The organism is Kocuria palustris (assembly GCF_016907795.1).
GTDB lineage: Bacteria > Actinomycetota > Actinomycetes > Actinomycetales > Micrococcaceae > Kocuria > Kocuria palustris.
In genome coordinates this window covers 230,686-287,726 of the sequence record NZ_JAFBCR010000001.1, presented here as the reverse complement: position 1 = coordinate 287,726, position 57,041 = coordinate 230,686, and the positions used below count along the sequence as shown (strand labels likewise).

Sequence of the window (57,041 nt, the reverse complement as noted above, 5' to 3'; positions counted from 1 at the left end):
GCTCAGGTCATGGACGGTGGTGCGCATCTGGGCGAGCTGCTGCAGCGCGTAGGTGCGCAGGACGTCGTGCTCGCCGACGGCGCTCGGGGTCAGGAATCCCATGGTGGTGTCCTCCAGGAGAGCTCATGGCCCGGTGGATCCGGGCGTTGAGCACACTGTTGCTTACACCGAGGACAGATCCTGTCCTCGGGATGAGCGATGATGAGCAGGTGACCGATCCCACCTCCCGAGCCCTCTCCCTGCTCAGGCTTCTGCAGGTGCGCCGCTCCTGGCAGGTGGACGAGCTCGCCGCCGAGCTCGGGGTGACTCCCCGGACGGTGCGCCGCGACATCGCCCGGCTGCGCGAGCTGGGCTACACCGTGAACTCCGGCGGCGGCCTCTACGGCGGATACCACCTGGGTCAAGGCGGCCTGCTGCCTCCGCTGGCGCTCGACCTGGACCAGGCCGTGGCCGTCGCGCTCGCCCTGACCGACGCCGCCGCAGCCGGAGGAGCACATGCGGACGCGGCTCTGCAGGCGCTGCACCTTCTCCAGGAGATCGTGCCTCCTCGGGTGAGGCGCCGACTGCGGGGGCTCAGCGAAGCCTCCGAGGCAGGGATCCCCCACCGCACCGCCGATGCCGCTGCCATCGACCCGAAGTCACTGCTGCACTGCATGGATGCCATCCAGCAGCGGCTCATGCTCGGCTTCGCCTACACGGATCGTCACGGCCAGCGCACGGACAGGCGCGTGGAGCCGCACTGGCTGGTGCCGGTGCGAGGGAGATGGATGCTGGTGGCCTACGACCCCGCACGGGAGGACTGGCGCACCTTCAGCTTCGACCGGCTGAGCGAGCCGGAGATCCTCCTGCGGCACTGCACGCCGCGTCCCGGCCTGAATGAAGTGCTGGCGCGTCTCGACGAGCCCACGCCGCCCACCGCCTGGCGGCATCAGGTCGTCGTGCTGATCCACGCACCGCTCGGCGAGGTCGTGGCGACCATGCCCCGCCTGGCAGGGCACCTGCAGCCCGTCGGGGAGTCCGAGACCGAGTTCCGCACCGGCGCCGAGGATCCCGACGACGCGGCGAGGTGGCTGAGCACGCTGCGGCAGGACTTCACCGTGCTGGGCGATGAGGAGGTTCACCAGGCCATGAGGCGTCTGTCCGACCGCCTGGGGCGCAGCGTCGCGGACTCGACCGGATGAGGCTCAGCGCGGGATGAAGGGGGTCCTCCCAGGACCTTCCATCGATCTGGCGCAAGGACCGGTTCTACACGGGGCACCGCGGCTCGTTCAGCTACTTCGACGTCGAGGCCCACATCGTGGAGCTGATCCCGAACAGCGCCAGCGACGCCTTCAAGGCGCACCTGCGCTCCGTCGGGGCCTCCTATCTCATCGCCGGCGAGGAGACGCTGGACATGGAGATCGCGGTGCGCCGGATCGGAGAGGTCTTCGGCGTGGACGAGCTGATCCTGGGCGGCGGCGGGACCCTGAACTGGTCCATGGCCCGCGACGGGCTGTGCGATGAGGTCAGCATCGTGATGATGCCGCTGGCCGACGGCGAGACCGACACGGCCTCCCTGTTCGAGGCCAGCGGCGAGCACTCCAGCCCGCTGCCGATCGGCTTCGCGCTCAAGGGAGTCGAGCCCGGTCGCCCAGGAGCAGTCATGACCCGCATCCTGATCACAGGATCGACCACCGGCGTGGGCCGCTCCACGGCTGCGGCACTGCTGGAGGGCGGCCACGACGTCGTCGTCCACGCCCGCTCCCAGGAGCGGCTGGCGGCGGTCGAGGACCTGCTCGACGCCGGTGTCGCGAGCGTCGTGGGCGATCTCGGCGATCCCGAGCAAATGCGCGGGATCGCCGGGCAGGCCCAGCGGATCGGCTCGCTGGATGCGGTGATCCACAATGCCGGGATCATCGCCGGGCCCGCCCTGCTGCCGGTCAACGTGGTGGCGCCCTACCTGCTCACCGCGCTGATGGCCGCGGTGGCGCGGCTGCGCCCGGACGTGCACGCAAATGCCGTCGATCCCGGCTGGGTGCCCACTCGCATGGGCGGCCCCGACGCCGCTGAGGACCTCGATCTGGCCCATGTCACCCAGGCCTGGCTGGCGACGACCCAGGACCCCGAGGCGCTGAGCTCCGGCGGGTACTGGCATCACGGGCGCGTGGAGCAGACCCATCCGGCAGTGCACGACGAGCGCTTCCAGCACGAGCTGATCACCGCGCTCGCCGAGCACACGGGAACGCATCTGCGCAACAGCTGAGCGTCGCTGGTCCGTGGAGGCCGCGGCCGGTCAGGATGCCGCAGTGCCGACCGGAGGCGGCTCAGGCCGGCCGCGTCTCCCAGAAGGCCACCGCAGACGCCGCGGCCACGTTCAGCGAGTCCACCCCGTGGGACATCGGGATCCGCACGGTGAGATCGGCGTGGTGGATGGCCGGCGGCGTGAGTCCGTGGCCCTCGGTGCCCAGCAGCAGGGCGAGCCTCTCCCCCGATTCCCGCACGCGGGTGCCGAGCTCGTCGAGGGCCAGAGAGTCGTCCTCGAGCGCCATGGCGGCGGTGAGGAAGCCTGCGTCCTTGACCTGCTGCAGATCCGCCGTCCAGTGCTCCAGTCGCACCCACGGGACCTGGAAGACGGTGCCCATGGAGACCCGGATCGCCCGGCGGTAGAGCGGATCGGCGCAGCGCGGGGTCACCAGCACGGCATCGACCTGCAGGGCTGCCGCCGAGCGGAAGATCGCCCCCAGGTTGGTGTGATCGACCACGTCCTCCACGATCGCCACGCGCTGCGACGAGGCCAGCACCGAGGCCAGCGGCAGCGGCTCCGGGCGCTGCATGGCCGCCAGCGCCCCGCGGTGCAGGTGGAAACCGGTGACGCCCTCGAGCACCTCGTCCTCCCCCACATAAAGAGGGACCTCGGGGTGGGCGTCGAGCACATCGGCCAGATCGAGCACCCACTTGCGGGACATGAAGAACGACCGCGGCTGATGCCCCGCCGCAAGCGCCCGGCGCAGCACCTTGGAGGACTCCGCCAGGTACATCCCGCGCTCGGGCTCGAGCTTGCGCCGCAGCGAAACATCCGTCAGCGAGGTGTAGTCGGCCACCCGAGGATCGGCCGGATCTCTCAGGACTGTCAGCTGCGGGAACCGCGCGCCGAGCTCGTCGAAAGACGGGGGGATCTGCTGGCTCACAGCACCTGCCTCACCATGTTGGCCAGGGCGGCCAGCCCCAGGATGACGATCACCGTGCGCAGAGCCACCGGAGAGAGCCGGCGGCCCACCTTGGCGCCCAGCCACGAGCCGACCGACGACGAGATCGCGATCAGCACCACGACCCACCAGTCGATGCGCTCGAAGGAGAAGAGGATGTAGGACACGGCGGCCACGATGTTCACCGCGGCCACCAGGAAGATCTTCACGGCGTTGGCCGACTGCATGGACGCCAGCAGGAACACGCCCAGGATCCCCAGCAGCAGCACGCCCTGCGCGGCCACGAAGTAGCCGCCGTAGATGCCCGCGATGAAGACCAGCACGTAGAGGATCGACGGCTGCGGCAGGGAGTTCGGATCCAGCTGTGCCGGCTCCTCGCCGTGGGCCCGGGCGGCGTCAGCGATCTCCTGAGCCTGAGCCTCCTTCCGCTGCCGCACGATCCCCTGCAGTCGGGGCTGGAAGACCACGAAGAACAGAGCGACGACGATCAGCGCCGGCGCCACATAGGAGAAGACCTCCTCGGGCAGCACCATGAGCAGCCCGGCGCCTATCGCGCCGCCGATGATGGAGCACGGCAGCAGCTTCAGCAGGGTCCCGCGCAGGCCGCGCAGCTCGGCGCGGTAGTTCCACGCACCGGTGAGGTTCCCGGCGATCAGCCCCATGGCATTCGACATGGTCGCTGTCACCGGCGGCACGCCCATGGTGACCAGCACGGGGAAGGTCACCAGAGTGCCGGAGCCCACGATCGTGTTGATCAGACCGGCCCACACCCCGGCCACGAGGATCAGCCCCGCCTGCCACCAGGTGAACTCGAACGACTCGAGCAGCCCGGACATCCACTCCATCGAGAGGACCGGATCAGTCGCGGCGGAACGCGGCGAAGCGATCGCCCACGCGCACGAGCTTCAGCGGCATGCCGAAGGTCTCCGAGAGGTTGGACTGCGTCATGACCTCGCCCACCGGTCCAGCGGCGACCACGCGGCCCTCGCTGAGCAGCAGGGCGTGCGTGAAGTTCGGGGGCACCTCCTCGAGGTGATGGGTCACCATCACCACGGCAGGCGCCAGCTCGGAGGCGGCCAGCTCGTCGAGCCGCGTCACGAGGTCCTCGCGCCCGGCCACATCCAGTCCGGAAGCGGGCTCGTCGAGCAGCAGGATCTCGGGGTCGGTCATCAGGGCGCGGGCGATCAGCACCCGCTTCTTCTCCCCGGAGGACAGCGAGCCGAACTTCCGATCGGCCAGTCCCTGAAGGTTCCAGTCCGACAGCAGCTGTGCGGCGCGCTCGGTGTCGGCCTCGTCGTAGTGCTCGCGCCAGCGCCCGGCCACGCCGTAGGCGGCCGTGAGGACGACGTCGGCGACGGTCTCCCCGCCGGGGATCTGATCCGCCAGGTGCGAAGAGGTCAGGCCGATCCGCGGACGCAGCTCGAACACGTCCACCCGGCCCAGGGTCTCGTCGAGGATCTCGACGGTGCCGCGGGTGGGGTGCTGGCGGGCGGAGGCCAGGGAGAGCAGGGTGGACTTGCCGGCGCCGTTGGGCCCCAGGACCACCCAGCGCTCGCTGTCCTGCACGGACCAGCTCACCTGCTCCAGCAGGTTCTTCCCGCTGCGGACGAGATCGACATCGGTCATCGACAGGGCTGCGCTCATGACGGCCACTCTATCCCGCGGGCACGTGCGAGGGCGCGAGCCGCATCGGTCATCGATGCCGGAAGCGAAGCCCACTGCCGCTAGACTCGCCGCCATGACCGAGCAACTCGCCCTGATCGCCCTGGCACGGACACCGCATCCGGAGACCGTCGGGCAGATCATGGAGACCATCGAGGAGGCCGGGGGCGACATCGAGTCCCACGGCCGCGTCCGCGTCACGCCCAGCGCCTCCGGCGGCGGCTCGGCTGATGGAGACCTCAACGGCTACAACGCCGCCTACGCGAAGTTCACGGGCCTGACCCTGGACGAGGCTCGCCGGATCGTGCGGCCTGATCCCCTCTCGTCCCTGTGGGACGACGTCGACGTCAGCGTCGTCCCCGCCTCGATCCTGGATCCCGAGCGCCGCAAGCTGCTCGTCATGGACATGGACTCCACCTTCATCCAGCAGGAGGTCATCGACCTGCTGGCCGCCAAGGCAGGAGTGCAGGACCACGTCGCCGATATCACCGAGCGCACCATGCGCGGGGAGCTCGACTTCGCCGCGTCGCTGCGCGAGCGCGTCGCCCTGCTGGAGGGCCTGCCGGACTCCGTGATCGGCGAGGTCGCCCAGGAGCTGCGTCCCACGGTGGGCGCTGCCGTGCTGGTCGAGACCTTCCACCGCGCCGAGTGGACCGTGGGCGTCGTCTCCGGCGGCTTCCGCCAGGTGCTCGAGCCGCTGGTGGCCAAGCACGAGATCGACCACTACCTGGCCAATGAGCTGGAGGTCGTGGACGGTCGCCTGACCGGACGCATCCTGGGCCCCATCGTGGACGCCTCGGTGAAGGCCTCGATGCTGCGCGCCTGGGCCGAATCGGACGGAGTCGCTGCCGATCAGACCATCGCCGTGGGCGACGGCGCGAACGACATCCAGCTGCTGGAGGCCGCCGCGGTGGGCATCGCGTTCAACGCCAAGCCCGTGCTGCGCGAGGTCGCCGACGCCCAGATCAACATCCCCAACCTGGATGCGGTGCGCTTCTTCGCCGACCTCTGAGGTCCCCCTGCACGACGACGGCGGCGCCGAGCTCAGTGAGCTCGGCGCCGCCGTCGTCGTGTGTCGAAGGTGCTGGATCAGCCCTGCGACTGGGCCAGGAAGTCCTCGGCCCCGCCCACGAGCTCCACATGCCCGGTGGGGACGTCGGCGGTGACCATGGCGGCGATCTCCTGAGCGAACTCCTGGACCGTGTAGAGACGTCCGGCGGACTCGCGGCGCTGATCAAGGGCCCCGGGGCGGGCGCGATTGAGCAGCGTGGCGGTGACGGTGCCCTCGATCATGTCCGCGGAGACCACGACGAAGTCGATGCCCTTCTCGGAGAGCATGGGGATCCGCTCGGTGAGCGCGTCCTCGCCGGCGCGCTTGGACAGCGCCACCTGCTCGTACTCGGGCATGGTCTCGACCTCGCGGATGAAGTGCGCCTGGTGGCTGGTCACGAACACCACGCGACCGCCCTGGGGCAGCGCCTCGGCCGCGGTCTCCAGAGCGCGGACCTGGGCGTCGCGGTTCAGGCGCATGGCGTAGTCCTCGCCGAGGTCCGACTCCATGCCGCCCGAGGCGTTGAGGATCACGACGTCGACGGACCCGAAGCTGTCCTGTGCAGCCTGCAGCAGCGGGCTGATGCCCTGATCATCGGTGAGGTCGGCGCCCACGGCCACGGCCTTGCCGCCGGCCTCCTCGATCAGCTGCACGACCTTGTTGGCGCGCGGGGCCTTCTGCCGGTAGTTCACGACGACGTTCGCGCCCTGTCCGGCGAGGATCTTAGCGGTGTCGGCGCCGACGCCGCGCGAGGATCCGGTGATGACGACAGTCTTGCCTGCCACTGAGTCCATGGTGCTCTCCTGTGCTCGCTGCTGCTGGATGTCTGCGACCGCTCGAGGGCCTCAGATGCTGTGTCGGGTGCGTCCGGGAAGGCGGAGGCCTCAGACGCCCATGCCGAAGCCGCCGTCGACCGGGATCACGGCTCCGTTGATGTAGGCGGCCCCGGAGGAGGTGGCCAGCCAGCGCACGACCTCGGCGACCTCCTCGGGCTCGCCGAAGCGGTTGGCCGGGATGCGCTCGGCGTAGCCGGCCGAGACGTCTTCGGGAAGCTCCGCAGTCATGTCGGTGCGGATGTAGCCCGGGGCCACGACGTTGGCGGTGATGCCACGGCCGCCGAGCTCGCGGGTGATGGAGCGGGCCATGCCCTGGAGCCCGGCCTTGGAGGACGCGTAGTTGACCTGCCCCGGACCGCCCGTGTAGCCGACGATCGAGGAGATGAACACGATGCGCCCGGCCTTCTTCTTGAGGAAGCCGCGGGTCGCGCGCTTGGAGACCCGGAAGGCCCCGGTGAGGTTGGTGTTCACCACGGAGGTGAAGTCCTCCTCGCTCATGCGCATGAGCAGGGTGTCCTGCGTGATCCCCGCGTTGGCCACCACGACGTCCACGGGGCCCCAGGTCTTCTCGATCTCGGTGAAGGCCGCGTCCACGGACTCGGTGTCGGAGACGTCGCAGCGCACGGCGTCGACGCCCTCCGGAGCCTCGCCCGAGCGGTAGGTCACGACGACCTGATCGCCCTGGGCACGGAAGGCCTCCGCGATGCTGCGTCCGATGCCTCGGTTGCCGCCGGTCACCAGGACCACTCGCGGAGTCTGCGCGTCCTGCGTCTGAGCTGTCATGTGGTGTCGAGCCTTTCGAAGCGGAAGAAGTCCAGCGACACATTACCGGCCGGCGTCCGCCGATCCGTGGTGGAGCATCTCAGAGATTCCCCGTTCCGGCTTGTGCCGATCAGCAGTCAGCCGCCCGGCCCGAGGCTGTCAGGGCGCGGGTGCACAATGGTGGGATGCCGTCGGGCGGCTGATCCGACGGCCGCGGCGCACCGGGTTCCTGCTGCGCCGTCTGAACGCGGCGGAAGGAGCTGAGGACATGACGCCCCGATACCTCAACCCCTCCGACCTCGCCGCCATGCAGGCCTCGGCCGAGCGGGCGCGCGCCCGCTCCCGCGCCGTCGAGCCCCAGGCCGCCCCGCCCTCGGGATCACGCGGGAAGCGTCGGGGGAAGGACGCGGACTCCTACTCGATCACCTCCACCCCGGAGGCCCACTCGGCGGACATGGGCCGGCGCATGGTCGTCTACGGCATCCAGATGCTGCTGCGCGTGGTCTGCCTGATCGCGTTCGTGCTCGTGGACCACTGGATTCTGCGCATCGTGTGCGGGCTGGGCATCATCGTGCTTCCCTGGTCGGCCGTGCTGCTGGCCAATGTGGGCGCGGACCGCACCGAGCGCTCGTCGTCGTACATGGCCCCTGATCCGGAGCCGGCCCCCGTCCAGCTGACCGCCGAGCCCGCGAGCGATTCCGATGCGGAGACGATCGACGGCGAGTGGAGCGAGGACACCGAGCGCATGCTCGAATCCGGCCGGGGCCGCTCCGCTGCCGGAATGCAGGACAATGGAACGGGCGGCCGATCCGGCTGAGACCCGCCCGCGCCGCCTGCGAACCACTTCACCAGACCACCAGGAGTCCTCTCCCCCATGTCCTTCGATCTGCTCGGCTCGCTGTCCGACGGCCCCCGGGAGCCCCGGGAGGCCGCTTCGGCGGATCAGGACGGCGCGGCCCCTCAGTGCTCGCGCCGCGGCTGCCGTCAGGCCGCCGTGTGGGTGCTCGAGTGGAACAATCCCCGCGTCCACGCCCCTCAGCGGCGCAAGCGCTGGGTGGCCTGCCAGGAGCACCGGCAGCACCTCGGCGAGTTCTTGGACGCTCGCGGCTTCCTGCTCGAGATCCGACCGCTGTCAGAGGTGCAGGCATGAGGCGGTTCCTGCAGACCTACTCGTTCCTGCTCTCCGGGCGCTGGATCGGCTGGTTCATCGTCTGCTGCCTGGGCGCGGCCCTGTGCCTGTACCTGGGCAACTGGCAGTACGACCGCGCCGAGCAGATCGATCACAGCAACCAGCTGATCATCGACAACTACGACGCCGATCCCCTCACCGGCCAGGAGGCCCTGTCCGCCTTCGAGGACTACGACGGCTCCCAGCGGTGGCACCCGGTGCAGCTGCGCGGGGAGTACCTCACGGAGGACACCGTCCTGGCTCGCAACCGGACCTCCGAGGGGCAGATCGGCTACGAGGTCCTGGTGCCGCTGCGCACGCAGCAGGGTGCCGTCGTGCTGATCAGCCGCGGCTGGATCCCCACGTCCGAGACCGGCGACGGCAGCCCCTCCGAGGTCCCGGAGGCTCCCGCCGGCCAGGTCGAGGTCACCGCCCGCGTGCAGCCCTCGGAGGGCACGCCCGAGCGCACCGCTCCCGAGGGCCAGGTCGCCTCGATCCACCTGCCGGACGTGGAGGAGGTCTCCGGCGTGGATCTCGTGGACCAGGCCTACGGGCAGATGATGGCGGAGGACCCTGCCGCGCAGACGCGGCCGGCCGGATTCGCCGAGCCGGACCTGGACTACGGGCCGCAGCTGTCGTACTCGATGCAGTGGTCGGCCTTCGCGCTGCTGGCCTTCGTGGCCTACGGCTACTCGGCGCGCCAGAAGGTCCGCAACGACGCCTGGGACCGCGACTACGCCGCCCGGATCGAGACCGAGCTGGCCCAGTACTACGACGCCGAGGGCCGCTTCATCGGCATCGGCGACGGACGCACCGAGGAGGACCTCATGCGCCAGCTCGAGATGGTCGACGACATGCCGGCGCATCTGCGCGATCTGACCCGGCCCAAGCGCCGCAAGCGCTTCGGGGTGCAGGACGCCGCCGAGGAGGATGCCGCCCTGGACGTGCGCTGAGGCTCGCTCGCAGCGGCTGCCCGGCTCCCGCAGTGCCCTGGAGCCGGGACCGCGAGGCTCAGGCCAGCGAGATGAGGTCCTGGTACTCCTGCGACCAGTGGTCCTCGATGCCGTCGGGAAGCATGACCACGCGCTCCGGGTTCAGCGCCTCCACAGCTCCCTCGTCGTGGGAGACCAGGACCACGGCACCCTCGTAGCGGCGCAGCGCGGCCAGGATCTCCTCGCGGGAGGCCGGATCCAGGTTGTTGGTGGGCTCATCGAGCAGCAGCACGTTGGCCGAGGAAGCCACCAGAGTGGCCAGGGCCAGCCGGGTCTTCTCACCGCCGGAGAGCACGCCGGCGGGCTTGTCGACGTCGTCGCCCTGGAACAGGAACGAGCCGAGCACGGTGCGGGCCTGGGTGTCGGTGAGCTCCGGGGCCGCCGTCTTCATGTTCTGCAGGACCGTGCGGTCCTGATCCAGGGTGTCGTGCTCCTGGGCGAAGTAGCCGAGCTTCAGGCCGTGGCCGGGCTCGACCTGCCCGAAGTCCGGCTCGGCCACGCCGGCCAGCATGCGCAGCAGCGTGGTCTTGCCCGCGCCGTTGAGGCCCAGGATCACCACGCGTGAGCCGCGGTCGATGGCCAGGTCGACGTCGTTGAAGATCTCGAGCGAGCCGTAGGACTTGGACAGCCCGGAGGCCCGCAGAGGGGTCTTGCCGCAGGGCGCCGGTGCCGGGAAGCGGATCGCGGCGACCTTGTCCTGGACGCGCTCGCCCTCCACGCTGGCCATCAGCCGCTCGGCGCGCTTGAGCATCTGCTGCGCCGCCACGGCCTTGGTCGCCTTGGCGCGCATCTTCTCGCCCTGGGCCTTCAGTGCCGAGGCCTTCTTCTCCGCGTTGGCGTACTCCCGCCTGCGGCGGTGCTCGTCCTGCTCGCGCTGGGCCTTGTAGCGCTTCCAGTCCATGTTGTAGACATCCACGACCGCCCGATTGGCGTCGAGGTAGAGGACCTTGTTGACCACCATCTCCATGAGCTCGACGTCGTGGGAGATCACCAGGACGCCGCCGGAGTAGCTGCGCAGGAACTCCCGAAGCCAGGCCACCGAATCTGCGTCGAGGTGGTTGGTGGGCTCGTCGAGCAGCATCGTGTCGGCGTCCGAGAACAGGATGCGGGCCAGCTCCACGCGTCGGCGCTGACCGCCCGAGAGCGTGCGCAGCGGCTGGTTGAGCACGCGGTCCGGAAGGTCCAGGTTCGCGGTGATCGTGGCGGCCTCGGACTCGGCCGCGTAGCCGCCGCCGGCCTGGAACTCGGTCTCCAGGCGGGGGTAGCGCTTCATGGCCCGGTCCCGCACGGTCTCGTCCTCGGAGGCCATCTCCTCCTCGGCCGTGCGCATGCGGGCGATGACCTCAGCAAGGCCGCGCGCGGAGAAGATCCGGTCGCGGGCCAGCTGCTCCATGTCCTCGACCTTGGGATCCTGCGGGAGGTAGCCGATCGTGCCGCTGCGGGTCACGGTGCCTCCGGCCGGGATGCCCTCGCCGGCCAGCACGCGGGTCATGGTCGTCTTGCCGGCGCCGTTGCGCCCGACCAGGCCGACCTTGTCGCCCTTCTGCACCCGGAAGTCCACGTCGTCCATCAGCAGCCGGGCTCCGGCTCGCAGTTCGAGGTTCGACACGGTGATCACTTCAGGCACGGCCTTTCGACGGGGGCGGCCGCCGTCGGCGGACGGCGGAACCGATGCAGTCTAGCCGGGAGCCTTCCCGGGCGCTGTCAGCTGGGACACCGCTGCCCGGATCGATCGGACCGGCGACGCGCCCCCGCGCCCGGTCGGGGCGCCTCCCCGCGGGCCTAGACTCGACCGGAGGCTGTGCCCCCGCCATGGAGGCGACAGATGAGATCCCGATCGAAGGCGAACCCTATGACCAGTGACCCGACCCCGGCCGGCACCGCGTCCACGGGCGACCCCGATCGCTCGCCCCGGCGCGGAGGGGGGTCGTCCGGCGGCTCGCACATCGCCGCGGCGGAGCCCGTGCTGCACCAGCACTCGGATGCCCCGGGGCCCGCGCAGCCGCCGGAGCAGCTGGATGCCGGCGGCGGCGTCTGGCGCGATGCGATGGGCCGTGCCGCAGGGCGCTCCGCGCAGATCCTGATCCTCGGCGTCCTGGCGGCAGCCCTCGTCTGGGTGATGATCGTCGTCCAGCTGGCGGTCATCGCGGCGCTCGTCGCCCTGATCCTGGCGACCACGGTCGGGCCGCTGGTCAACGCCCTGGTGCGCCGCGGCCTGCCGCGCTGGGCCGGTTCCGCGATCGTGTTCGTGGCGCTGATCGTGGTGGTCTCGGGCATCGTCGCCGCGGTCGCCGCCACGGTCACGGCCGAATGGGACACGCTGTCCCAGCAGTTCGCCCAGGGGGTCGATGACATCGAGGGCGTGCTCACGGACCCCTCCGTGCCGATCGACTCCCAGATGCTCTCCGACCTGACGTCCTCCGCCGGGTCCATGCTCTCGTCGCAGGCGGTCGTCTCGACTCTGTTCTCGAGCTTCGGAACCGCCGGCAGCGTCCTCACGGGCACGATCCTCTCGCTGGTCATGCTGTTCTTCTTCCTGAAGGACGGCCCCCGGATGTGGAACTTCCTGCTGCGTTGGTTCCACGGCGGGGTCCGCGCCCGCATGGCCGAGACAGGTGATCGCACGGCCGAGGTCCTGGGCGGATACGTCCGGGGCATCGTCATCGTGGCCACCGTCGACGCCACCCTGATCGGTCTCGGACTGTGGGCGATCGGCGTCCCGCTGGCGCTGCCGCTGGCGGTGCTGTGCTTCCTGTCCGCCTTCATCCCGATCGTGGGCCCGTTCTTCTCGGGCTTCTTCGCGGCCATCGTGGCGCTGGTGACGCTGGGGCTCCCCTCGGCGCTGGCGGTCGCGGCGCTGACCATCATCGTCAACAACGTCGACGGCAACCTCCTCCAGCCCCTGATCGTGGGCAAGTCCCTGAGCCTGCACCCGCTGATCGTGCTCACGGCGCTGACGATCGGCGGGCTGGTCGGCGGGATTGTGGGCACCATCCTGGCCACGCCCCTGACCGCGGTGGCCTGGTCGGTGATCCAGATCTGGTCGGATCGCTACCAGTCGGGAGATGACCCCGTGCTGGGGGCGGACCCGGTGGACCCGGCGACGTCGGCGGCGCGTCGGGCCTCGCTGGCCGAGCGCTGGCGCTATCAGGCCATGCGGCTGCAGCCTGCCCGCCATGCCTCCCGTGGCGCGACCGCGACCGATGCCGCCACCGGTCAGCTGCTGCCGGCCGCGCATCCGCCGACCCAACCGCTGCGGGATCCCGTGGCCGGGTGGCCTGTGCACCAGCCCGACGGCGGCACACCCCGGGCCGAGCCGCGCTCCGAGCAGATCGGCGATCTCGGTCGTCCCGCGCCGTGGGACGAGACCGCAGGCCCGGGCGGCCGGTCGAGCAGCGGTCCCGACGAGGGCGAGACCGCGGACTCTCTCCACGACCGGCGCCCTGCTGCCGATTGATATTTGAATTCTCCCCTATCCTTGTGCCATGCCTTCATCATCGTCAGCATCCTCCCGTCCTCAGGATTCCGCCGACTCCGCACAGACCGCTCCTGCCGCCGCACGGAAGCATTCCGCCTCCGGCCGCAGCGCGGGCACGGATCTTGGCCTGATCGCCGTCTTCGCGGCCTTCGTGGCCGTGTGCGCCGTCCTGCCCGCGATCCCCGTGGGCCCCCTGGCCGTGCCGATCACGCTGCAGACGCTGGCCGTGTACCTCACCGGACTGGTCCTGGGCGGGCGCCGCGGCTTCCTGGCCGTCGCGCTCTATGTGGTGGTGGGTCTCGTCGGGCTGCCGATCTTCTCCGGCTTCCGCGGCGGGCCGGCGGTCCTGGCCGGGCCCTCGGCCGGCTACATCATCGCGTTCCCGATCGCCGCCGCCTGCGTAGGGTTCTTGGCCTACGCCGTCCTGCGCCGCGGCGTCTCACGAGGGCGTGTGCTCCTCGGGCTGATCAGCGCTGCGCTGCTCGGCGGCTTCCTGATCACCCGCGTCTTCGGCATCCCCGGAATGATGCTCAACGGCGGACTCACCCTGCGCGATGCCTTCCTGGCAGATCTGCTCTACTGGCCCGGCGATCTGCTCAAGCTCGTGCTGGCGGCGATGATCGCCGCCGCCGTGCACCGCGCCTTCCCCCGGCTGGCCGCACGGTCGTGAGCGGCGGGCAGCACCGCGGAATCGAGCTGCGCGAGATCGTCGTCGAGGTCCCCGGCCCGCCGAGCAGCAGCGAGCCCGTTCGCCTGCTCGGGCCGCTGAGCGTCGAGCTGCACGAGCGCCGGATCGCGGTGATCGGGCTCAACGGCTCCGGCAAGTCCACGCTGCTGCGCGTGCTCAACGGCCTGGCCGAGGTCACCTCGGGTTCGGCCCGCGTCCACGGGACGGACGCGGTGCACGACGTCCGCGCGGCCCGTCGCGCCGTCGGGTTCCTGTTCTCGGATCCTTCCGCCCAGCTGCTGATGCCTACGGCCCAGGAGGACGTCGAGCTCTCCCTCCGGGTCGCGGGCGAGCCCTCCGGACGACGGGCCGAGATCGCCGGGCGCCTGCTCGAGGAGGCGGGCCTGTCCCGGCAGCGCCATCAGTCGATCCACGATCTCTCCGGCGGTGAGCGCCAGCTCGTGGCTCTGACGGCGGTGCTGGCCGTGCAGCCCAGGGTGCTGGCCCTCGATGAGCCCACCACGCTGCTGGACCTGCGCCACCGCGATGCCCTGCTCGAGCGCCTCGACGCCCTGCCCCAGCAGCAGATCATCTCCACGCACGACCTGGAGCTGGCGGCCACGGCCCAGCGGGCGCTGCTCATCCACGACGGCCTCCTGCTGGATGACGGCCCCGCCGAGGAGGTCATCGACCGCTACCGGCGCTGCTGCCGCGAGGGCTTCCCCACCGCTCCGCCGGGCCCCGGGACCGCTCCGTGAGCCGTTCGCGCCGCGAGCTCTTCGGCTTCCACCGCCCGGCCGACACCCCGGTCCACCGCGCCCCGCTGGCGCTCAAGGCCTCCGGCGTGGCGGTGATCTCGGTGCTGCTGATGCTGCCCTTCCCATGGCTGCTGCGACGGCTCGGCATCGAGGCGCCCGAGACCTCCTGGGCGGTGCCCGCCGGGTGCCTGCTGCTGGTCCTGCTCGCGGCAGCCGCCGCACGCATAGGTCCGCGCGACTGGTGGCACAGTCTCCGTCCCGCCTCGTGGATCCTGGGTCTGCTGGCGGCCTATCACCTGCTGCTGCGCCGCGATCCCGCCATGGCCGCCGAGGTGCTGCTCACGGTCGTGACCGCGCTGCTGGCCACCCGGGTCCTGCTGGAGACCACGCCCCTGCCCGAGCTGCTCGACGGGCTCGTGCGGCTGCTGTCCCCGCTGCGGCTGATGGGGGCGGATCCGGAGCGGATCGGGCTGGCGATCCAGGTCATGCTGCGCTCGATCCCGTTCCTGACCGGCGTGCTCGACGACCTCCGCGATGCCGCCGCCGCGCGCGGTACCCGGCTCGGCCCCGTCGGGCTCGCCGCTCCCCTGGTGATCTCCGCCGTGGCCCACGGGCAGCGCACCGGCGAGGCACTGGCTGCCCGCGGACTGGACTCGCCTCGGCCGTGACCCGTCCCACGGTCGTTAGAGTGGCCGTGAACCAGCACCCGAGATCAGGAGAGTCGATCGTGAAGTTCCTCTGCCGCATGCAGATCCAGTTCCCCGAGTCCATGTCCGCCGAGGAGGTGGCCCAGAAGCAGGCCCAGGAGAAGGAGTACTCCCAGGGGCTGCAGGAGGCCGGTGAGTTGGAGGCCATCTACCGCGTGGTCGGGCAGTACGCCAACGTGTCGATCTTCGAGGTCGAGTCCAACCAGCGACTGCACGAGATCCTCTCGGGCTTCCCCATGTACCCGTACATGACGATCGAGACCACTCCCCTGTGCCAGCACCCGAACTCGATCCGCTGATCGAGCGCTGACGCGGGGCCGTCGGGCCCGCGCAGCCCCGATGGGGCCCGCACACACGACGGCAGCGCCCGGTCGCGCAGCTGATCAGCTGCGCGACCGGGCGCCGTCGTGCGCCGCAGGCGGGTCAGATGTTGAAGCCCAGGGCCCGCATCTGGTCGCGGCCGTCCTCGGTGATGCGCTCCATGCCCCACGGCGGCATCCAGACCCAGTTGACGTGCCACTCGTCGACGAGCGGGCCGAGGTTCTGCTCGACCTGCTCCTCGATGACGTCCTGCAGCGGGCAGGCCGCCGTGGTCAGCGTCATGTCGAGCTTGAGGGCCCCGTCCTCCATGTAGGAGGCGCCGTAGAGCAGGCCCAGATCGACGATGTTCACGCCGAGCTCGGGATCGATGACGTTCTTCAGCGCGTCCTCGACCTCGGAGATCTGCGGCGCGCCCGCGGGGACCTGGCCCGCGTCGGCGGTCGTTTCGGTCATGGTGTCCTCCTCGTCCGGGTTCAGCCGGTCACTTGGCGGCCGCGACGTACTTGTCGTAGCCCTCGGCCTCGAGCTGCTCGGCCAGCTCCGGACCTCCCTGCTCCACCACGCGGCCGTCGGCGAAGACGTGCACGTGATCGGGAGCGATGTAGCGCAGGATGCGGGTGTAGTGGGTGATGAGCATGACGCCCATGCCGTTGGCGGCCTTGGCGCGGTTCACGCCCTCGGACACGACCTTGAGGGCATCGATGTCCAGGCCGGAGTCGGTCTCGTCCAGCAGCGCCATCTTGGGCTTGAGCAGCTCGAGCTGCATGATCTCCATGCGCTTCTTCTCGCCGCCGGAGAAGCCCTCGTTCACGTTGCGCTGGATCATCTGCGGATCCATCTTCAGCTGAGCGACGGCCTCCTTGACGTCCTTGGTCCAGGTCCGCAGAGCGGGGGCCTCGCCGTCGACGGCGGTCTTGGCCGAGCGCAGGAAGTTGGAGGTGGTCACGCCCGGGATCTCGACCGGGTACTGCATGGCCAGGAAGAGCCCGGCCCGCGCCCGCTCGTCCACGGACATCTCCAGGACGGACTCGCCGTCCAGCAGGATGTCGCCCGAGTCCACGCGGAACTTGGGGTGGCCCGCGATGGTCGAGGCCAGCGTGGACTTGCCGGAGCCGTTGGGCCCCATGATCGCGTGGACCTCATCCGAGTTGATGGTGAGGTTCACGCCCTTGAGGATCTGCTTGCTGTTCTCGTCGTCGAGCAGGACCGATGCGTGCAGGTCCTTGATCTCCAGAGTGCTCAAAAGTCTCTCCTGAAATGGTGAAGGTGTGGGTGCCGTGATCGGCAGGTGCTTCGGTGGCGGGGCCTCAGGCGCCGCGCTCGACGTTGGCCAGCTCGGCCTCGACGATCTCGCGCAGGCGCTCCTCGATGCTCTCGTCCTCGATCTGCTGCAGGATCTCGAAGAGGAAGCCGCGCACCACCAGGGCGCGGGCATCGCGCTCGCTGATGCCTCGCGACATGAGGTAGTAGAGGTGCTCCGCATCCAGCTGGCCCGTGGTGGAGGCGTGGCCGGCACCGGCGATCACTCCGGTCTCGATCTCCAAGTTGGGGATCGAGTCCATCCGGGGCCCGTCGTTGAGGATCAGGTTCCGGTTGAGCTCGTAGGTGTCGGTGGCCTCGGCGGCCGGGCGGATCAGGACGTCGCCGACCCACACCCCGTGGGCGCCCTCGCCCTGCAGCGCGGACTTGTAGGTCACGCGCGAGCGGCAGTTGGGCTGCGAGTGGTCCACGAACAGCCGCGACTCGAGGTGCTGGCCGTCGTCCACGAAGGTCAGCCCGTACATCTCGACGTCGGCACCCGGGGCGCGGAAGCGCACCGACGGAGTCACTCGCACGGTGTCCCCGCCCAGGGAGACGACCACGTGCTTGAAGCGCGAGTCGCGGCCGAGCGAGACGTGCTGCGCCGAGGCGTGCACGGTGCCCTCGTCCTCCCACTCCTGCAGGGAGACCACGGTGATGTTCGCCGAATCGGCGATCGAGAACTCGACGTTCTGCGAGACCACGGCCGAGCCGTGGTGGCGCAGCACGATGCGCGCCTTCGAGAACTGCTCGGCGACCACGACCAGGTGGGAGGCGGCCGGATCGGGGCTGGTGCCCTCGATCTCGATCATCACGGTGCCGTCGATCTCGGCCTCGGCCGGGACCGTCACCACGGTGGCCTCCTGGACGGCGGCCCAGGCGCTGGCCGAGAGGCGGTCCTCGGGGATGCCGGCCGAGCCCACGCGGGCGTCGTCGCGGCCCACGGTCTCGACGCGCACGCGATCGGAGCCGGACACGGTCACCGCCGGGGCGGGCCCCGTCAGCTCATCCGTGTGCAGTCCCTTGAGGCGCTTGAGCGGGGTGAACCGGAAGTCCTCCTCGCGCCCGGTCAGCTCCGGGAAGTCCGCGAGGTCGTAGGACGCCTGCCGATCGGCGCGCGAGGTGCCGGCGATCTTGGTGCCCTTGACCTTGCCGTCCTCCTGCGAGGCGGAGACCCCCATGGCCTCCTCCTCGGACTCGACCATGGCGGTGGCGAGCTTCTCGCCCTCCTGGGTCATCCCGGGGATGGCGATGCGCGCCTCATCGGTGCGCACGCCGTCGACCACATCCTCCTCGGGGGTGGTGGTGCCGGGTGCTGCGGCGGTGTTGGGCTTATCAGCCAACGGATCCCTCCATCTGCAGTTCGATCAGGCGGTTGAGCTCGAGCGCGTACTCCATGGGCAGCTCGCGGGCGATCGGCTCCACGAAGCCGCGCACGATCATGGCCATGGCCTCGTCCTCCGGCAGGCCGCGCTGCATGAGGTAGAACAGCTGCTCCTCGGACACGCGCGAGACTGTGGCCTCGTGGCCCATGGAGACGTCGTCCTCGCGGATGTCGACGTACGGGTACGTGTCCGAGCGCGAGACGGTGTCCACAAGCAGGGCGTCGCAGACCACGTTCGACTTGGCGTGGTGGGCGCCCTCGCGGACCTGGACCAGGCCGCGGTAGGCGGAGCGGCCGCCGTTGCGGGCCACCGACTTGGACACGATCGACGACGACGTGTGCGGGGCGACGTGCACCATCTTGGAGCCGGTGTCCTGGTGCTGGCCCTCGCCGGCGAAGGCGATCGAGAGGGTCTCGCCGCGGGCGTGCTCGCCGGTCATGTAGACCGCCGGGTACTTCTGGGTGACCTTGGAGCCGATGTTGCCGTCGACCCACTCCATGGAGGCGCCCTCGTGGGCGATGGCGCGCTTGGTCACCAGGTTGTACACGTTGTTCGACCAGTTCTGGATGGTCGTGTAGCGCACGCGGGCGTTCTTCTTGACGATGATCTCGACGTTGGCCGAGTGCAGCGAGTCCGTCTTGTAGATCGGCGCGGTGCAGCCCTCGATGTAGTGGACGTAGGAGTCCTCATCCGCGATGATCAGCGTCCGCTCGAACTGGCCCATGTTCTCCGTGTTGATGCGGAAGTAGGCCTGCAACGGGATGTCCACGTGGACGCCCTTGGGCACGTAGACGAACGACCCGCCGGACCACACGGCCGTGTTCAGCGCGGCGAACTTGTTGTCGCCCACCGGGATGACCGTGCCGAAGTACTCCTCGAAGAACTCCGGGTGCTCGCGCAGCGCGGTGTCGGTGTCCATGAAGATGACGCCCTGGGCCTCCAGGTCCTCGCGGATCTGGTGGTAGACGACCTCGGACTCGTACTGCGCGGCCACGCCGGCCACCAGGCGGGAGCGCTCGGCCTCGGGGATGCCCAGCTTCTCGTAGGTGTCGCGGATCTCCTCGGGCAGCTCCTCCCAGGAGCCGGCCTGCTGCTCGGAGGCGCGCACGAAGTACTTGATGTTGTCGAAGTCGATGCCCGACAGGTCCGCGCCCCAGGTGGGCATGGGCTTGCGCTGGAAGAACTTCAGGGCCTTCAGGCGCAGGTTCAGCATCCACTCGGGCTCGTTCTTGCGCGCCGAGATGTCGCGCACGACGTCCTCGTCGATGCCGCGGCGCGCGGAGGCTCCCGCGACGTCCTTGTCGGCCCAGCCGTACTCGTACGTCCCGATGCCCTCGAGCTCGGGGTTCTTCTCCAGGATGTCGGAGATGGTGGTGTCGTTGGCTTGTGTCACATCTGTCACGACGGCCTCCTCTGGTGGTCTGCTGCCGATCCGGGCTCTGCCCGGTCGACCGCGGTGGTTCGGATGGTGAGGGAAAGTCTCAGGTGCGCTCGGCGCTGCGTGGTGGATCCTCGTCCCGGCCCTCGAGGGGCACATGCGTGTTGCACACGTGCGCCCCGGAGGCCAGCGTGGACAGCCGACGGATGTCGACGCCCAGCAGGGAGCCGATCATCCTCGTCTCCGCCTCGCAGAACTCGGGGTGGTCCTCTGCCAGCTCGAGCAGGGGGCAGTGCCCCTGGCACAGCTGCAGGGAGGCCATTCCGCGGCGCGGGGAGCCGACCTGCACCACGGTGGAGCTGGCGGCGTAGCCGTCGGCGGCCATCTGGCGCACGAGGGCGTCCAGACGATCGGCGACGTCCTCCCCTGCAGCCTCGACGGCCGGGCGGTACCGGTTCTCGATGCGGTGCTGGTGACGCTGCACGAAGCCTCGCAGGGCCTCTTCTCCCCCGAGCTCGCGCAGGGTGCGCAGGGCGTCGTGGGCGACCTCGAGGTAGTCGTTGCCCAGGCGCTCGTGGCCCTCGGGGGCCACCACGTAGCGACGGGCGGGGCGACCCGCACCTGCTCCGGGGCGGCGCACCAGGGTGACCTCGATGAACCGATCCCGCTCCAGGGCGTCCAGGTGACGGCGCACTGCAGCGGCCGTGAGGCCCATCTGCGCTGCGATCTCGCTGGCGGAGACGGGTCCGGATTCCAGGACGGCGTTGAGGATCCGGGATCGGGTGGTGGACTCGGCGGCGTCCTCGGTGCTGCGCGCGCTCCTGACTTCCGTCTGGACCATGCTCGTACCGCCTCTCGCCGTCTCGGGGGTCCGTGATCCGGACCCTGTCCAATACACAACTCAAGTATGTCCAAATCCATTCCACGTTCCTAGCAAGGTCACCCTCAGAAAGACCGGGATGTGATGAGAACCTCATCCTTCGACTCGATCAGGCGCAGAACGCACAAGGGCCGCTGGATTCCGCAGCGACGGATTCCAGCGGCCCCTCCCGAACCGGTGCGGGCTTCGATGCGCCCTCAGACGGTGACGGGCCCGTCGCGGCGCTCGGCCTCCGTCAGCACGGGAGCCTCGGAGGTGACGTGGAAGCCCTTCTCCACCGCCATGGACACGACGGCCACGAACAGGGCCGAGCCGATGAGGTGCAGCGCGACCACCAGGATCGGCAGGCCGTTGAAGAACTGGTAGAAGCCGATCAGCGCCTGCATGATCACGACGAGTCCCACGAGCTGCAGCGACCGGCGCACCGCCATGGGCCAGGTTCGGCGGCCGACGAGCAGTCCGATCAGCACCAGCGCGACGACGGCGTAGGCGGGCAGAGCGTGCAGCCGGGCGATCACCAGGGCGTCGAAGGTGTGCCGCACGACATCGCCGGCGTCGCCGCCGTGGGGACCCGTGCCGGTGACCAGCGTGCCCAGGTAGATGCTCAGCGCCGCGAACACGGCCAGTGCGATGAGCAGCCCGCGGATCGGGCCGCGCTGCTGCGGCGACTGTCCGGCCAGCTCCGCCTGCGCCACGTGCTCCAGGCTCAGCCGCCGGGTCCGATTCACGAGCATCGCGGCCATGGCGATCATGGCGGAGGAGATCATGAAGTGGATGCCCACGATCCACGGATTCAGACCGGTCAGCACCGTGACGCCGCCGACCACAGCCTGAACGGGGATGCCGAGACCGAGCAGCAGGGTCAGCACGAACAGCGACGCGTGACGGCGGGCCATGCGCACGACGGCCAGGAAGGCCAGCACGGCGACGATCATGAGCACGCCCGTCAGAGTGCGGTTGCCGAACTCGATGAACCCGTGGATGCCCATCTCCGAGGTGTTGGTCCAGGACTCGTCGGTGCACCGGGGCCAGGTGGGGCAGCCGAGGCCGGAGCCGGTGAGCCGGACCAGGCCGCCGGTGAGGATCAGCAGCATGTTGGCCGCCAGGGAGGCCCAGGCCGTGAAGCGGACCCATCCGTCGACCTCGCCGCGGAGGAAGAAGCCGATCGGAGCTCGATCGCTGCGCGGCTCGGGTCCAGGCCCCGGAGCCTCCCGCGGGTCGTCGCCGAGGTCCGAGGCGGTCGGGGCCGAGGAAGGGGTGCTCACGTGCTCACGTCCAGGATCTGAAAGGGGGGTCAGTGCTTGCGCGACCGGAGCGCCGGGCGCCCGACAAGTCTAGTCCCGCACCCTGTGCACGCGGACCGGAGCCGGCGGCCCGTGCGCAGTCTCAGCTCCAGCGGAACAGACGGACGGTCGCCGCCCAGCTGAGCAGGCCCCATACGGCCAGGACCGCCAGATGCAGCACCAGGGGGCCGTGGCCGGTGCCGACCAGCACGATGCGCAGCGACTCCCCCAGCGCAGCCGATGGCAGCAGCGAAGCCGCCCAGCCGAGCACAGCCGGAAGGGCTGCGGCCGGGCCCAGGGTTCCGCCGGCTGCCGCCAGCAGGACCCACAGCAGATTGACGACGGCCAGCGTGGCTTCAGCGCGCAGCGTGCCGGCCACGAGCAGGCCCAGCCCGGTGAACACCGCGGCGCCCACCCCGAGGATCAGCAGCATGGCCAGCACCGACAGCGGCTCGGGCCGCCAGCCCAGGGCCAGACCGATCCCGCAGATCAGCACCGTCTGCACGGCCAGCACCGCCAGGATGGCGCCGAGCTTGCCGGCGATGAGCCCGAACCGGCCCAGGGGCGTGGTGGACAGCTGCCGCAGCACGCCGTAGCGGCGGTCGAAGCCGGTCTGGATGCCTTGGCCGGAGAACGCGTTCGAGATCACCGACAGCGCCAGGACCCCGGGCACGGCCAGGTCGATCCTCTCGGCACCGGCCGGCAGCGCCCCGTCGAGCAGATCCATCCAGGCCAGGGCGAACAGGGCCATGACCGGGAGGATGATCAGCAGCAGCAGCTGCTCGCCGTTGCGCAGCATGGTGCGCGTCTCGTAAGCGGCCTGGGCGGCGACGCGCCGGCCAGCAGGGGCCGGCCGCGACGGGGCCGGGTCCTCGGAAGCAGTACGGGACAGGATGGTCCTCTCGGTCATCGGATCTGCCTCCCCGACAGCTCCAGGAAGACGTCCTCCAGCGAGCGGGGCTGGAGGCTCAGGGACAGGGGCAGCTCGCCGGTGGCCGCGAGCCACTGGCTCAGCTCGGCCAGCTCCTGCGGGCGCGTCGCACCGCTGATCACGATCCGGGCTCCCTCCGCGCTGACCTGCAGGTCCGGGCGCTGCACGAGCTCAGGGGGATGCTGCGCCCAGCGCTGCAGCTGGGCGGCGGTGAGCTCCACGCGCAGGGCTCCGGAGCGGCCGTCGCCGTCGATCAGCTCCTGCACAGAGCCGCAGGCGCGGACCTGGCCCTCATCCACGATGACCACCTGGTCGGCCAGGCGCTGGGCATCGTCGAGCAGGTGCGTGGTGAGGATGACGGCGGTGCCGTCGCCGCGCAGCTCGTCGATCAGGTCGAAGACCACCGCGCGCGACTGGGGATCGAGGCCGGCCGAGGGCTCGTCGAGGAAGACGATCTCCGGCCTTCCGGCCAGCGCTGCGGCCAGCGACACGCGCTGGCGCTGGCCGCCGGAGAGCCGCCGGATGGGGGTTCCGGCGAAGGAGCCGATGCCCAGGCGCGCCTGGAGCTCGTGCTGCGGGACCGGGTCCTGGTACATCGCGCTGATGTGGCGCAGGTACTCCCCTGCCCTGACCGACTGCGGCAGGCCGCCGTCCTGCAGCATCACGCCGGCGCGGGCGCGCAGCTCCGGTCGGGCGCCCCAGGGCTGCTCGCCCAGCAGCCGGACGGTCCCGGAGGTGGGCCGCCGAAGGCCCTGGGCGCACTCGAGCGTGGTCGTCTTGCCCGCCCCGTTGGGCCCCAGCAGCGCGGTGACCTCGCCGTGGCGGGCCGTGAGGCTCAGGCCGTCCACGGCCCGGAGCCTCGAGCGCGGCGCAGGCGTGTCCGCGCCCGTGTCGGGGTCGCGGCTCCCCCGGCGTCGCCGGCTGGGCGCACGGCGCTGCGGGAACGCCATCACCAGGTCCTCGATCTCGAGCGCGGCCGTCACTGCTGCATCTCCGCGCGCAGATCGCGGACGGCCGAGCGGATGCGCTCGCGGCTGGGCGTGCCCACCGGGTGCAGGGGCCGCCTCGGCGGGGCGGTGCGCATGCCGCAGATGTCATTGAGGGCGTAGAGCGAGCTCAGCGGCCGCTCCCAGCGCAGCACCTCGATCAGCGGGGAGAACGCCCGGCGCCAGCGATCCACGAGCTCGACGTCCCTGGCCGCAGCGGCGGCGCGGAACGCGACCCACTCCCGGGGCAGTGCGGCGGCGAAGCCGGTGTGCCAGGCGATCGAGGCATCGGCCGAGTTCAGGATCAGCGAGGTCCCGGCGATCCCGAAGCTCGTCCCGGGCTCGGCCAGCTCCAGGAAGAGGTGGCGACGGTTCTGCAGGGCGCGCTCGGAGTCGACCGTGTCCTTGAACGCCACGACGTTGCCCAGATCGCTCAGCTCGGCGGCCAGGTCCACGGGGTAGACGAAGCCGGTGGTCGAGGGGTTGTTGTCCAGGCACAGCGGCAGCGCGACCGACGAGGCCACGGTCTCGACCTGATCCGCGATCTCGGGCGAGCGCAGGGCCACATAGGACAGCGGGTTCAGCACCAGGCCGTCCGCTCCGGCACTCTCCGCGTCCCACGCCAGCTCCAGGACGTCCTGGGTCGTCATGGCGGAGACTCCGGCTCCCACGGGGATCCCGGAGCCCGCGGCAGCCTGGACGGCCGTGCGCACCACGGTGGCGCGCTCCTCGGAGCTCAGATAGGCGAAGGAGCCGGCCGTGCCGAGCACGCAGATCGAGTCCACGCCCGAGCCGACCAGGACCTCGACCTGGCGGGCGAGCTCAGGCAGGTCCACGGCACCGGCGGTCGTGAACGGTGTGACCGGATAGGCGATCAGCCCGGAGAAGTCCATCCTGAGCGTGCTCTCGATTCTGGAGGGAGTGATGGGGCCGCGACCCGTGCGGGTCCGGGGAACGGGGACTCAGCGCGAACCGGCTGGTCGGCGGGCGCGAGGGTCGCCGTGCGTCAGCTGCGCGACGTTCAGAGGATCGGTCCGCCGAGGAACGGATCCAGCGCCACGGCCACGAACACGAGGCTCAGATAGGTGATCGAGCCGTGGAAGACCTTCATGGCCTGTGTGGAGGTGGGCTCAGCCTGGCCGGCCAGCCCCAGCAGCCGGTGGCACTGCAGCAGGAACCAGGCTCCGGCGGCCAGCGTGACCACGGCGTAGACCCAGCCGGCGCCGCCGACCGGGACGAGCAGCAGCGAGCAGATGACGGTGGCCCAGGCGTAGAGCACGACCTGGCTGGCCACGCGCCCATCCGAGGCGATCGCCCCGAGCATGGGGATCCCGGCGCGGGCGTAGTCGTCCGAGTACTTCATCGACAGCGGCCAGTAGTGGGGCGGGGTCCACAGGAAGATCACCGCGAACAGCACGACGGCCGGCCACTCGACGGTCCCCGTCACCGCGGCCCAGGCGATCAGCACCGGCATGCAGCCGGCGATCCCGCCCCAGACGATGTTCTGGCTGGTCCGCCGCTTGAGGATGATCGAGTAGAACACCGCGTAGAGGAAGATCGCCGCGGCCGTCAGCACGCCCGACAGGACGTTGACCGCCAGGGCGAACAGCAGCACTGAGGCCACCGAGAGGACCCAGCCCAGGACCAGGGCCTCCCAGTCGTTGACCACGCGAGTGACCAGCGGGCGCTTGGAGGTGCGCTTCATCAGCCGGTCGGACTCGCGGTCGATGTAGGAGTTGAACGCGCCCGCGGCACCTGCGGAGAGCGTGCCGCCCACAAGGGTGACCAGGATCAGCCAGATGCTCGGGAAGCCGCCGTTGCCGTGGTAGTGGTGGGCGAAGATCATGGTCGGCACCGTGGCCACGAGCAGCAGCTCGACGATGCGCAGCTTCATCAGCTGCAGGTACGCCCGCACGCGCTGACCAGGTGTGGTCCGCCCGCTCTCCCGACGCGCATCCGACGGATCCTGGGGACCGGTCGGTGCTGCATGCCTGGAGACCTGCGCTGAACTCACGTGAACTGACTCCCTGGAACGGTGACGGGGTCGACGACTCGGAAACGGACTCCCCGTCGTCCAGGCCGACCCGGGCCCGGAAGGAGTGTGCGCGGCGCCTGGCGGATGGCGTGCGACGGGGATGATCTGCCCAGTCTAGACCCTCATGGCCGCTCGCGCCGTGGCCCGCGACGCATCACCGGCGATGCGACAGGAGGAGGCATCGACTACGCCCTCAGGCAAACCACGGAATCACCCCTTCCGCTGACCGACGGGTGATCTAGGCTGGACCCACGACTCAGGCATCGCCGCACGTGCGAGCGGTGCCACGCACCCCGAGAAAGGACAGTGCACCTGTGCCTCAGTCTGATCAGACACTCACCTGGACCGATGTCGATCGCCGCGCCGTGGACACCGTCCGCGTGCTCGCCGCGGACGCCGTGGAGAAGGTGGGCTCGGGACATCCCGGGACGGCCATGAGCCTGGCCCCGGCCGCCTACCTGCTCTTCCAGAAGGTCATGCGCCATGACCCCAGCGATGATCGCTGGACCGGCCGCGATCGCTTCATCCTCTCCCCGGGCCACACCTCGCTGACGCTGTACATCCAGCTCTTCCTGGGCGGGTTCGGCCTGGAGATGAAGGACCTGGAGGAGCTGCGCACCTGGGGCTCCAAGACCCCGGGCCACCCGGAGTACCGCCATACGGCCGGCGTGGAGATCACCACCGGCCCGCTGGGCCAGGGCCTCTCCTCGGCCGTGGGCTTCGCCTACGCCCAGCGCTACACCCGCGGGCTCTTCGACCCCGAGTCCGCTCCGGGCCAGTCCCCGTTCGACCACCGCGTCTACACGATCGTCTCCGACGGCGACCTCCAGGAGGGCGTGACCTCTGAAGCGTCGTCGCTGGCCGGGCACCAGGAGCTCGGCAACCTCATCGCGATCTACGACCAGAACCAGATCTCGATCGAGGACGACACCGACGTCGCGTTCACCGAGAACGTCGCCGAGCGCTACAAGGCCTACGGCTGGCACGTCCAGACCGTGGACTGGACCGCAGGTGGTCCCAACGGCAACGAGTACGTCGAGGACGTCCAGGCCCTGCACGACGCCATCCGGGCTGCGGAGGCGGAGACCTCCGCCCCGTCGCTGATCTGCCTCAAGACGATCATCGGCTACCCGGCGCCCAGCAAGCAGAACACCGGCGGCATCCACGGCTCCAAGCTCGGTGCCGAGGAGCTCGCGGCCACCAAGAAGGTCCTCGGCTTCGACGCCGAGCAGAGCTTCGTGATCGAGGACGAGGTCCTGTCGCACACCCGCGAGCTCGTCGAGCGCGGCAAGGCCGATCGCGAGGAGTGGGAGAAGGGCTTCGCCGAGTGGCGCCAGGCCCACCCGGACCGCGCCGAGCTCTACGACCGCCTGCGCGACGGCACCCTCCCCGAGGGCTACGCCGAGGCCTTCCCGCAGTTCCCTGCCGGTGAGACCGTGGCCACCCGCGCGGCCTCCGGCAAGGTCATCAACGCGATCGCCGACACCTTCCCCGAGCTGTGGGGCGGCTCCGCCGACCTCGCGGGATCGAACAACACCACGATCGAGTCGGCCAACTCGTTCAACCCGTCCAGCCGCACCACCAAGAAGTTCTCGGCGGACCCGTACGGACGCGTCCTGCACTTCGGCATCCGCGAGCACGCCGCTGCCGCCATCGTCAACGGCATCACCATGTCGTCGCAGACGCGCGCCTTCTCGGGCACGTTCCTGATCTTCTCGGACTACCAGCGCCCGGCAGTGCGCCTCGGCGCGGTCATGCGGGTCCCGTCGATCTACATCTGGACCCACGACTCGATCGGCCTGGGCGAGGACGGCCCCACGCACCAGCCGGTCGAGCAGCTCAGCTCGCTGCGCGGCATCCCGGGCCTGAACGTCGTGCGCCCGGCCGACGCCAACGAGACCTCGGTGGCCTGGCGGACCATCATGGAGACCACGGAGAGCCCCTCCGGCCTGGCGCTGACCCGCCAGAACGTCCCCACGTTCCGCCGCGAGGACATCCACCCGGACGGCGAGGGCGAGGCCTTCGCCTCGGCCGAGGGCACTGCCAAGGGCGGCTACGTCCTGGCCGACGCCCCGGAGGGCACGTCCCTGGACGTCGTCCTCATCGGCACCGGATCCGAGGTGCAGCTGGCCGTGGAGGCCCGCGAGCAGCTCAAGGAGAAGGGCATCGGCGCGCGCGTCGTGTCCATGCCGTGCCGCGAGTGGTTCGACGCCCAGGACCAGGACTACCGCGAGTCCGTGATCCCCCGCGAGCTCACCGCCCGCGTGAGCGTCGAGGCCGGCATCGCCATGTCCTGGAACGACCTGCTCGGCTCGAACGGCCGCGCTGTCTCGCTCGAGCACTTCGGCGCCTCCGCCGCCTACGAGCGCCTCTACAGCGAGTTCGGCATCACCGCCGAGGCCGTCGTCGAGAAGGCCCAGGAGTCCATCGCCGCCGCGAAGTGACGCACCCGGTGACTGCGGCCGATCCGTCGGCCGCAGTCACCGGCCCCAGCACGACCACGCAGCGTCGCCTGCACCGCAGACGCACTGACGATCCTTCGACATCACAGGAGCATCATCATGACCGACACCACTGCCAAGCTCTCCCAGGCCGGAGTCTCCATCTGGCTCGACGACCTCTCCCGCGAGCGTCTGAGCACCGGCAACCTGCAGGAGCTCATCGACACCAAGGACGTCGTGGGCGTGACCACGAACCCCACGATCTTCGCGGGCGCGCTGTCCAACGGGGAGTCCTACGCGGCTCAGGTCAAGGAGCTGGCCGCCGAGGGCGTCGACGTCGACGAGGCCGTCTTCCGGATCACGACCGACGACGTCCGCGACGCATGCGACGTCTTCGCCCCGATCGCCCAGGCGACCCAGGGCAAGGACGGCCGCGTCTCGATCGAGGTCGATCCCCGGATGGCGAATGACGCCCAGGCCACCTCGGAGATGGCCCAGCGCCTGGCGCAGACCATCGATCGCGACAACGTGCTGATCAAGATCCCGGCCACCGAGGTCGGCCTCCCCTCGATCACTGCCACGCTGGCCGAGGGCATCTCGGTCAACGTGACCCTGATCTTCTCGCTCGAGCGCTACCGTGCCGTCATCAACGCCTTCCAGACCGGTCTGGAGCAGGCGCTGGAGAACGGCAAGGACCTCTCGAAGATCCACTCGGTCGCCTCGTTCTTCGTCTCCCGCGTGGATTCCGAGGTCGACAAGCGCCTGGATGCCATCGGCACCGATGAGGCGACCGCGCTGAAGTCCAAGGCCGGCCTGGCCAATGCCCGCTTGGCCTACCAGGTCTACCAGGAGGCGTTCTCCACGGAGCGCTGGAAGCGCTTGGCCTCGGCCGGCGCCAACGCCCAGCGCCCCCTGTGGGCCTCGACCGGCACCAAGGACCCGTCGCTGCCGGACACGCTCTACGTGGACGGACTGGTGGCCGCCGACGTCGTGAACACCATGCCGGAGAAGACCCTGGACGCCGTGGCCGATCACTCGGAGATCACCGGCGACACGATCACCGGCACCTATGACGAGTCCAACGCGCACCTGGACCGCCTGGCCGAGCTGGGCATCGACTACGACGAGGTCGTGAACCTGCTCGAGAAGGAGGGCGTCGAGAAGTTCGAGGCCTCCTGGGCCGAGCTGCTCGAGACCGTGCAGTCGGCGCTGGACTCCTCGCGCTGAGTCCCTCAGGCCACCGGATCTCGCGTCTGCTCGCTGTCCGGTGGCCCCCGTCGGCCCGTCCGCTCCGGCCGTCGCCGCAGCGGACGGGCCGACGCACCGCAGGACCGCAGCATCGCAGGACTTCAAGCATCGGATCGCGAGGCAGATCGGCCGCCGACGGCCGAACCGGAGCCCCGCTCATCGAGAGGACATCATGAGCACCCTTTCCGTCACCGCCGCGGGCGCCGCCCGCGAAGCCATCGATCGCCACGTGCCGCAGCTCGTCGAGGACCGCTTCGCCTCGCGGCTGTTCGCCAAGGACCACACCCTGTGGGGCGCCGACGCCGAGGACGAGGCCTCGAAGCGCCTGGGCTGGGTCGAGGCGCACGACGTCTCCCGCCCCCTGATCGAGGAGATCCTCGAGCTTCGCTCGGCGTTCGAGGCCGAGGGCGTCGACCGCTTCGTGCTCGCGGGCATGGGCGGCTCCTCGCTGGCCCCCGAGGTCATCACCCGCACCGCAGGCGTGGAGCTGTTTGTGCTCGACTCCACGGACCCGGTGATGGTCCAGGCGGCGCTGTCGGATCGCATCGGCCGCACCGCGGCGATCATCTCGTCCAAGTCCGGCTCGACCGTCGAGACCGACTCGGCCCGTCGCGCCTTCGAGAAGGCCTTCACGGATGCCGGGATCGATCCGGCGCGCCGTCTGGTGGTCGTGACCGATCCGGGCTCCCCGTTCGATATGACCGCCCGCGAGGCCGGGTATCGCGCCGTCTTCAACGCCGATGCCTCGGTGGGCGGGCGCTTCTCCGCCCTGACGGCCTTCGGCCTGGTCCCCTCGGGGCTGGCAGGCGCAGACATCACCGCCCTGCTGGATGACGCCGAGGCCGCCGCCGAGATGCTGCGCGAGGACGCCGAGGACAACCTGGCTCTGCGCCTCGGTGCGGCCCTTGGCGGCACCTCGCCGCTGCGCGACAAGATCGTGCTGCAGGACCGCGGCTCCGGCATCGTCGGATTCGCCGACTGGGCCGAGCAGCTGATCGCCGAGTCGACCGGCAAGCTCGGCACCGGCATCCTCCCCGTCGTCGTGGGCCAGGACGCTCCCGAGCTGCAGGCCCCCGTGGCCGCCGACGTCCTGCCGGCGCTGCTGGTGGCCTCGGACGACGAGAGCGTCCTGACTGGAGATGTCGACGCCGTGGCGGTCGCCGGCTCGCTCGGCGCGCAGATGCTGCTGTGGGAGGTGGCCACCTCCGTGGCCGGCGCCCTGCTGAAGATCAACCCGTTCGATCAGCCGGATGTCGAGTCCGCCAAGATCGCCACTCGCGCCGTGCTCGCGGACAAGCCCGAGCCGACTCCGGCGGACCTCGTCGACGGCTCCGTGGAGATCCGCGGCGACGCCTCGCTGCTGGGCGGAGCCGATGACCTGCGCGGGGCCATCCAGGCTCTGCTGAAGACGCTGCCGGACAACGGCTACCTGGCTGTCCAGGCGTACTTCGACCGTCTGACCTGGACCGAGCTCGAGGATGCCCGTCCGCTGCTGGCCAGCATCACCGGACGTCCCACCACGTTCGGCTGGGGCCCGCGCTTCCTCCACTCGACCGGTCAGTTCCACAAGGGCGGCACCCCCGTGGGCTCGTTCCTGCAGATCACTGCAGCCTCGGACACCGACCTGGACATCCCGGGCGGCGACTTCACCTTCGGCGAGCTGATCTCCGCCCAGGCCGACGGCGACGCCCAGGTGCTGCGCGAGCACGACCGCCCCGTGCTGCAGCTGCGCCTCACCGATCGCGAGACCGGCGTCAGCCAGGTGCTCGACGTCCTGCACGCGATCCTGGGCCGCTGACCCGGTCCTGGCAGAACCGGACCCCATCCGGCCTCAGCCTGCGCCGCGCCGTCGCCCGCTCTCAGGGCGGCGGCGCCGCGCACGCCGGACCCGGCTCTCGCCGCGTTCTCGCGCTGCTCCCCCGCCGTCGCCGCTCGGCCGTCGTCGGGCAGGAGTAGTCTCGTCCCCGCCCGACGTCCTCGGATGCTCCGCGCACCCGACGTCGTGCCCGCACCCCAGCCCTGCTCTCCAGAGGAGCCCCGTGCCGCATTCCGCACCTCCTTCGACCAATCCGCTGCGCGATCCCCGCGATCGCCGCCTCGCCCGCGTTGCCGCACCGTCGGCCCTCGTGCTCTTCGGCGTGACGGGCGATCTCGCCCGCAAGAAGCTGCTGCCCGCCATGTATGACCTCGTGAACCGGGGCCTGCTGCCGCCGTCGTTCTCGCTGGTCGGCTTCGGACGCCGCCAGTGGAGCCACGAGGACTTCGCCGCCTACGCCCGCAAGTCGGTGATGGCCAACGCCCGCACCGAGTTCCAGGAGACCGTGTGGCAGCAGTTCGCCGCCGGCCTGCGCTTCGTGCAGGGCGAGTTCGACGACTCCGCCGCCTACGACCGCCTGGCCGAGGTCCTCGCCGAGCTCGATGAGGACCGCGGCACCCGGGGCAACCACGCCTTCTACCTCTCGATCCCGCCCAAGGCCTTCGAGCTCGTGTGCCAGCAGCTGGCCGAGCACGGCCTGGCGGAGAACCCCGAGGCCGAGGGTTGGCGCCGCGTGGTCATCGAGAAGCCCTTCGGCCACGATCTCGAATCCGCCAAGGAGCTCAACTCGATCGTGGAGAGCGTGTTCTCCCACGACGCGATCTTCCGGATCGACCACTACCTGGGCAAGGAGACGGTCCAGAACATCCTGGCCATGCGCTTCGCCAACGCCATGTACGAGCCCCTGTGGAATGCCGACCACATCGATCACGTGCAGATCACCATGGCGGAGTCGATCGGGATCGGGACCCGCGCCGGGTACTACGACGGCGTGGGCGCGGCCCGCGACGTCATCCAGAACCACCTGCTGCAGCTGCTGGCGCTGACCGCCATGGAGGAGCCCGGCAGCTTCACCGCCCGTGCGCTGCGCTACGAGAAGGCCAAGGTCCTCTCGGCCGTCGTGCTCGGCGACGACCTCGGCGAGTCCTCGGCCATCGGCCAGTACGGCGAGGGCCTGCAGGGCGGCGAGGAGGTCAAGGGCTTCCTCGAGGAGCAGGACATCCCCTCGGACTCGCGCACGGAGACCTTCGCGGCGCTGCGCCTGGAGGTCGACAACCGCCGCTGGCAGGGCGTGCCGTTCTTCCTGCGGGCCGGAAAGCGCCTGGGCCGGCGCGTGACCGAGATCGCGGTGATCTTCAAGCGCACCCCCAACCGCCTGTTCACCCCGCACGACACCGAGGAGTTCGGTCAGAACGCGGTCGTGATCCGCATCCAGCCCGACGAGGGCGTGACGATCCGCTTCGGCTCGAAGGTCCCCGGCACGCAGTCGGAGATCCGCGACGTCACCATGGACTTCGGCTATGGCCATGCGTTCACCGAGTCCTCCCCCGAGGCCTACGAGCGCCTGATCCTGGACGTGCTGCTCGGCGAGCCGCCGCTGTTCCCGGATCACGAGGAGGTCGAGCTGTCCTGGAAGATCCTCGACCCGTTCGAGCAGTACTGGGCCGCCCATGACGTGCGCCCCGAGACCTACGCCCCCGGCTCCTGGGGACCAGCATCGGCGGACCGGCTGATGCAGCGAGAAGGAAGGACCTGGAGGCGACCGTGATCATCACCCTCGAGAACACCACCACCGCAGACGTCGACAAGACCCTGCAGCGCCTGCGCGAGGAGAGCGGCGTGGTCACCCTGGGCCGCGTCCTCACGCTCGTGATCGTGGCCGAAGCCGGGCACTCCGAGAAGGCCCTGGATGCCGCGATCGAGGCCTCCCACGAGCACCCGTGCCGCATCATCATGCACGTGGCGCACTCCGTGAACGACTCCACGCGCCTGGACGCCCAGGTCCGCGCCGGCGGCGACGCCGGTGCCTCGGAGGTCGTCGTGCTGCACGGCTACGGCGAGCTCGCCGAGCCGTCCGAGACCCTGGTCTCGGCGCTGCTGCTGCCGGACGCCCCCATCGTGGCCTGGTGGCCGCATCGGGTGCCGGTCAGCCCCGCCGCGTCGTCGATCGGCCGGATCGCCCACCGCCGCATCACCGACTCCACCACCGCGGAGGACGTCGTGCAGACGCTGGCAGACCTGGCGGCCAACTACCGTCCCGGCGACACCGACATCTCCTGGACGCGGCTGACCATGTGGCGCGTCCAGCTCTCGGCGGCCTACGAGCAGGCCCCGCCCAGCCCCATGGTCGAGGTCGTCATCACCGGCGCCGAGGACTCCTCCCGCGTCCGGCTGCTGGGGTCCTGGCTGGGTTCTCGGCTGGACTGCCCCGTGCGCCTGGAGCACCCGGAGCACTGCGAGCACGGCCTGGACACGGTCCGCCTGGTCCGCGAGGACGGCGAGATCGTCCTGGACCGCCCAGGCGACACCCTGGCCACGCTGAGCCAGCCCGGTCAGCACGACCAGACGGTCGCCCTGCCGCACCGGACCCTCAGCGCCTGCCTGGCCGAGGAGCTGCGCCGCCTGGACCCGGATGAGGTCTACGGCGACGTCCTGCGCGCGGTGGTCGACTTCGAGACCCTGTTCCAGGCCGGGCAGTCCCCCGCCGAGTCCGGATTCGCGGATCCCGCAGAATCGACGGATCAGCTGTGGATCTCCGGCCAGGAGGCCGACGCCGAGGCAGCCGAGCAGGAGCACCTCACGGAGGAGCGGTCATGAGCGCACCCGAGATCCGCACCGCCTCGTCCAAGGACGAGCTCGCCGACCTGGTGACCCGCGAGGCGATCGCGGTCCTCGCGCAGGCCCAGCGGCAGCGCGGCCGCGCCTCGATCGCCCTCACCGGCGGGACCATGGGCACCAAGTCAGTCGCTGCCCTAGCCGCGGCCTCGCGGACCACGGAGCAGGACCTGAACTGGTCCCGGATCGATTTCTGGTGGTCGGATGAGCGCTTCCTGCCCCGCGGCGATTCCGAGCGCAATGTGCAGCAGGCCATGGACGCCGTGACCGCCGCGGCCCCCGAACTGCAGCTGCCGCCGGAGAACGTCCACGTGATCGGCAGCGCCGATGAGTTCTCCACGCCGGAGGACTCCGCGCAGGACTACCTCGACGAGCTTCGCGCTGCGGCCGCCGATCAGGGCACCGGCGGGCTTCCGCCCCTCGACATCGCCCTGCTGGGCGTGGGCCCGGACGGCCATGTGGCCTCGGTGTTCCCGGGGCATCCGGAGCTGGAGATCGAGGAGGCCACTGTGGTGGCCGTCCACGACTCCCCCAAGCCGCCCCCGCTGCGCGTGTCCATGACGCTGCCGCTGATCCGCACCGCCGCCCACGTGTGGTTCGTGGTGGCCGGCGAGGACAAGACCGAGGCCGTGGGCCGCCTGCTGGCCGGAGGTCCGCTCGAGCAGACGCCGGCCTGCGGTGCCCGGGGCACCGTCAGCACGCGCCTCTACGGCACGCCCGACGCCCTTCCCGAGGGCCGCGGCTGAGATGGAGCACAGCAAAGAGGCCCTGCCTCCCCGAGAAGGGGAGGCAGGGCCTCTTTCCTGCGGCGACTGCGGCTCAGAGTCCGGCGGTCGGAGCCGCGGTCTCCATGAAGCGCATCGAGATGCCGTAGGCGGCGATGCACACAGCCCAGACGATGATCACCGTGGTGGTCAGCCGCACGAGGTTCTTCTGCGCGACGCCCGACGTGTTCAGCGACTGGGTCATGCCGCCGCCGAACATGTCCGACAGTCCGCCGCCCTTGCCCTTGTTGAGCAGGACCAGGACGACCGCCAGAACGCTGGTGAGGACGATGATCCCCAGCAGGATGTCTTGCAGGATCTCCATGGATCTCCCTCTGAAGTCGTGGTCCGGGCAGCCGACCGAGCGAGATCAGTCGGTCGTGAGGTGCTGCTCGAACTTCACAATGCTAGCAAACTCATCCGCATCGAGGCTGGCACCACCGACCAGGGCGCCGTCGACGTCCTTGCCGCGCAGGATCTCCGCGACGTTCTTGGACTTCACGGAGCCGCCGTAGAGGATGCGGGTCGACTGGGCTGTCTGCTCGTCGTAGAGCTTCACGAGCTCGGCGCGGATGGCCGCCGACATCTCCTGGGCATCCTCCGCTCCGGCGACCTTGCCGGTGCCGATGGCCCACACGGGCTCGTAGGCGATGACGAGCTGGGCGACCTTCTCGGCCGGCAGGCCCTTGATCGAGCCGCGGACCTGCTCCAGCGTGTGCTCCACGTGCCGGCCGGCCTCGCGGACCTCGAGGCCCTCGCCGACGCACAGCACCGGGGTCAGGCCGTGGCGGTGGGCGGCCTCGATCTTGGCCCGGCACTGCTCGTCGGTCTCGCCGTGGATCGTGCGGCGCTCGGAGTGCCCGACCAGCACGTACGTGCAGCCGAGCTTGGCCAGCATCTCCCCGGAGATGTCGCCGGTGTAGGCGCCGGAATCCTGATCGGAGAGGTCCTGGCCGCCGAAGCGCACGGGCAGGTCATCGCCGGTCACGACGGTCTGCACGGAGCGCAGGGCGGTGAAGGGCGGGAACACGGCGACCTCGACGCGGTCGAAGTCGTGCTTGGCATCCTGCAGCGTCCACGCCAGCTTCTGCAGCAGAGCCACGCCCTGCTGGTGGTCGAGGTTCATCTTCCAGTTGCCGGCGATCAGCGGAGTGCGATCGAATGCGCCATTGGTCTGCGAGGTCATGGGAGTCTCCTTCGTGTGCGGCCCACGGGGCCTGTCGGTGCGGGGTTGCGCCGCCGTCGTCGTGCGGCCCGTGCTCGGCACGACGACGGCGGCGATGAAGCGGGAGCGGATCAGCCCATCACGGCGACGCCCGGCAGCTCCTTGCCCTCGATGAACTCCAGGGATGCGCCGCCGCCGGTGGAGATGTGTCCGAACTGGTCGTCCGAGAAGCCGAGCGTGCGCACGGCGGCTGCGGAGTCGCCGCCGCCGATGACGGACATGCCCGAGCCCTCGGCCAGCGCCTCGGCGATCGCCCGGGTGCCGCCGGAGAACGCCTCCATCTCGAACACGCCCGCGGGCCCGTTCCAGAAGATCGTCTTGGCGGCGCGGATGGCCTCCGCGAAGGCCTTGGCGGAGTCCGGTCCGATGTCCAGGCCCATGCCGGAGTCGCCCATGGAGCCGCCCTCGATGTCCTCGACGGGACGGACCTCGTGCTCGGCGTCGGCGCTGAAGGAGGCCGCGTAGACGATGTCGGTGGGCAGGACGATCTCCGTGCCCTCCCCCGCCGCGCGATCGAGGTAGCCCTTCACGGTGTCGAGCTGATCGTCCTCCACGAGCGAGGAGCCGATCGAGTAGCCCTGCGCCTTGAGGAAGGTGAAGACCATGCCACCGCCGATCAGCAGCTGATCGGCGCGGCCGATGAGGTTCTCGATCACGGCGAGCTTGTCCGAGACCTTGGATCCGCCCATGACGACCACGAACGGATGATCGGGATTCGAGACGACCTTGGTCAGGACGTCGACCTCGGTCTTGACGAGATCGCCCAGGTAGGACGGCAGGATCTTGGCGACGTCGTAGACGGAGGCGTGCTTGCGGTGCACGGCACCGAAGGCATCGCCCACGAACGCACCGTTCTCACCGGTGAGGGCAGCGAGCTCCTGGGCGAACTGATGGCGCTCGGTCTCGTCCTTGGACGTCTCGCGGGGATCGAAGCGCACGTTCTCGATGACCAGGACCTGGCCGTCGCTCAGCGCCTCGGCCTTGGCCTGGGCGTCCTCGCCCACGACATCGGAGGCAACCTGGACGTCGAGGTCCGAGAGCTCGGCGAGCTTCTGGGCAGCCGGGGCGATCGAGTACTGGGGATCGACCTGGCCCTTGGGGCGGCCCAGGTGGGCGCACACGATGACGCGGGCGCCGGCCTCCGAGAGCTTGGTGATCACGGGCAGCGAGGCGCGGACGCGGCCGTCGTCGGTGACGGTCGAGCCGTCGAGCGGCACGTTGAGATCGGAGCGGACCAGGACGCGGCGTCCCGAGACGCCCTCGGCGAGCAGATCATCCAGTGACTTGGCCATGGCGGTGTTCCCTTCTTGTGGCTTCTGGCGGTGCCCGCGCGGGGTCCGGCGGGTCCGCGGCGCGGACTGCCTCCAGTATCCCGTCTGCGCGGGCGGAACGGCGGTTGCAGCTCCGATGTCGGTGCGCGGGTGCGCAGACGACAGCGCGCGGGGCGCCGCAGCGAACAGCTGCAGTGCCCCGCGCGCGAGGTGCCTCACGACCAGGTGCCGGCCGGGGCCGAGCAGGCGGTCGTGCAGAGGCTCGATCAGAACTTGGAGGCGACCAGGTTCGTCAGGGAGACCAGGCGGGAGGTGTAGCCCCACTCGTTGTCGTACCAGGCGATGACCTTGACCTGGTTGTCGATGACCTTGGTCAGCGGGGCGTCGAACACGGTCGAGACCGGGTAGCCCTCGATGTCCTTGGACACGATGGGATCCTCGCTGTACTCGATGATGCCCTTCATGGGGCCCTCGGCGGCCTTCTTCATGGCCGCGTTGACCGACTCGACGGTGACGTCCTTGGCGACGTCGATCGTGAGGTCCACCAGCGAGCCGGTGGGGGTGGGAACGCGCACGGCGAAGCCGTCCAGCTTGCCCTGCAGCTCCGGCAGCACCAGGCCGACGGCCGCGGCCGCACCGGTGGTGGTGGGGACCATGTTCAGGGCGGCGGCACGGGCGCGGCGCAGGTCCTTGTGGGGGGCGTCCTGCAGTCGCTGATCCGAGGTGTATGCGTGGATGGTGGTCATCAGGCCGCGCTCGATGCCGAACTCGTCGTTGAGGACCTTGGCCATGGGAGCCAGGCAGTTCGTGGTGCAGGACGCGCCGGAGACGATGTTCTGCGTGGCGGGATCGTAGGAGTCCGCGTTGACGCCGAACACGAAGGTGCCGTCGATGTTCTTGCCCGGAGCGGACAGGACGACCTTCTTGGCGCCGGCCTCCAGGTGGGCCTTGGCAGCGTCGCCGTTGGTGAAGAAGCCGGTGGACTCCACGACGATGTCCACGCCGAGCTCGCCCCAGGGCAGGTTCGCCGGATCCTTCTCGGCCAGCAGCTTGACCTCGTGCCCGTCCACGGTCAGGGTGTCGTTCTCGAGCGAGACCTCACCCGGGAAGCGGCCGTTGATGGAGTCGTACTTCAGCAGGTGAACCAGCGTCTGCGCCTCGGTGAGGTCGTTCACGGCGACGATCTCGATGTTCTCGCCCTGCTCGCGGACTGCGCGGAAGAAGCTGCGTCCGATGCGGCCGAAGCCGTTGATGCCAACCTTGATGGTCACTGCGATCGATCTCCTTGTCTGAGGTGACGTCGTTCGACGAGTGCGCAACCAGTCCGTCCCAGCGGTTCAGAGCCGGGCGCACATCTGATCGCTCGAGGTTGAGTGGGCTTCCGAGGGAACGCAACTGTTCGCACGTCCGTCCGGGCGCTCCCGGATCGACGCTGTCGTTCCGGGCCCTTCAGCCTCTCGTCCCCTTCAGTCTAGTGGCATGGACCGCAGTTGCCCAGAGGATCGCAGAGAAAAGCCCGACTTCCTCGGGCACCCTCGGCACAGGAACACACATAAACCAACATTCAGGCCGATGAAGGCGGCCCGGAGGTCGCCTTCCGGCTCAGGCGCGCTCGCCCGGCTCCCCGCCCTCGGTGCCGGCGATGCCCAGCTCCTCGGCGCGGCGGTCGGCCATGGCCAGCAGTCGGCGGATGCGCCCGGCGATCGCATCCTTGGTCAGCACCGGATCCGACAGGCGCCCCAGCTCGTCCAGGGAGGCCTGCTTGTTGGCCAGGCGCAGCTCGCCGGCCATTCGCAGGTGCTCGGGGACGTCGTCGCCGAGGATCTCCATGGCCCGCTCGACGCGCGCGCCGGCGGCCACGGCTGCCTGCGCCGAGCGGCGCAGGTTGGCGTCGTCGAAGTTGGCGAGGCGGTTGGCGGTCGCACGGACCTCCTTGCGCATGCGCCGCTCCTCCCACGTCATGAGGCAGTCATGGGCGCCCATGCGGGTCAGCAGCGCGGCGATCGCATCTCCGTCGCGGATCACCACCCGGTCGCCGCCGCGGACCTCGCGCGCCTTGGCGATCACGTCCAGGCGACGGGCCGCACCCACCAGCGCCAGAGCCGCCTCGGGACCGGGGCAGGAGAACTCCATGGCACCGGAGCGCCCGGGCTCTGTGAGCGAGCCGTGGGAGAGGAAGGCTCCGCGCAGCACGGCGGCGGCATCGCCGACCGAGCCGTTGACCACGACCGGAGGCAGCCCGCGCACCGGTCGTCCGTGCGCATCCAGCAGGCCGGTGCGGCGGGCCAGGGCCTCGCCGTCCCGTGCCACGCGCAGCACGTAGTTGCTGCCTCGGCGCAGTCCTCCTCCGCCGGAGATCACGCCGAGCTCGCAGGCGTGGCCGAACTCCTCGATGACGATGGACCTCATGCGCCGGGCCACCGCAGCCGTGTCCAGCTCGATCTCGATGACGATGCGCCCGGAGACGATGTGCAGGCCGCCGGAGAAGCGCAGGACGGCGGAGAGCTCAGCGCGGCGCTCCGAGGCCTTGGTGACCTCGGTGCGGGCGAGCTCCTCCTTGACCGATGCCGTGAGGGACATCAGATTCCTTTCGGTGCAGAAGCTGTGGGGGTGCTCCGGCGCGCATCAGCCCGAAGCGCGCCGGAGGCACCGGGACACCATAGCGGCAGCCCCTGCTCACCGCCCATTCGACGGTGCATCGTTCCCGGTGCGACCAGGGCGGTCGCGGCAGCGGCTCAGCGCTCCATGACCTCCTGATACGCCGCCGCCAGCTTCAGCGGCGAGTGGATCGACAGCCCCTCAGCCCGGCGCAGATCGGCGAAGTGCACGATCGCGCCCATCCGCGCCGCCGCCCGCTCCAGGGCCTCGCGGTCCTCCACGGAGCTCGGATCGGCCACGACGGCGTCGATCCCGACGTCCGGGGCGTAGTGGCGCAGGATCTCGAGCTCCTGTGCGCTCGTCTTGCCCTGCGTCTCCGAATCCCGGGACAGGTTCATGGTCACGAACTTCATGCCCTCGGTGTCGCGGATCGCCTGGCGCATCTCCGGCATGAGCAGGTGCGGCAGCACCGAGGTGTGCCACGAGCCCGGGCCCAGGATCACGCAGTCGGCCGACTCGATCGCGCTCAGAGCCTGCAGGCACGGCTCGGCGTCGACCGGCAGGAGCCGGACGTCGCGGATGTACGGCTCGCGCGCCAGATCCACCTGGCCGGTGACGGTGCGCAGGCCCTCGGGGGCGGTGTCATCCGGGACCTCGCCCTCGATGACCAGCGGAGTCAGCGACATGGGCAGCACGGTGCCCTCGGCCTCCAGCAGGGCGCCGGCCCAGCGCAGGCCTTCGACGGGATCGCCGAGCAGCTCCCACAGGGTCACGATCAGCAGGTTGCCCAGCGCGTGGCCGTCGAGCGAGCTCAGCCGCTCCGGCCCGGAGTCGAAGCGGTGCTGCATGACGTCGCGCCAGGTCATCCCCCAGTCGGAGTCATCACACAGCGCCGACAGGGCCATTCGGAGGTCGCCGGGGGGAAGGACGTCCAGCTCCTGGCGGAGCCGACCTGAGGAGCCGCCGTCGTCGGCGACGGTGACCACGGCAGTGAGCCGCTTGGTCAGCAGGCGCAGCGCCGACAGCGAGGCGGACAGGCCGTGGCCGCCTCCCAGGGCGACGACGGAGCGGCCGCTCTGGCGCCGCGGTCGCGGCGCTGCGCCGCCCTGGCGGGGGCTCTGCGGCGAGCGTCCCTGCGGGGGGGCGTCGGGCAGTCGGTTCTCGGTCATGGTGCGGTCCAGGTGATCGTGGCGGTCGTGGGTCGGGGCGGCGGCCTACTCGCGGCCCACGTCCCGATGCTCGACGTTCACGACGACGCGCGGCAGCTTGGACAGCCGCTTGGCGACCTCCTCGGTCATGGCCACCGAGCGGTGCTTGCCGCCGGTGCAGCCGATCGCGATGGTCGCGTAGTGCTTGTTCTCCGTGCGGTAGCCCTCGAAGACCGGCTCCAGCATGGAGGTGAAGCGCTCCACGAACGTGCGGGCTCCGTCGCCCTGGAAGACGTAGTCGCGCACCTCCTTGTCCCGTCCGGTGCGCGGGCGCAGGGCCGGCACCCAGTGGGGGTTCGGGATGAAGCGGACGTCGGCGACGTAGTTGGCGTCGGCGGGCACGCCGTACTTGAAGCCGAAGCTCATGACGGTCAGGCGCAGGACCACGGGGCCGTTCGTGGAGTACAGATCCGCGACCGCCTTCGACAGGCCGTGGACGTTGAACGACGACGTGTCCAGCACGACGTCGGCGGATTCGCGCAGCGCCGAGAGCAGCCGGCGCTCGGCTGCGATGCCGTCCAGGATCCGGCCTCCGGCCTGCAGCGGATGAGGACGGCGCTGGTGCTCGTAGCGAGCGACCAGCACCTCGTCCGAAGCCTCGAGGAACAGGATCGAGAACTCGACCCCGTTGGCCTCCAGCGCCGAGAGCGTGTCCTGCATGTCGTCGAACAGGGCCTTGCCGCGGACGTCGATCACGACCGCCAGGCGCGGGATGGCCTCCGGCGAGCGGGAGACCACATCCGCCAGTGTCTGCAGCATCTGCGGCGGCAGATTGTCGACGACGTACCAGCCCTGATCCTCCAGGGCGTTGGCCGCCGTGGAGCGCCCCGCCCCGGACAGACCGGTGACCACGAGCAGCTCGGCCGTGCGCGGACGCTCCGGGCGCGCCTGATCCTGGCCCGGGGTCGAGTGGGTGTTCTCCGTCATGTTCTGCCTCCTGGCTCCAGAGCCTATCCCGACGCGCGGGGGTCTCAGTCGAGGATCTCGCCGGTGTCCATGTCGACGGCCGGCAGCGGCTCCTCGGAGCCGTCCTGCTCGGCGTGCAGCCCCGCGAAGACCTTCAGCGCCAGGGCGCTGCCGAAGCCGGGGACCTCCTCGAGCTGCTCGACGCGGGCCTCCTTGATCTTCTTGACGGAGCCGAAGTGCTTGAGCAGGGCCTTCTGCTTGGCGGGGCCCACGCCCGGGAGGTCGTCCAGCACGGAGGCCGTCATGGCCTTGCCGCGCTTGGCGCGGTGGAACGTGATGGCGAAGCGGTGGGCCTCGTCGCGCACGCGCTGGACCAGGTACAGGGCCTCGGAGGCGCGCGGCAGGATCACGGGGAACTCGTCGTCCGGGACCCAGACCTCCTCGAGCCTCTTGGCCAGCCCGACGACGGCGACATCGTCGATGCCCAGATCCTCCAGGGCTCGGGCGGCCGCGGCGACCTGGGGCGGGCCGCCGTCGACGATCACGAGGTTCGGCGGGTAAGCGAAGCGCCTGCGCTGGGCGGGGTCATCGGCCAGGTCCTCCTGGTCGAGCTCTCCGGTGCGCGGGGCCTGCTGCTCCTGCTGCTGCTCGAGGTGGCGGCGGAAGCGCCGGTGGATGACGTCGTACATGGAGGCGGTGTCATCGCGGGCTGCCTCTCCCGTGATGGAGAACTTCCGGTACTCGGCCTTCCGGGGCAGTCCGTCCTCGAAGACGACCATGGAGGCCACGACGTTGCTCCCCTGCACGTGGGAGATGTCATAGCACTCGATGCGCATGGGGGCATCGGGCAGATCCAGGGCCTCCTGCAGCTGCTGCAGGGAGGCGGAGCGGGTGGTGATGTCCCCGGCGCGCCGCGACTTGTGCAGGGCGAGGGCCTGCCGCGCGTTCTCCTGAACCGTCTGCATGAGCTGGGCCTTCTCGCCGCGCTGCGGCGTGGACACGGAGACCCGAGAGCCGCGCAGCTCGGTGAGCCACTGCTCCATCTGCTCGCGGTCCTCGGGCTCCTGGGAGACCAGCACGGTGCGCGGGACGGCGTCCTCTCGGTAGTCCATCTCGGCGCTGCGCGGACGGTGGTGGCTGCCCTCCGCGGCCTCGCGGGCGCGCTGGACCTCGCGCTGCTCGACGGCGGCGGACTCGGTCTCGCCGTAGACCTGCTGCAGCAGCACCTGCAGCAGGTGCCCGGCATCGGTCTCCTCCACCTTCTCGGTCACCCAGCCGCGCTGGCCCCGGATGCGCCCGCCGCGCACGTGGAAGACCTGGACGGCGGCCTCGAGCTCGTCGTCGGCCAGGGCGAAGAAGTCGGCGTCGACGGCGTCGGAGAGCACGACGGCATTGCGCTCGAAGGCCTTGCGCAGGGCCTCGACGTCGTCGCGGCGGGCCGCCGCGGTCTCGAAGTCCATCTGCGCCGCCGCCTGCTTCATGAGCCGCTCCTGCTCGCGGATGAACGGCTCGGCGTGCCCGGCCATGAACCGGCAGAGGTCATCGACCAGGTCACGGTGGTCCTCGACCGAGATCTGCCCCACGCAGGGTGCCGAGCACTTGCCGATGTAGCCCAGCAGGCAGGGCCGCCCCGAGCGCTCGGCGCGGCGGTAGACGCCCTTGGAGCAGGAGCGCACCGGGAAGACGCGCAGCAAGGCGTCGAGGGTCTCGCGGATGGCCCAGGCCTGGGAGTAGGGGCCGAAGTAGCGGGTGCCCTTCTGCTTGGCGCCTCGGGTCACCATGGCCCGGGGCACCTCCTCCCCCAGCGTGATGGCCAGGTAGGGGTAGGACTTGTCGTCCCGGTAGGCGATGTTGAAGCGCGGGCGGAACTGCTTGATCCAGGTGTACTCGAGCTGCAGGGACTCCATCTCCGAGCCGACCACGACCCACTCCACGCCGGCGGCCGTGGTGACCATGGCTCGGGTCTTGGGGGCCAGCGTGGACGGCGGGGCGAAGTAGGACCACAGCCGGTTGCGCAGGTTCTTGGCCTTGCCGACGTAGATGACGCGCCCGGTCTCGTCGCGGAAGCGGTAGACGCCGGGGTCCTGCGGTATCTCGGATCGCTGGGGGCGGTAGGAGGCCGGATCAGCCACGCCGGGCATCCCCCTCCAAGGTCGTGGAGGTGTTGAAGGTCTCCGCACGCTCCTGGCCCGACAGCTGCCCGATCGCCTCCATGACCCGGTCGGTCAGCTCACGGCGCTGCCTGCCGGTCTGGCGGCCCTCGGCGCGCGGGACCTCGATCAGCTCGCCCAGGCTCACGGTGAACCGGCGCGGGCGCGGCCACGTGGTCCCCAGCGGCTGGACGTCCTGCGTGCCCTCCAGGGCGACGGGGAGGATCGGAGCCCCCGTGCTCAGCGCGGCGTGCGCCACACCGGTGCGGCCGCGGTAGAGGCGTCCGTCGCGGGAGCGGGTGCCCTCCGGGAAGACGCCGAAGACTCCCCCGGCCTCGAGCAGCTCGATCGCCGGATCCATGGCGGCCGCCGCATCGCGACGCGACGAGCGGTCCACCGGGATGATGCCCAGCAGCTCGTAGACCTGGCGCATGGCCCAGCCGCGGCTCCCCGGCGTGTTCAGCGGCGAGGCCTTGGCGATGAAGGAGACCCGTCGCGGGAAGATCGCGGAGAGGATGATGCTGTCGATCAGCGCGCGGTGGTTCGAGGCCACGATCACCGGCCCCTCGGCCGGGAAGTTCTCCTTGCCGCGGATCTGCGCGCGGCACAGGACCATGAAGGCGGCGGCCACGGCGCGCTGCGTGGTGCGGTAGAGCCCGATCTGCGCGGGGACCGCACGCAGCCTGTCCAGCGCGCTCATCGTGCGGCCCCCGCCCCGACGGCCTCGGCCTGGCCCTCGATGACGGCGCCGTCCAGGATCTCCCGCAGGAACTCGCCCGTGAAGCTGTCCGGCGACGCGGCGACGTCCTCCGGGGTGCCCTGGGCCACGACCGTGCCGCCGCCCGAGCCGCCCGTGGGGCCCATGTCCACGACCCAGTCCGCGGTCTTGATGACGTCGAGGTTGTGCTCGATCACCATGACGGTGTTGCCCTTGTCGACCAGGGCGTGCAGGACCTGCAGCAGCTTGGAGATGTCCTCGAAGTGCAGTCCGGTGGTGGGCTCGTCCAGCACGTAGATGGTCTGGCCCCGGGACTGGCGCTGCAGCTCCGCGGCGAGCTTGACGCGCTGGGCCTCGCCGCCGGAGAGCGTGGTGGCCGGCTGGCCCAGTCGGACGTAGCCAAGCCCCACATCCACGAGGGTGTTCAGGTGCCGGGCGATCGCCGTGTAGGCGGAGAAGAACTCGGCGGCCTCCTCGATCGGCATGTCCAGGACCTCGGCGATGTTCTTGCCCTTGTACTGGACCTCGAGGGTCTCGCGGTTGAAGCGGGCTCCCTTGCAGACCTCGCACGGGACGTAGACGTCCGGCAGGAAGTTCATCTCGATCTTCAGGGTGCCGTCGCCGGCGCAGGCCTCGCAGCGCCCGCCCTTGATGTTGAACGAGAACCTGCCCGGCTGATAGCCGCGGATCTTGGCCTCCTGGGTGTCCGCGAACAGCTTGCGGATCCGGTCAAACACACCGGAGTAGGTGGCCGGGTTGGAGCGAGGGGTCCGTCCGATCGGCGACTGGTCCACGTGCACGATCTTCTTGAGCTGGTCCATGCCCTCGATGCGCTTGTGCCGCCCGGGGACCTGCTTGGCGCCGTTGAGCTCGTTGGCCAGGCGGGTGTAGAGGATGTCGTTGACCAGGGAGGACTTGCCCGATCCGGACACGCCCGTCACCGCGGTCAGCACGCCCAGCGGGAACTCGACGTCCACCCCGCGCAGGTTGTTCTCCTTGGCGTCGATGACCTTGAGCATGCGCTTCCGGTCGATCGGCCGGCGCTGAGCGGGCACCGCGATCTCCCGGCGACCGGCCAGGTAGTCGGCGGTGATCGACTCGCGGTTCTCGAGCAGGTCGTCGTAGCCGCCGGTGTGCACGATCCTGCCGCCGCGCTCGCCGGCGCCCGGGCCGACGTCGACGATCCAGTCGGCCTCCCGGATGGTGTCCTCGTCGTGCTCGACGACGATCAGCGTGTTGCCCATGTCCCGCAGCTTGATCAGGGTCTGGATCAGGCGCCTGTTATCGCGCTGGTGCAGGCCGATGGACGGCTCGTCCAGGACGTAGAGCACGCCGACCAGCCCAGCGCCGATCTGCGTGGCCAGGCGGATGCGCTGGGCCTCGCCGCCCGAGAGCGTGGCGGCCGGGCGCTCGAGGTCCAGGTAGTCCAGTCCGACGTCCAGCAGGAAGTTCAGCCTGGCGTGGATCTCCTTGAGCACCTGGTCGCCGATCTGCGCCTCCCGGGTGGAGAGATCCAGCGACTGGAAGAACTCGAGGGCCTCGCGCATGGGCAGGCGCGTGGCATCGGCGATGGACAGCCCGCCCACGGTCACGCTGAGCATGGTGGGGTTCAGCCGCTTGCCGTCGCAGGCCGGGCAGGGCACCACGCGCATGTACTGCTCGTAGCGCTCCTTGGCCGAGTCCGACTCGGTCTCCTCCCGCTTGCGGCGGATGTAGCCGTAGACGCCCTCGAAGCCCTGGGTGTAGCGGCGCTCGCGGCCCCAGCGGTTCTTGTAGGAGACGGTGACCTGGAAGTCCTTGCCCTCGAGCAGCGCCTTGCGCGCCGCCTTGGGCAGGTCCTTCCACGGAGTGACGAGATCGAAGCCCATCTCCTCGCCCAGTCCCGCCATGAGGCGGTTCCAGTAGTCGCTGTGGGCCTTGCCCTGCGACCACGGCTGGATGGCGCCCTCGACCAGCGTGAGGTCCTCGTCCGGCACGACCAGGGTCTCGTCCGCCTCCAGGCGCGAGCCGATGCCGTCGCACTCCGGGCACGCGCCGAACGGAGCGTTGAACGAGAACGACCGGGGCTCGATCTCCGCGGCCCCGATGGGGTGGTCATTGGGGCAGGCCAGGTGCTCCGAGAACGTGTGCCGACGCTCCACGCCCTCCGGCAGCTCCTCCCCCTCGCGGGTGACGATCTCGATGACGACGCGGCCGTCGGCCAGCCCCAGCGCGGTCTCGACGGAGTCGGTGAGGCGGCGCTCGGCGCCCTCCTTGATGACCAGGCGGTCGACGACGACCTCGATGTCGTGCTTGATCTGCTTCTTGAGCTTGGGCGGATCGTCCAGCGAGATCTGCTCGCCGTCGATCACGGCGCGCGAGTAGCCGGACGTGGTCAGGGAGGACAGCAGGTCCTCGAACTCGCCCTTGCGGCGGCGGACGACGGGGGCCAGCACCTGGAAGCGGGTGCGCTCCGGCAGCTGCATGACGCGGTCCACGATCTGCTGCGGGGTCTGTCGCGTGATCGGCTCTCCGCACTGCGGGCAGTGGGGGTGGCCCACGCGCGCCCAGAGCAGTCGCATGTAGTCATAGATCTCGGTGATCGTGCCGACCGTGGAGCGGGGATTGCGCGAGGTCGACTTCTGGTCGATCGACACCGCCGGAGACAGGCCCTCGATGAAGTCGACGTCCGGCTTGTCCACCCGCCCCAGGAACATGCGGGCGTAGGAGGACAGCGACTCGACGTAGCGGCGCTGGCCTTCCGCGAAGATGGTGTCGAACGCCAGGGACGACTTCCCGGACCCGGACAGGCCGGTGAACACGACCATGGAGTTGCGGGGGATGGTGAGGTCGACGTCCTTGAGATTGTGCTCGCGGGCGCCGCGGATCACGATCTCCTTCAGGTCGGCTCCGGGCGCGGTGCTGCGGGGGCTCTCAGGAGCGTGCTGGCTGGGGGTGAGAGTTCGTTCGGACACGTCCGGAATGGTATCGGCAGGAGCCGACACCGCAGGCACGGATCAGCCCACCGCGAAGGCCCCGCCAGGCGACTCAGTGCAGGCCGCGCCGGTAGGCCACCAGCAGCCAGCCCACGTTCACGAAGATCCCGATGATCGCCGGCAGCGCGACCCCGAAGCTCCACAGCAGGCCCGTGGCCGCCGACAGCGCGAAGACCACCAGCCCCAGGAAGCACAGCACCGCCATGACGTGCAGCATCCAGTGCTGGCCCCACAGCCAGATCAGCAGCGGCACGACGTAGAGGATCGTCAGGCCCAGGACTGTGGTCAGCGAGGGACCCGGCTCGGTCCCCTGGACCTCGGGCAGGGAGGAGGCCTCGACGATCTCGGCGTCGTGGCTCTGCACGTAGATCATGGCCAGGAAGCTGAGCAGCGAGGCGAGGCTCAGGACGATCAGCCGCGGCGGACGACGCGTCTCCCAGACCTCGTCGGCGGGCGGGAGGATCTGAGGCACGGCGGGCTCCTGGGGGTCGGCGGACGGCCTGGTCGGTCTTGAGCGCGGCAGCGCCCGCGGCCAGGGTATCGGGGTCGAACCCGTGGCACGTCTCCGCAGCCGAGGGGTGAGAGGGGCCTCACATCAGTGCTGTCACGTGCCACGCCGGGGTGCCGCGGGCCGGAAGAATCTCTACAGTGGGCGCCATGAACGTCACCGAGACCGCCGCCATCGAGCTGGCGGAGATCACCGTCCGCCGCATCGTGGTCGGCGAGATGCAGAACAACGTGTACCTGCTCACCTCCAAGGAGCACGGCTCCCAGGTGCTGATCGACGCTGCGGCCGATGCTCGCGCCATCGCCGGGCTCGTGGGCGCCGGCTCCACGGACTGCTCGCTGTCGGGCAGCCTGCAGATGATCATCACCACGCACTCCCACCACGATCACATCGGGGCGCTCGAGGAGGTCAAGTCCCGCTCCGAGGCCGTCACGGCCTGCGGCACCGACGACGAGGACGACATCGCCGTCGAGATGGACCTGACGCTCGATGACGGAGACGTCGCCGAGTTCGAGGGCTTCGACCTGGAGGTCATCGGCCTGCCGGGTCACACCCCTGGCTCCATCGGCCTGGTCTACCGCGACCCCCAGGGCCCGGTGCGCATCTTCACCGGTGACGCCCTCTTCCCGGGCGGCGTCGGCAAGACGAACTCGCCGGAGGCCTTCCAGCAGGCCTACACGTCAGTCGTCGAGCGGATCTTCGACCGGTTCGACGACGACACCGTGATCCACCCCGGCCACGGCGAATCCACCACGCTGGGCCAGGAGCGCCCGTCGCTGGACGAGTGGCGCGAGCGCGGCTGGTGAGCCGCAGCCCGTCCACAGCCTCCGCCCGCTGAGATGGAGATCCAGCGCAGGTCCTTCGACCCGGATGAGCTCGGCGCTCGCGAGACGACGCTGCTGGTCAAGTCCCTGTTGATCCCGCGGCCGATCGCCTGGGTCGGCACCCGCGACGCCGACGGCACGGACAACCTCGCTCCGCACTCGTTCTTCACGATGGCCTCCGAGGATCCGCCGATCGTGCTGTTCACCTCGAGCGGGCGCAAGGACACCCTGCGGGCGATCGAGCAGACCGGCGAGTTCACGATCTCGCTCATCAGCGCCGCCCAGCGCGAGGCCGCGAACCAGACCTCAGCGCCCTACGCGCCCGAGATCAGCGAGTTCGACGCCGCACGCATCCCCGCTCTGCCCTCCCAGCTCGTCTCGGCCCCGGCGGTCGCCGGCTCCCCCGCCGTCCTGGAGTGCCGGTGCGAGCAGGTCATCCCGGTCGGGGACAGCTTCGTGGTCCTGGGACGCGTCCTGCACGTGAGCGTGGACGAGTCGGTCCTGCGCACCGACGACCGCGGCCGGACCCTGCCCGAGGCTCGGCTGCTCGATCCCATGAGCCGCCTGGGGCGCAACGAATGGGCGCAGCTGGGGACCATCCACGCGATGGACCGGCCGCAGCAGGCCTGAGTGCTGCACCGGCGGGCACCGGGCTGCGGCGGTGCTGCGCTGTCGTCGGGCCTGGCTAGGCTTGGCCCACGATGACACTGCTGAGCGCCCTCTCCCCCGCCCTAGCCGCCGCCGGCTCCCGCTATCTGCGCGGTGACTTCGCGCGCAACCCTCTGAGCTCGGACGAGATCTATGAGGGGTTCCACGGCTGGGCCGCCGAGGCCGGGATCGAGCTCTACCCGCATCAGGACGAGGCCGTGCTCGAGTTCGCAGGCGGCGCCAACGTCATCCTGGCCACGCCCACCGGATCCGGGAAGTCGCTCGTGGCCATGGGCGCGCACTTCGCGGCCATGGCCCGGGGACAGCGCTCGTACTACACCGCCCCGCTCAAGGCGCTCGTGTCGGAGAAGTTCTTCGCGCTGTGCCAGGCCTTCGGGGCGGAGAACGTCGGCATGGTCACCGGCGACTCCGCGGTCAACCCGGACGCGCCGATCGTGTGCTGCACGGCGGAGATCCTGGCCAACATCGCGCTGCGCGAGGGCTCGGACGCCGACCTCGGGCCCGTCGTCATGGACGAGTTCCACTTCTACGCCGACCCGCAGCGCGGCTGGGCCTGGCAGGTGCCGCTGATCGAGCTGCCGCAGGCCCAGTTCCTGCTGATGTCCGCCACCCTGGGCGACGTCACCCGGTTCGACGACCGGATGCGCGAGCTCACCGGTCGGGACACCGCCGTCGTCGACGACGCCGAGCGCCCGGTCCCGCTGAGCTACTACTACTCGGAGGTCCCGGTCCACGAGCAGATCGACGAGCTGGTGAGCACGCATCAGGCGCCCGTCTACGTGGTCCACTTCTCCCAGCTGCAGGCCATGGACCAGGCACAGGCGCTGATGAGCGTCAACGTGCTGTCCAAGGAGGAGAAGGAGCAGGTCGCCGAGATGATCGCCGGCTTCCGCTTCGCGGCCGGCTTCGGCAAGACCCTGAACCGGCTCGTGCGCCACGGGATCGGCGTCCATCACGCGGGGATGCTGCCCAAGTACCGGCGGCTCGTGGAGCAGCTGGCCCAGCGCGGTCTGCTCAAGGTCATCTGCGGCACCGACACCCTGGGGGTGGGCATCAACGTCCCCATCCGCACCGTGCTGATCACCGCGCTGTCCAAGTTCGACGGCAACCGCACCAGGCGGCTCAATGCGCGCGAGTTCCACCAGATCGCAGGCCGCGCAGGGCGTGCGGGATTCGACACCCAGGGCACCGTCGTGGTGCAGGCTCCCGAGCACGACATCGAGAACAAGAGGGCGCTGGAGAAGGCGCGACGCAAGCATGGGGACGATGAGAAGAAGCTGCGTCAGATCCCGCGCAAGAAGCCCCCGCAGGGCTTCGTGGCGTGGTCGCGCAAGACCTTCGAGACCCTCATCGAGGCCCAGCCCGAGCCGCTGCGGGCGTCGTTCCACATCACGCACGCCATGCTGCTGAACCTGCTGCAGCGCCCTGGAGACCCCGTCCGGGCGACCGCCCATCTGATCGCCCACACGGACGCCCCGGCACCGGAGCGCCGCCAGATGGTCCGCGATGCCCTGTCGATACTGCGCGAGCTGCTGGCCACCGAGGTCGTCGAGAAGCTGCCCGAGCCGGATGAGCACGGCAGCCGCTACCGTCTCACCATCGACCTGCAGGAGAACTTCGCCCTCAACAGCCCGCTCTCGCCGTTCGCCCTGGCCGCGCTCACCCTGTTAGATCCGGAGGCGCCGGAGTACACGCTGGACATCGTCTCCGTCATCGAGGCCACCCTGGACCGTCCGCGCCAGGTGCTGATCATGCAGGAGAAGAAGGCCAAGACCGAGGCCCTGGCCACCATGAAGGCCGAGGGCCTCGAGTACAACGAGCGGATGCGCGAGCTCGACGAGATCACCTGGCCCATGCCGCTGCGAGAGATGCTCGAGGACGCGTTCGAGACCTACCGCACCTCCGCCCCCTGGGTTGCCCAGCACGAGCTGACGCCCAAGTCGGTCGTCCGCGACATGTTCGAGCGCGCCATGACCTTCGGGGACTACGTCCAGCACTACGGGCTGGCCCGCTCCGAGGGCATCCTGCTGCGCTACCTCTCGGACGCCTACCGCGCGCTGCGCCAGACCGTGCCCCAGGACCTGCGCACCGAGCCGTTCGACGACCTCGTCGAGTGGCTCGGCGAGACCATCCGCCAGACGGACAACTCCCTGCTCGACGAGTGGGAGAAGCTCACCGAGGGCGGCTCCCCCGCCGGCACCCCGCAGGACTCCGTCGAGGAGCTGCTCGAGGAGCAGGCCCCCGCGATCACCCGCAATCCTCGGGCCTTCCGGGTCATGGTGCGCAATGCGCTGTTCCAGCGCGTGGAGCTGTTCGCCGACGAGAAGGAGAAGGTCCTGGGCGCCCTCGACGGCGAGTCCGGCTGGGACCGGGAGCGTTGGGCGGAGGCCATGGACGCCTACTTCGGCGAGTACCAGGACATCTACACCGATGCTCAGTCCCGCGGTCCCGCACTGATCCGCATCGACGAGAGGCCCGAGGGCCTGGACGGCTTCTGGAGCGTCCAGCAGGTCTTCGACGACCCCGAAGGCCACCACGACTTCGGGATCAACGCCAGGATCGACCTGGCGGCCTCGGACGAGGACGGATTCCCCGTGGTGCGCGTCGACAACGTGGGCCCTATCACCGAGACCGGCAGATAATGCGCTTGCAGCACCATAGTGGTCTATGATGCGTTCAGATACGCATAGGGGGACATCATGTACGCACTGACGGTCGATCGTCGTCGCTCGCGCTCGGAGGGGGCCGAGCTGGACATGGCGGGCGCGCGCGATCGGCTCAACCAGCGGCATCCGGAGGCGGTGCTCCCCTGGAGCATCTCCGCCGGCGACGAGCTGCAGGCCCTGTTCGAGGATCCGCAGACAGTGGTGACCGCCGCGCTGGAGCTGGCCGAGACCGGCCGCTGGCACGTGGGGATCGGCCTGGGGCCGGTGGAGACGCCGCTGCCGGAGACGGTGGCCGAGGCGACCGGGCCGTGCCTGGTCCTGGCCCGCGACGCCGTCGAAGCCGCCAAGAAGCTGACCAGCCGCACCGCGGTGCGCGCGCTGCGCCCCGGTGCTCGTGCGGCTCGCGACGCCGACGCCCTGCTGGCGCTGCTGTCGGTCATGCGCCAGCGCCGCACGGACGCCGCCCGTGAGGCGTCCCGGTACGCGGATCAGGGCATGACGCAGGAGCAGATCTCTCAGGTGCTGGGCATCGATCAGTCCTCCGTCTCCCGACGACTGCGCACCGCCCTCTGGTACGAGGAGTCCGAGGCGCGCACCGTCCTCGTGGATCTGCTGGGCCGGGCCCATGAGCGCGGCATGGACGCAGAAGCCAAGCTGGTCTCATGACCTCCGCGGCTTCCCCCGAGCCCCGCTTCACCTCCGGATCGCTCGCAGGCCTGCGCGGGGCGCTGACCGTGTGGCTGCCGGGGGTCGTGCTCGCTGCGACTCTCCTCTGGTGGCTGCTCGAGGGAATCCCCCTGTGGTGGTCGGCCCCCGCTCTGACGGTCGCCGGTGCTCTGCTGGGCGATCCGGCGGTGCGGCTCGTGCTGGAGATCGCCCGGGACACGGAGACCGCCGAGCGCGCCCGGCTGGAGCACCTGGAGCAGCTGCGCGCGGACCCGGTGCTCAGCGCACCGCAGCCGGAGCCCTCCGAGCAGGAGGAGCAGGACGCCCCGCCGCTGCGCGGAGGTCTCGTGATCGGCGTGCTCGAGCGCATCGCCGTGAGCGTGTGCGTGATCAGCGGCTACGCGACCGGCATCGCCGTGGTCGTGGCGATCAAGGGCCTGGCCCGGTACGGGGAGTTCACCTCGCCGAGCCAGCGCGAGCAGTTCATCATCGGCACCCTCGCCTCGCTGCTCTGGGCCGCCGGCACGGCCGGTCTCGTGCTGCTGGTCTCCCCCGTCGGCTGAGTGCAGCCCCGTCAGCAGAGTCGAGCCTTTCCAGATCCTGCTGCCGCGCGTCTGACGAGCATCGAGCTCCAGGCCGTCGAGCATCGCGCTCGCCGAGCCGGGTGCTTCGGATCCACGAGCCTGCTCGAGCGGACAGGCGAAAGACCCCGCCGCCCCAGAAGGGGCGGCGGGGTCTTCGCTCAGGCACTGCGGCCGATGATCAGCGGCGCCGATCATCGGGTCAGGCGGTCACTGATCAGCGGCTGTGCTGCCGGTGCCGTTCGCGGCGGTCTCCGAGCCGTTGTCTGACGAGGTGCCGGGGACGGCGTCGGTGTCCTTGGGGACGGTCACCGGCTTGGGCGCCTCGCCGGTCCGCTCGTACTCCTGGTGGGCGCCGCGGGCGCGCTCCACGAGGTCCTGGTAGGCGCTGTGGTCGTCGATGAGCTCGTCGCGGTGCTTGTCCTTGATGGACGGCATCTTCTCGACCAGGGCGGCGCCCTTGGCGGCCAGCTTCTGGCGCTGCTCGTCCGAGGCGTCCTTCGGCAGGGCGATGTACTCCTTGGACACGCGGCGCAGGCCGTCGACCACGCGCAGGGCGCGGCCCTTGGGGCTGAGCAAGGAGGCCACGACGGTCACGAGCAGGACGCCGACGATCACGGACAGCGACTGGCCGATGGTGACCTCCGGCGGGAAGTGCACGGCCTCGCCGCCGTTGATGAACGGCAGATCGTTCTCGTGGAGGGCGTGGACGATCAGCTTGTAGCCGATGAAGCCCAGGATGACCGCCAGGCCCCAGGAGAGGTAGATGAGGCGATCGAGCATGCCGTCGATCAGGAAGTAGAGCTGGCGCAGGCCCATCAGCGAGAACGCGACGGCGGTGAAGACCAGGTAGGTCTCCTGGGTGAGGCCAAAGATGGCAGGGATCGAGTCGAAGGCGAACAGGACGTCCGTGCCGCCGATGCAGACCATCACGAGCAGCATGGGGGTCATGGCCCGCTTGCCGTTCTCGTAGGTGAACAGCTTGTCGCCGTCGTAGTAGTCGGTGGTGTGCATGTACTTCTTGGCGGTGCGGACGATGAAGTTGTCCGCCTCGTCGTCGTCCTCGCCGGACAGCTCGCCCCGGATGAGTCCGATGGCCGTGAAGATGAGGAAGGCGCCGAAGATGTAGAACAGCCAGGCCAGCTGGTTGATGGCCGCGGCGCCGATGAAGATGAACGCGGTGCGGGCCACCAGGGCGAAGGTGATGCCGAAGAGCAGAACCTTCTGCTGATCAGCGCGCGGCACCTTGAAGGAGGCCATGATGATCAGGAAGACGAAGAGGTTGTCGACCGACAGCGCCTTCTCCGTGATGTAGCCGGCGTAGTACTCGGTGGCGTAGACCCCGCCCCATTCGATCAGTACGAACAGGCCGAAGATCAGTGCGACTCCCACGTAGATCGCCGACCAGATGGCGGCTTCCCTGATGTGCGGCTCGTGCGCCTTGCGCACGTGGAAGAAGTAGTCGAAGGCGAGCATGCCGATGATCACGGCGATGGTCAGCCCCCAGACGAGGGGTGAGACATCCATGGGGAGGTCCTCTCGATGGCAGATCGGGGCGGAAACGCAAGTCTCTCCATCGGCCCGACCAGTTCAGCGCGCTGTGCGCGCTGAACGACGGCGGCCCGATCACTGCACCCGGCGGGGGTTAGGCGCCCCGCGTGCTGACGTGCACAGTGCGATCGGATACTCCCCTACGCTGACCTGCATCTTACACAGGCAGCTCTTGCGATCCGGCTGTGCCGCTCAGGCAGTGCTCAGGATCCGCTGGCCTCGCGGACGTGGCGGATCTCCCGCTTGACGTCGTGCAGCTCGTCGCGGATGCGCGCGGCGAGCTCGAACTTGAGGTCCAAGGCCGCCTGGTTCATCTGCTCCGTGAGCTGCTGGGCCAGGTCCTCGAGGCTGTCCGCCGGGACGTCCGAGCGCGACTCGCGCAGCTTGGCGGCCTCGGCATCCGCCTCCTTGGTGCGCTCGTCCCGCCTGCCCTTGGTGGGCGCCAGCTTGCCGCTGGCCCCGGCACGCGCGGCCAGCAGCTCGTGGGTGTCCTCCGACTCGCGGGCCAGCTGCTCGGTGATGTCCCCGATCCGCTTGCGCAGCGGAGTGGGGTCGATCCCGTGCTCCTTGTTGTACGCGATCTGGACGTCGCGGCGGCGATTGGTCTCATCGATCGCGGTGCGCATGGAGTCGGTGATCTTGTCCGCGTACATGTGCACCTGGCCGTCGATGTTCCGCGCGGCACGGCCGATGGTCTGGATCAGCGAGGTGGTGGAGCGCAGGAAGCCCTCCTTGTCCGCGTCCAGGATGGCCACCAGCGAGACCTCCGGAAGGTCCAGGCCCTCGCGCAGCAGGTTGATGCCGACCAGGACGTCGAACACGCCCTGCCGCAGCTCGGAGAGCAGCTCCACCCGGCGCAGGGTGTCCACGTCCGAGTGGAGGTATTGGACCTTGACGCCGTGCTCGAGCAGGTAGTCGGTGAGGTCCTCGGCCATGCGCTTGGTCAGCGTGGTGACCAGCACGCGCTCGTCGCGTTCGGTGCGGGCGGTGATCTCGTCCATGAGGTCGTCGATCTGGCCCTTGGTGGGCTTGACCACGATCTCCGGGTCGACCAGGCCGGTGGGGCGGATGATCTGCTCGACGTAGCCGTCCGCCTGACCGAGCTCGTACGGTCCGGGCGTGGCGGACATGTAGACCGTCTGCCCGATCCTCTCCAGGAACTCGTCCCAGGTCAGGGGGCGATTGTCCAGCGCCGAGGGCAGGCGGAAGCCGTGGTCCACGAGCGTGCGCTTGCGGGACATGTCGCCTTCGTACATGCCGCCGATCTGCGGGATCGTCACGTGGGACTCGTCCACGATGAGCATGAAGTCGTCCGGGAAGTAGTCCAGCAGGCAGTGCGGGGCGGAGCCGGGGGCGCGGCCGTCGATGTGGCGGGAGTAGTTCTCGATCCCGTTGCAGTAGCCCATCTGCTCCATCATCTCGAGGTCGTACGTGGTGCGCATGCGCAGCCGCTGGGCCTCGACGAGCTTGTTCTGGGACTCGAGCTCCTCCAGCCGATCCCGCAGCTCGTCCTCGATCTGGCCGATGGCACGGGACATGCGCTCGGCTCCGGCGACGTAGTGCGAGGCCGGGAAGACGTACATCTCCTGCTCATCTCGGATGATCTCGCCGGTGACGGGGTGCAGGGTGTAGATGGCCTCGATCTCATCGCCGAAGA

General features: G+C 70.0%; 52 protein-coding genes (2 of these 52 only partly in view). 22 read left to right on the top strand and 30 right to left on the bottom strand.

Features of this window, described 5'->3' with window-relative positions:
- Positions 1-102, bottom strand: the 5' portion of a protein-coding gene (locus JOE55_RS01265; RefSeq protein WP_204781764.1) for a mycothiol transferase. The gene continues 447 nt to the left of window position 1, outside the view; the window shows 102 of its 549 coding nt (coding positions 1-102); the start codon lies at positions 100-102; its stop codon lies beyond the left edge, outside the window.
- 107 nt (positions 103-209) lie between these two features.
- Between JOE55_RS01265 and JOE55_RS01260 the strand changes: the two genes are divergently transcribed.
- Positions 210-1,181 carry a WYL domain-containing protein gene (locus JOE55_RS01260; RefSeq protein ID WP_204781763.1) on the top strand — a complete coding sequence of 324 codons (972 nt, stop codon included), beginning with the start codon at positions 210-212 and terminating at the stop codon, positions 1,179-1,181.
- Positions 1,182-1,297: 116 nt separating this feature from the next.
- On the top strand, positions 1,298-2,242 hold the full coding sequence (locus tag JOE55_RS13395; RefSeq protein ID WP_338125387.1) for an SDR family NAD(P)-dependent oxidoreductase: 945 nt from the start codon (positions 1,298-1,300) through the stop codon (positions 2,240-2,242).
- Positions 2,243-2,303: 61 nt separating this feature from the next.
- Here the strand turns inward: JOE55_RS13395 and JOE55_RS01245 are convergent, their stop codons facing one another.
- The 3 genes from JOE55_RS01245 to JOE55_RS01235 are packed head-to-tail and all read right to left on the bottom strand — an operon-like array spanning position 2,304 to position 4,829.
- On the bottom strand, positions 2,304-3,113 hold the full coding sequence (locus tag JOE55_RS01245; RefSeq protein WP_137802448.1) for a TrmH family RNA methyltransferase: 810 nt from the start codon (positions 3,111-3,113) through the stop codon (positions 2,304-2,306).
- Between the two features lie 50 nt (positions 3,114-3,163).
- Positions 3,164-4,030 carry a sulfite exporter TauE/SafE family protein gene (locus JOE55_RS01240; protein WP_204781762.1) on the bottom strand — a complete coding sequence of 289 codons (867 nt, stop codon included), beginning with the start codon at positions 4,028-4,030 and terminating at the stop codon, positions 3,164-3,166.
- A 13-nt stretch (positions 4,031-4,043) separates the two neighbouring features.
- On the bottom strand, positions 4,044-4,829 hold the full coding sequence (locus JOE55_RS01235) for an ABC transporter ATP-binding protein (RefSeq protein ID WP_204781761.1): 786 nt from the start codon (positions 4,827-4,829) through the stop codon (positions 4,044-4,046).
- 94 nt (positions 4,830-4,923) lie between these two features.
- Between JOE55_RS01235 and serB the strand changes: the two genes are divergently transcribed.
- Positions 4,924-5,859 carry a phosphoserine phosphatase SerB gene (gene serB / locus JOE55_RS01230; protein WP_204781760.1) on the top strand — a complete coding sequence of 312 codons (936 nt, stop codon included), beginning with the start codon at positions 4,924-4,926 and terminating at the stop codon, positions 5,857-5,859.
- 77 nt (positions 5,860-5,936) lie between these two features.
- Here the strand turns inward: serB and JOE55_RS01225 are convergent, their stop codons facing one another.
- Positions 5,937-6,692, bottom strand: a complete 756-nt coding sequence (locus JOE55_RS01225) for an SDR family oxidoreductase (RefSeq protein ID WP_204781759.1) — start codon at positions 6,690-6,692, stop codon at positions 5,937-5,939.
- Positions 6,693-6,782: 90 nt separating this feature from the next.
- Positions 6,783-7,517 carry a beta-ketoacyl-ACP reductase gene (gene fabG, locus JOE55_RS01220; protein WP_053447397.1) on the bottom strand — a complete coding sequence of 245 codons (735 nt, stop codon included), beginning with the start codon at positions 7,515-7,517 and terminating at the stop codon, positions 6,783-6,785.
- Positions 7,518-7,764: 247 nt separating this feature from the next.
- Here fabG and JOE55_RS01215 point away from each other — a divergent pair, with 247 nt between their 5' ends.
- From JOE55_RS01215 to JOE55_RS01205, 3 genes are read left to right on the top strand one after another with little or no spacing between them, the layout of a single operon-like run.
- Positions 7,765-8,313 (top strand): DUF3099 domain-containing protein, encoded by a 549-nt coding sequence (locus tag JOE55_RS01215; RefSeq protein ID WP_204781758.1) that lies wholly within the window; start codon positions 7,765-7,767, stop codon positions 8,311-8,313.
- A 57-nt stretch (positions 8,314-8,370) separates the two neighbouring features.
- A complete protein-coding gene (locus JOE55_RS01210) occupies positions 8,371-8,646 on the top strand; it encodes a hypothetical protein (RefSeq protein ID WP_006213159.1) in 276 nt (91 codons plus the stop codon).
- Positions 8,643-9,617: an SURF1 family cytochrome oxidase biogenesis protein gene (locus JOE55_RS01205; RefSeq protein ID WP_204781757.1), complete on the top strand. Its 975-nt coding sequence runs from the start codon at positions 8,643-8,645 to the stop codon at positions 9,615-9,617. The genes JOE55_RS01210 and JOE55_RS01205 overlap by 4 nt, the downstream gene beginning before the upstream one ends.
- 58 nt (positions 9,618-9,675) lie before the next feature.
- Here the strand turns inward: JOE55_RS01205 and JOE55_RS01200 are convergent, their stop codons facing one another.
- Complete coding sequence (locus JOE55_RS01200; RefSeq protein WP_204783161.1) at positions 9,676-11,274, bottom strand: ATP-binding cassette domain-containing protein; 1,599 nt, start codon at positions 11,272-11,274, stop codon at positions 9,676-9,678.
- A 234-nt stretch (positions 11,275-11,508) separates the two neighbouring features.
- Here JOE55_RS01200 and JOE55_RS01195 point away from each other — a divergent pair, with 234 nt between their 5' ends.
- Genes JOE55_RS01195 through JOE55_RS01175 form a run of 5 tightly spaced genes read left to right on the top strand, consistent with a single transcriptional unit; the run spans position 11,509 to position 15,565 of the window.
- Positions 11,509-13,113, top strand: a complete 1,605-nt coding sequence (locus JOE55_RS01195) for an AI-2E family transporter (RefSeq protein WP_239546360.1) — start codon at positions 11,509-11,511, stop codon at positions 13,111-13,113.
- Positions 13,114-13,141: 28 nt separating this feature from the next.
- Entirely contained in the window at positions 13,142-13,804 is a 663-nt protein-coding gene (locus tag JOE55_RS01190; RefSeq protein WP_204781756.1) for a biotin transporter BioY, read from the top strand.
- Complete coding sequence (locus JOE55_RS01185; protein ID WP_204781755.1) at positions 13,801-14,559, top strand: ATP-binding cassette domain-containing protein; 759 nt, start codon at positions 13,801-13,803, stop codon at positions 14,557-14,559. The genes JOE55_RS01190 and JOE55_RS01185 overlap by 4 nt, the downstream gene beginning before the upstream one ends.
- Positions 14,556-15,227 (top strand): CbiQ family ECF transporter T component, encoded by a 672-nt coding sequence (locus JOE55_RS01180; protein ID WP_204781754.1) that lies wholly within the window; start codon positions 14,556-14,558, stop codon positions 15,225-15,227. Before JOE55_RS01185 ends, JOE55_RS01180 begins: the two co-directional genes overlap by 4 nt.
- On the top strand, positions 15,224-15,565 hold the full coding sequence (locus JOE55_RS01175) for a muconolactone Delta-isomerase (protein WP_006213167.1): 342 nt from the start codon (positions 15,224-15,226) through the stop codon (positions 15,563-15,565). The genes JOE55_RS01180 and JOE55_RS01175 overlap by 4 nt, the downstream gene beginning before the upstream one ends.
- Before the next feature lie 124 nt (positions 15,566-15,689).
- Here the strand turns inward: JOE55_RS01175 and JOE55_RS01170 are convergent, their stop codons facing one another.
- The 10 genes from JOE55_RS01170 to JOE55_RS01125 all read right to left on the bottom strand — a co-directional run bounded on the left by JOE55_RS01170 (position 15,690) and on the right by JOE55_RS01125 (position 25,743).
- Positions 15,690-16,040, bottom strand: a complete 351-nt coding sequence (locus JOE55_RS01170) for a metal-sulfur cluster assembly factor (protein ID WP_006213168.1) — start codon at positions 16,038-16,040, stop codon at positions 15,690-15,692.
- A 28-nt stretch (positions 16,041-16,068) separates the two neighbouring features.
- Positions 16,069-16,830: a Fe-S cluster assembly ATPase SufC gene (gene sufC / locus JOE55_RS01165; protein WP_006213169.1), complete on the bottom strand. Its 762-nt coding sequence runs from the start codon at positions 16,828-16,830 to the stop codon at positions 16,069-16,071.
- Between the two features lie 64 nt (positions 16,831-16,894).
- Positions 16,895-18,124, bottom strand: a complete 1,230-nt coding sequence (gene sufD, locus JOE55_RS01160; protein WP_420870997.1) for a Fe-S cluster assembly protein SufD — start codon at positions 18,122-18,124, stop codon at positions 16,895-16,897.
- Between the two features lie 97 nt (positions 18,125-18,221).
- Positions 18,222-19,673: a Fe-S cluster assembly protein SufB gene (gene sufB, locus JOE55_RS01155; protein ID WP_024290442.1), complete on the bottom strand. Its 1,452-nt coding sequence runs from the start codon at positions 19,671-19,673 to the stop codon at positions 18,222-18,224.
- Positions 19,674-19,752: 79 nt separating this feature from the next.
- The gene (locus tag JOE55_RS01150) at positions 19,753-20,490 is read right to left on the bottom strand and encodes a helix-turn-helix transcriptional regulator (RefSeq protein ID WP_204781753.1); all 738 of its coding nucleotides are present in this window, start codon (positions 20,488-20,490) and stop codon (positions 19,753-19,755) included.
- Between the two features lie 236 nt (positions 20,491-20,726).
- A complete protein-coding gene (locus tag JOE55_RS01145) occupies positions 20,727-21,794 on the bottom strand; it encodes a COX15/CtaA family protein (protein ID WP_006213173.1) in 1,068 nt (355 codons plus the stop codon).
- A gap of 121 nt (positions 21,795-21,915) precedes the next feature.
- Positions 21,916-22,722, bottom strand: a complete 807-nt coding sequence (locus JOE55_RS01140) for an ABC transporter permease (protein ID WP_239546358.1) — start codon at positions 22,720-22,722, stop codon at positions 21,916-21,918.
- Positions 22,719-23,726: an ATP-binding cassette domain-containing protein gene (locus tag JOE55_RS01135; RefSeq protein WP_204781752.1), complete on the bottom strand. Its 1,008-nt coding sequence runs from the start codon at positions 23,724-23,726 to the stop codon at positions 22,719-22,721. The genes JOE55_RS01140 and JOE55_RS01135 overlap by 4 nt, the downstream gene beginning before the upstream one ends.
- Positions 23,723-24,622 (bottom strand): dihydrodipicolinate synthase family protein, encoded by a 900-nt coding sequence (locus JOE55_RS01130; RefSeq protein ID WP_006213176.1) that lies wholly within the window; start codon positions 24,620-24,622, stop codon positions 23,723-23,725. Before JOE55_RS01130 ends, JOE55_RS01135 begins: the two co-directional genes overlap by 4 nt.
- 128 nt (positions 24,623-24,750) lie before the next feature.
- Positions 24,751-25,743: a heme o synthase gene (locus JOE55_RS01125; protein ID WP_006213177.1), complete on the bottom strand. Its 993-nt coding sequence runs from the start codon at positions 25,741-25,743 to the stop codon at positions 24,751-24,753.
- Positions 25,744-26,078: 335 nt separating this feature from the next.
- Between JOE55_RS01125 and tkt the strand changes: the two genes are divergently transcribed.
- From tkt to pgl, 6 genes are all read left to right on the top strand, one after another.
- Positions 26,079-28,208: a transketolase gene (tkt, locus tag JOE55_RS01120; RefSeq protein ID WP_204781751.1), complete on the top strand. Its 2,130-nt coding sequence runs from the start codon at positions 26,079-26,081 to the stop codon at positions 28,206-28,208.
- Positions 28,209-28,325: 117 nt separating this feature from the next.
- The gene (gene tal / locus JOE55_RS01115) at positions 28,326-29,432 is read left to right on the top strand and encodes a transaldolase (RefSeq protein ID WP_024290448.1); all 1,107 of its coding nucleotides are present in this window, start codon (positions 28,326-28,328) and stop codon (positions 29,430-29,432) included.
- Positions 29,433-29,625: 193 nt separating this feature from the next.
- Positions 29,626-31,251 carry a glucose-6-phosphate isomerase gene (locus tag JOE55_RS01110; RefSeq protein WP_204781750.1) on the top strand — a complete coding sequence of 542 codons (1,626 nt, stop codon included), beginning with the start codon at positions 29,626-29,628 and terminating at the stop codon, positions 31,249-31,251.
- A gap of 241 nt (positions 31,252-31,492) precedes the next feature.
- On the top strand, positions 31,493-33,037 hold the full coding sequence (zwf, locus tag JOE55_RS01105) for a glucose-6-phosphate dehydrogenase (RefSeq protein ID WP_029643793.1): 1,545 nt from the start codon (positions 31,493-31,495) through the stop codon (positions 33,035-33,037).
- A complete protein-coding gene (locus tag JOE55_RS01100; RefSeq protein ID WP_024290451.1) occupies positions 33,034-34,086 on the top strand; it encodes a glucose-6-phosphate dehydrogenase assembly protein OpcA in 1,053 nt (350 codons plus the stop codon). Before zwf ends, JOE55_RS01100 begins: the two co-directional genes overlap by 4 nt.
- A complete protein-coding gene (pgl, locus tag JOE55_RS01095; RefSeq protein ID WP_204781749.1) occupies positions 34,083-34,850 on the top strand; it encodes a 6-phosphogluconolactonase in 768 nt (255 codons plus the stop codon). The genes JOE55_RS01100 and pgl overlap by 4 nt, the downstream gene beginning before the upstream one ends.
- 73 nt (positions 34,851-34,923) lie before the next feature.
- On the opposite strand, the gene secG is transcribed toward pgl, so the two are convergent.
- From secG to JOE55_RS01040, 11 genes are all read right to left on the bottom strand, one after another.
- The gene (gene secG, locus JOE55_RS01090) at positions 34,924-35,193 is read right to left on the bottom strand and encodes a preprotein translocase subunit SecG (RefSeq protein WP_204781748.1); all 270 of its coding nucleotides are present in this window, start codon (positions 35,191-35,193) and stop codon (positions 34,924-34,926) included.
- Positions 35,194-35,238: 45 nt separating this feature from the next.
- Positions 35,239-36,054 carry a triose-phosphate isomerase gene (gene tpiA, locus JOE55_RS01085; RefSeq protein ID WP_204781747.1) on the bottom strand — a complete coding sequence of 272 codons (816 nt, stop codon included), beginning with the start codon at positions 36,052-36,054 and terminating at the stop codon, positions 35,239-35,241.
- A gap of 110 nt (positions 36,055-36,164) precedes the next feature.
- Positions 36,165-37,385, bottom strand: a complete 1,221-nt coding sequence (locus JOE55_RS01080) for a phosphoglycerate kinase (RefSeq protein WP_204781746.1) — start codon at positions 37,383-37,385, stop codon at positions 36,165-36,167.
- Positions 37,386-37,630: 245 nt separating this feature from the next.
- Complete coding sequence (gene gap, locus JOE55_RS01075) at positions 37,631-38,635, bottom strand: type I glyceraldehyde-3-phosphate dehydrogenase (RefSeq protein WP_006213188.1); 1,005 nt, start codon at positions 38,633-38,635, stop codon at positions 37,631-37,633.
- 331 nt (positions 38,636-38,966) lie between these two features.
- The gene (gene whiA, locus JOE55_RS01070; protein ID WP_204781745.1) at positions 38,967-39,944 is read right to left on the bottom strand and encodes a DNA-binding protein WhiA; all 978 of its coding nucleotides are present in this window, start codon (positions 39,942-39,944) and stop codon (positions 38,967-38,969) included.
- 155 nt (positions 39,945-40,099) lie between these two features.
- On the bottom strand, positions 40,100-41,131 hold the full coding sequence (locus tag JOE55_RS01065) for a gluconeogenesis factor YvcK family protein (RefSeq protein WP_204781744.1): 1,032 nt from the start codon (positions 41,129-41,131) through the stop codon (positions 40,100-40,102).
- A 45-nt stretch (positions 41,132-41,176) separates the two neighbouring features.
- Positions 41,177-42,097 carry an RNase adapter RapZ gene (gene rapZ / locus JOE55_RS01060; RefSeq protein ID WP_006213191.1) on the bottom strand — a complete coding sequence of 307 codons (921 nt, stop codon included), beginning with the start codon at positions 42,095-42,097 and terminating at the stop codon, positions 41,177-41,179.
- 44 nt (positions 42,098-42,141) lie between these two features.
- Complete coding sequence (gene uvrC / locus JOE55_RS01055) at positions 42,142-44,208, bottom strand: excinuclease ABC subunit UvrC (protein ID WP_053447370.1); 2,067 nt, start codon at positions 44,206-44,208, stop codon at positions 42,142-42,144.
- Positions 44,201-44,926 carry a lysophospholipid acyltransferase family protein gene (locus tag JOE55_RS01050; RefSeq protein ID WP_204781743.1) on the bottom strand — a complete coding sequence of 242 codons (726 nt, stop codon included), beginning with the start codon at positions 44,924-44,926 and terminating at the stop codon, positions 44,201-44,203. The genes uvrC and JOE55_RS01050 overlap by 8 nt, the downstream gene beginning before the upstream one ends.
- Entirely contained in the window at positions 44,923-47,907 is a 2,985-nt protein-coding gene (gene uvrA, locus JOE55_RS01045; protein WP_390886409.1) for an excinuclease ABC subunit UvrA, read from the bottom strand. The genes JOE55_RS01050 and uvrA overlap by 4 nt, the downstream gene beginning before the upstream one ends.
- Positions 47,908-47,971: 64 nt before the next feature.
- Positions 47,972-48,391: a hypothetical protein gene (locus JOE55_RS01040; protein ID WP_204781741.1), complete on the bottom strand. Its 420-nt coding sequence runs from the start codon at positions 48,389-48,391 to the stop codon at positions 47,972-47,974.
- 185 nt (positions 48,392-48,576) lie between these two features.
- Between JOE55_RS01040 and JOE55_RS01035 the strand changes: the two genes are divergently transcribed.
- The 5 genes from JOE55_RS01035 (at position 48,577) to JOE55_RS01015 (ending at position 53,815) form a co-directional block, all read left to right on the top strand.
- Entirely contained in the window at positions 48,577-49,233 is a 657-nt protein-coding gene (locus tag JOE55_RS01035) for an MBL fold metallo-hydrolase (protein WP_040560244.1), read from the top strand.
- A gap of 33 nt (positions 49,234-49,266) precedes the next feature.
- Positions 49,267-49,881, top strand: a complete 615-nt coding sequence (locus JOE55_RS01030; protein WP_204781740.1) for a flavin reductase family protein — start codon at positions 49,267-49,269, stop codon at positions 49,879-49,881.
- Between the two features lie 71 nt (positions 49,882-49,952).
- Complete coding sequence (locus tag JOE55_RS01025) at positions 49,953-52,562, top strand: DEAD/DEAH box helicase (RefSeq protein WP_204781739.1); 2,610 nt, start codon at positions 49,953-49,955, stop codon at positions 52,560-52,562.
- Positions 52,563-52,619: 57 nt separating this feature from the next.
- Positions 52,620-53,252 carry a hypothetical protein gene (locus JOE55_RS01020; RefSeq protein ID WP_006213199.1) on the top strand — a complete coding sequence of 211 codons (633 nt, stop codon included), beginning with the start codon at positions 52,620-52,622 and terminating at the stop codon, positions 53,250-53,252.
- Positions 53,249-53,815, top strand: a complete 567-nt coding sequence (locus tag JOE55_RS01015) for a hypothetical protein (RefSeq protein WP_239546339.1) — start codon at positions 53,249-53,251, stop codon at positions 53,813-53,815. Before JOE55_RS01020 ends, JOE55_RS01015 begins: the two co-directional genes overlap by 4 nt.
- A 228-nt stretch (positions 53,816-54,043) precedes the next feature.
- On the opposite strand, the gene JOE55_RS01010 is transcribed toward JOE55_RS01015, so the two are convergent.
- Positions 54,044-55,360, bottom strand: a complete 1,317-nt coding sequence (locus JOE55_RS01010) for a TerC family protein (RefSeq protein WP_204781738.1) — start codon at positions 55,358-55,360, stop codon at positions 54,044-54,046.
- Between the two features lie 227 nt (positions 55,361-55,587).
- Positions 55,588-57,041: the 3' portion of an excinuclease ABC subunit UvrB gene (gene uvrB, locus JOE55_RS01005; protein ID WP_204781737.1), read on the bottom strand. 670 nt of this gene lie beyond the right edge of the window; the window shows 1,454 of its 2,124 coding nt (coding positions 671-2,124); the start codon falls outside the window, past its right edge — the gene reads right to left on this strand; its stop codon occupies positions 55,588-55,590.

Excerpts from the sequence above, each read along its gene's own strand:
- JOE55_RS01035 (WP_040560244.1), top strand. The coding sequence starts at position 48,577 with ATGAACGTCACCGAGACCGCCGCCATCGAGCTGGCGGAGATCACCGTC.
- secG (WP_204781748.1), bottom strand. The coding sequence starts at position 35,193 with ATGGAGATCCTGCAAGACATCCTGCTGGGGATCATCGTCCTCACCAGC.
- JOE55_RS01080 (WP_204781746.1), bottom strand. The coding sequence starts at position 37,385 with ATGGCCAAGTCACTGGATGATCTGCTCGCCGAGGGCGTCTCGGGACGC.
- JOE55_RS01215 (WP_204781758.1), top strand. The coding sequence starts at position 7,765 with ATGACGCCCCGATACCTCAACCCCTCCGACCTCGCCGCCATGCAGGCC.
- JOE55_RS01170 (WP_006213168.1), bottom strand. The coding sequence starts at position 16,040 with ATGACCGAAACGACCGCCGACGCGGGCCAGGTCCCCGCGGGCGCGCCG.
- tal (WP_024290448.1), top strand. The coding sequence starts at position 28,326 with ATGACCGACACCACTGCCAAGCTCTCCCAGGCCGGAGTCTCCATCTGG.
- JOE55_RS01150 (WP_204781753.1), bottom strand. The coding sequence starts at position 20,490 with ATGGTCCAGACGGAAGTCAGGAGCGCGCGCAGCACCGAGGACGCCGCC.
- JOE55_RS01030 (WP_204781740.1), top strand. The coding sequence starts at position 49,267 with ATGGAGATCCAGCGCAGGTCCTTCGACCCGGATGAGCTCGGCGCTCGC.
- JOE55_RS01130 (WP_006213176.1), bottom strand. The coding sequence starts at position 24,622 with ATGGACTTCTCCGGGCTGATCGCCTATCCGGTCACACCGTTCACGACC.
- JOE55_RS01195 (WP_239546360.1), top strand. The coding sequence starts at position 11,509 with ATGACCAGTGACCCGACCCCGGCCGGCACCGCGTCCACGGGCGACCCC.
- JOE55_RS01205 (WP_204781757.1), top strand. The coding sequence starts at position 8,643 with ATGAGGCGGTTCCTGCAGACCTACTCGTTCCTGCTCTCCGGGCGCTGG.
- rapZ (WP_006213191.1), bottom strand. The coding sequence starts at position 42,097 with ATGACGGAGAACACCCACTCGACCCCGGGCCAGGATCAGGCGCGCCCG.
- serB (WP_204781760.1), top strand. The coding sequence starts at position 4,924 with ATGACCGAGCAACTCGCCCTGATCGCCCTGGCACGGACACCGCATCCG.
- JOE55_RS01235 (WP_204781761.1), bottom strand. The coding sequence starts at position 4,829 with ATGAGCGCAGCCCTGTCGATGACCGATGTCGATCTCGTCCGCAGCGGG.
- sufD (WP_420870997.1), bottom strand. The coding sequence starts at position 18,124 with ATGACCCAGGAGGGCGAGAAGCTCGCCACCGCCATGGTCGAGTCCGAG.
- JOE55_RS01020 (WP_006213199.1), top strand. The coding sequence starts at position 52,620 with ATGTACGCACTGACGGTCGATCGTCGTCGCTCGCGCTCGGAGGGGGCC.
- JOE55_RS01240 (WP_204781762.1), bottom strand. The coding sequence starts at position 4,030 with ATGGAGTGGATGTCCGGGCTGCTCGAGTCGTTCGAGTTCACCTGGTGG.
- JOE55_RS01010 (WP_204781738.1), bottom strand. The coding sequence starts at position 55,360 with ATGGATGTCTCACCCCTCGTCTGGGGGCTGACCATCGCCGTGATCATC.
- JOE55_RS01225 (WP_204781759.1), bottom strand. The coding sequence starts at position 6,692 with ATGGACTCAGTGGCAGGCAAGACTGTCGTCATCACCGGATCCTCGCGC.
- JOE55_RS01190 (WP_204781756.1), top strand. The coding sequence starts at position 13,142 with ATGCCTTCATCATCGTCAGCATCCTCCCGTCCTCAGGATTCCGCCGAC.
- tpiA (WP_204781747.1), bottom strand. The coding sequence starts at position 36,054 with ATGACCTCGCAGACCAATGGCGCATTCGATCGCACTCCGCTGATCGCC.
- JOE55_RS01050 (WP_204781743.1), bottom strand. The coding sequence starts at position 44,926 with ATGAGCGCGCTGGACAGGCTGCGTGCGGTCCCCGCGCAGATCGGGCTC.
- whiA (WP_204781745.1), bottom strand. The coding sequence starts at position 39,944 with ATGTCCCTCACGGCATCGGTCAAGGAGGAGCTCGCCCGCACCGAGGTC.
- JOE55_RS01140 (WP_239546358.1), bottom strand. The coding sequence starts at position 22,722 with ATGACCGAGAGGACCATCCTGTCCCGTACTGCTTCCGAGGACCCGGCC.
- JOE55_RS01210 (WP_006213159.1), top strand. The coding sequence starts at position 8,371 with ATGTCCTTCGATCTGCTCGGCTCGCTGTCCGACGGCCCCCGGGAGCCC.
- JOE55_RS01110 (WP_204781750.1), top strand. The coding sequence starts at position 29,626 with ATGAGCACCCTTTCCGTCACCGCCGCGGGCGCCGCCCGCGAAGCCATC.
- pgl (WP_204781749.1), top strand. The coding sequence starts at position 34,083 with ATGAGCGCACCCGAGATCCGCACCGCCTCGTCCAAGGACGAGCTCGCC.
- JOE55_RS01025 (WP_204781739.1), top strand. The coding sequence starts at position 49,953 with ATGACACTGCTGAGCGCCCTCTCCCCCGCCCTAGCCGCCGCCGGCTCC.
- fabG (WP_053447397.1), bottom strand. The coding sequence starts at position 7,517 with ATGACAGCTCAGACGCAGGACGCGCAGACTCCGCGAGTGGTCCTGGTG.
- JOE55_RS01015 (WP_239546339.1), top strand. The coding sequence starts at position 53,249 with ATGACCTCCGCGGCTTCCCCCGAGCCCCGCTTCACCTCCGGATCGCTC.
- JOE55_RS01065 (WP_204781744.1), bottom strand. The coding sequence starts at position 41,131 with ATGACCGAGAACCGACTGCCCGACGCCCCCCCGCAGGGACGCTCGCCG.